This window comes from Microcoleus sp. S13C4, assembly GCF_036700865.1.
In the GTDB taxonomy this organism is placed as follows: domain Bacteria; phylum Cyanobacteriota; class Cyanobacteriia; order Cyanobacteriales; family Microcoleaceae; genus Microcoleus.
Genome location: NZ_JAUBPS010000008.1, coordinates 1 through 57,671, shown reverse-complemented (window position 1 = coordinate 57,671; position 57,671 = coordinate 1). Strand labels below are relative to the sequence as shown.

52 protein-coding genes, 1 other RNA gene and 1 pseudogene are annotated in these 57,671 nt (G+C 45.8%); 23 read left to right on the top strand and 31 right to left on the bottom strand.

Annotated features, from left to right (window positions below):
* Positions 1-14 precede the first annotated feature (14 nt).
* Positions 15-1,346, bottom strand: a complete 1,332-nt coding sequence (locus QT996_RS05850; RefSeq protein WP_333045205.1) for a P-loop NTPase fold protein — start codon at positions 1,344-1,346, stop codon at positions 15-17.
* 337 nt (positions 1,347-1,683) lie between these two features.
* On the opposite strand from QT996_RS05850, the gene QT996_RS05845 reads away from it, so the two are divergent.
* Together QT996_RS05845 and ftsZ are read left to right on the top strand one after the other, a co-directional pair.
* Positions 1,684-2,586, top strand: coding sequence for an FtsQ-type POTRA domain-containing protein (locus QT996_RS05845; RefSeq protein WP_333045204.1), 903 nt, complete (start codon positions 1,684-1,686; stop codon positions 2,584-2,586).
* 376 nt (positions 2,587-2,962) lie between these two features.
* Entirely contained in the window at positions 2,963-4,237 is a 1,275-nt protein-coding gene (gene ftsZ / locus QT996_RS05840) for a cell division protein FtsZ (protein ID WP_333027130.1), read from the top strand.
* 56 nt (positions 4,238-4,293) lie between these two features.
* On the opposite strand, the gene QT996_RS05835 is transcribed toward ftsZ, so the two are convergent.
* Positions 4,294-5,058: an MBL fold metallo-hydrolase gene (locus tag QT996_RS05835; protein ID WP_333045202.1), complete on the bottom strand. Its 765-nt coding sequence runs from the start codon at positions 5,056-5,058 to the stop codon at positions 4,294-4,296.
* A 152-nt stretch (positions 5,059-5,210) separates the two neighbouring features.
* Between QT996_RS05835 and thiD the strand changes: the two genes are divergently transcribed.
* A complete protein-coding gene (gene thiD / locus QT996_RS05830; protein ID WP_333045201.1) occupies positions 5,211-6,020 on the top strand; it encodes a bifunctional hydroxymethylpyrimidine kinase/phosphomethylpyrimidine kinase in 810 nt (269 codons plus the stop codon).
* A gap of 98 nt (positions 6,021-6,118) precedes the next feature.
* Here thiD and dndE read toward each other — a convergent pair whose 3' ends face one another.
* From dndE to dndB, 6 genes are all read right to left on the bottom strand, one after another.
* Complete coding sequence (dndE, locus tag QT996_RS05825; RefSeq protein WP_172191399.1) at positions 6,119-6,520, bottom strand: DNA sulfur modification protein DndE; 402 nt, start codon at positions 6,518-6,520, stop codon at positions 6,119-6,121.
* A 265-nt stretch (positions 6,521-6,785) separates the two neighbouring features.
* A complete protein-coding gene (dndD, locus tag QT996_RS05820) occupies positions 6,786-8,783 on the bottom strand; it encodes a DNA sulfur modification protein DndD (RefSeq protein ID WP_333045200.1) in 1,998 nt (665 codons plus the stop codon).
* A gap of 238 nt (positions 8,784-9,021) precedes the next feature.
* On the bottom strand, positions 9,022-9,585 hold the full coding sequence (locus tag QT996_RS05815; RefSeq protein WP_333045199.1) for a GxxExxY protein: 564 nt from the start codon (positions 9,583-9,585) through the stop codon (positions 9,022-9,024).
* 130 nt (positions 9,586-9,715) lie between these two features.
* Positions 9,716-11,401, bottom strand: a complete 1,686-nt coding sequence (gene dndC / locus QT996_RS05810) for a DNA phosphorothioation system sulfurtransferase DndC (protein ID WP_333045198.1) — start codon at positions 11,399-11,401, stop codon at positions 9,716-9,718.
* On the bottom strand, positions 11,398-12,396 hold the full coding sequence (locus QT996_RS05805; protein WP_333045197.1) for an HNH endonuclease: 999 nt from the start codon (positions 12,394-12,396) through the stop codon (positions 11,398-11,400). The genes dndC and QT996_RS05805 overlap by 4 nt, the downstream gene beginning before the upstream one ends.
* Positions 12,397-12,459: 63 nt before the next feature.
* Positions 12,460-13,593: a DNA sulfur modification protein DndB gene (dndB, locus tag QT996_RS05800; protein ID WP_333045196.1), complete on the bottom strand. Its 1,134-nt coding sequence runs from the start codon at positions 13,591-13,593 to the stop codon at positions 12,460-12,462.
* Positions 13,594-13,808: 215 nt separating this feature from the next.
* Here dndB and QT996_RS05795 point away from each other — a divergent pair, with 215 nt between their 5' ends.
* The 3 genes from QT996_RS05795 (at position 13,809) to QT996_RS05785 (ending at position 16,143) form a co-directional block, all read left to right on the top strand.
* Entirely contained in the window at positions 13,809-15,401 is a 1,593-nt protein-coding gene (locus QT996_RS05795) for a DGQHR domain-containing protein (RefSeq protein ID WP_333045195.1), read from the top strand.
* Positions 15,402-15,498: 97 nt separating this feature from the next.
* Entirely contained in the window at positions 15,499-15,750 is a 252-nt protein-coding gene (locus QT996_RS05790) for a DUF2281 domain-containing protein (RefSeq protein WP_333045193.1), read from the top strand.
* Entirely contained in the window at positions 15,751-16,143 is a 393-nt protein-coding gene (locus QT996_RS05785) for a type II toxin-antitoxin system VapC family toxin (RefSeq protein ID WP_333045192.1), read from the top strand.
* Between the two features lie 12 nt (positions 16,144-16,155).
* On the opposite strand, the gene QT996_RS05780 is transcribed toward QT996_RS05785, so the two are convergent.
* From QT996_RS05780 to QT996_RS05725, 12 genes are all read right to left on the bottom strand, one after another.
* Entirely contained in the window at positions 16,156-17,016 is an 861-nt protein-coding gene (locus QT996_RS05780) for an endonuclease/exonuclease/phosphatase family protein (protein WP_333045191.1), read from the bottom strand.
* A gap of 208 nt (positions 17,017-17,224) precedes the next feature.
* A complete protein-coding gene (locus QT996_RS05775) occupies positions 17,225-17,695 on the bottom strand; it encodes a DNA phosphorothioation-associated protein 4 (RefSeq protein WP_333045190.1) in 471 nt (156 codons plus the stop codon).
* An 88-nt stretch (positions 17,696-17,783) separates the two neighbouring features.
* Positions 17,784-18,104 carry a nucleoside triphosphate pyrophosphohydrolase gene (locus tag QT996_RS05770; protein ID WP_333045188.1) on the bottom strand — a complete coding sequence of 107 codons (321 nt, stop codon included), beginning with the start codon at positions 18,102-18,104 and terminating at the stop codon, positions 17,784-17,786.
* 12 nt (positions 18,105-18,116) lie between these two features.
* Positions 18,117-18,773 (bottom strand): Uma2 family endonuclease, encoded by a 657-nt coding sequence (locus tag QT996_RS05765; protein WP_333045187.1) that lies wholly within the window; start codon positions 18,771-18,773, stop codon positions 18,117-18,119.
* Entirely contained in the window at positions 18,763-20,829 is a 2,067-nt protein-coding gene (locus QT996_RS05760) for an AAA family ATPase (RefSeq protein ID WP_333045186.1), read from the bottom strand. The genes QT996_RS05765 and QT996_RS05760 overlap by 11 nt, the downstream gene beginning before the upstream one ends.
* Positions 20,826-21,101 carry a hypothetical protein gene (locus QT996_RS05755; RefSeq protein WP_333045185.1) on the bottom strand — a complete coding sequence of 92 codons (276 nt, stop codon included), beginning with the start codon at positions 21,099-21,101 and terminating at the stop codon, positions 20,826-20,828. The genes QT996_RS05760 and QT996_RS05755 overlap by 4 nt, the downstream gene beginning before the upstream one ends.
* A gap of 84 nt (positions 21,102-21,185) precedes the next feature.
* Positions 21,186-22,532, bottom strand: a complete 1,347-nt coding sequence (locus QT996_RS05750; RefSeq protein ID WP_333045269.1) for a DNA phosphorothioation system restriction enzyme — start codon at positions 22,530-22,532, stop codon at positions 21,186-21,188.
* A 90-nt stretch (positions 22,533-22,622) separates the two neighbouring features.
* Entirely contained in the window at positions 22,623-23,198 is a 576-nt protein-coding gene (locus QT996_RS05745; RefSeq protein WP_333045184.1) for a Uma2 family endonuclease, read from the bottom strand.
* Between the two features lie 34 nt (positions 23,199-23,232).
* On the bottom strand, positions 23,233-23,676 hold the full coding sequence (locus tag QT996_RS05740) for a hypothetical protein (protein WP_333045182.1): 444 nt from the start codon (positions 23,674-23,676) through the stop codon (positions 23,233-23,235).
* Positions 23,677-23,874: 198 nt separating this feature from the next.
* Positions 23,875-24,255 carry a phasin-related domain-containing protein gene (locus tag QT996_RS05735; RefSeq protein WP_333045180.1) on the bottom strand — a complete coding sequence of 127 codons (381 nt, stop codon included), beginning with the start codon at positions 24,253-24,255 and terminating at the stop codon, positions 23,875-23,877.
* A 23-nt stretch (positions 24,256-24,278) separates the two neighbouring features.
* Positions 24,279-24,375: signal recognition particle sRNA small type (gene ffs / locus QT996_RS05730), an RNA gene on the bottom strand.
* A 23-nt stretch (positions 24,376-24,398) separates the two neighbouring features.
* On the bottom strand, positions 24,399-24,665 hold the full coding sequence (locus tag QT996_RS05725) for a YciI family protein (protein ID WP_015179070.1): 267 nt from the start codon (positions 24,663-24,665) through the stop codon (positions 24,399-24,401).
* A 120-nt stretch (positions 24,666-24,785) separates the two neighbouring features.
* On the opposite strand from QT996_RS05725, the gene QT996_RS05720 reads away from it, so the two are divergent.
* Positions 24,786-25,340, top strand: a complete 555-nt coding sequence (locus QT996_RS05720) for a 2'-5' RNA ligase family protein (protein WP_333045179.1) — start codon at positions 24,786-24,788, stop codon at positions 25,338-25,340.
* A 135-nt stretch (positions 25,341-25,475) separates the two neighbouring features.
* On the opposite strand, the gene QT996_RS05715 is transcribed toward QT996_RS05720, so the two are convergent.
* Positions 25,476-26,162: a ComF family protein gene (locus tag QT996_RS05715; RefSeq protein ID WP_333045177.1), complete on the bottom strand. Its 687-nt coding sequence runs from the start codon at positions 26,160-26,162 to the stop codon at positions 25,476-25,478.
* Between the two features lie 72 nt (positions 26,163-26,234).
* On the opposite strand from QT996_RS05715, the gene QT996_RS05710 reads away from it, so the two are divergent.
* A complete protein-coding gene (locus QT996_RS05710) occupies positions 26,235-28,721 on the top strand; it encodes a putative PEP-binding protein (protein ID WP_333045175.1) in 2,487 nt (828 codons plus the stop codon).
* 263 nt (positions 28,722-28,984) lie between these two features.
* Here the strand turns inward: QT996_RS05710 and QT996_RS05705 are convergent, their stop codons facing one another.
* Positions 28,985-29,185 carry a hypothetical protein gene (locus tag QT996_RS05705; protein ID WP_333045173.1) on the bottom strand — a complete coding sequence of 67 codons (201 nt, stop codon included), beginning with the start codon at positions 29,183-29,185 and terminating at the stop codon, positions 28,985-28,987.
* Positions 29,186-29,241: 56 nt separating this feature from the next.
* On the opposite strand from QT996_RS05705, the gene QT996_RS05700 reads away from it, so the two are divergent.
* Complete coding sequence (locus tag QT996_RS05700) at positions 29,242-29,688, top strand: hypothetical protein (protein ID WP_333045172.1); 447 nt, start codon at positions 29,242-29,244, stop codon at positions 29,686-29,688.
* 269 nt (positions 29,689-29,957) lie between these two features.
* Here the strand turns inward: QT996_RS05700 and QT996_RS05695 are convergent, their stop codons facing one another.
* From QT996_RS05695 to QT996_RS28585, 3 genes are all read right to left on the bottom strand, one after another.
* Entirely contained in the window at positions 29,958-30,245 is a 288-nt protein-coding gene (locus QT996_RS05695; protein WP_015179076.1) for an RNA recognition motif domain-containing protein, read from the bottom strand.
* A gap of 637 nt (positions 30,246-30,882) precedes the next feature.
* On the bottom strand, positions 30,883-32,460 hold the full coding sequence (locus tag QT996_RS05690; protein WP_333045170.1) for a methyl-accepting chemotaxis protein: 1,578 nt from the start codon (positions 32,458-32,460) through the stop codon (positions 30,883-30,885).
* 835 nt (positions 32,461-33,295) lie between these two features.
* Entirely contained in the window at positions 33,296-33,355 is a 60-nt protein-coding gene (locus tag QT996_RS28585; protein ID WP_445304541.1) for a helix-turn-helix domain-containing protein, read from the bottom strand.
* Between the two features lie 62 nt (positions 33,356-33,417).
* Between QT996_RS28585 and QT996_RS05685 the strand changes: the two are divergent.
* Positions 33,418-33,588: pseudogene (locus QT996_RS05685) on the top strand (transposase); the annotation flags it as partial.
* Between the two features lie 74 nt (positions 33,589-33,662).
* Here the strand turns inward: QT996_RS05685 and QT996_RS05680 are convergent.
* Positions 33,663-33,881: a hypothetical protein gene (locus QT996_RS05680; protein ID WP_333045167.1), complete on the bottom strand. Its 219-nt coding sequence runs from the start codon at positions 33,879-33,881 to the stop codon at positions 33,663-33,665.
* 165 nt (positions 33,882-34,046) lie between these two features.
* Here QT996_RS05680 and egtC point away from each other — a divergent pair, with 165 nt between their 5' ends.
* The 3 genes from egtC (at position 34,047) to egtD (ending at position 37,526) form a co-directional block, all read left to right on the top strand.
* Positions 34,047-34,835 (top strand): ergothioneine biosynthesis protein EgtC, encoded by a 789-nt coding sequence (gene egtC, locus QT996_RS05675; RefSeq protein WP_333045166.1) that lies wholly within the window; start codon positions 34,047-34,049, stop codon positions 34,833-34,835.
* Positions 34,807-36,099, top strand: a complete 1,293-nt coding sequence (locus QT996_RS05670; protein WP_333045164.1) for an ergothioneine biosynthesis protein EgtB — start codon at positions 34,807-34,809, stop codon at positions 36,097-36,099. The genes egtC and QT996_RS05670 overlap by 29 nt, the downstream gene beginning before the upstream one ends.
* Positions 36,100-36,479: 380 nt before the next feature.
* Positions 36,480-37,526: an L-histidine N(alpha)-methyltransferase gene (gene egtD, locus QT996_RS05665; RefSeq protein WP_333045163.1), complete on the top strand. Its 1,047-nt coding sequence runs from the start codon at positions 36,480-36,482 to the stop codon at positions 37,524-37,526.
* A gap of 127 nt (positions 37,527-37,653) precedes the next feature.
* On the opposite strand, the gene QT996_RS05660 is transcribed toward egtD, so the two are convergent.
* Both QT996_RS05660 and QT996_RS05655 read right to left on the bottom strand, forming a co-directional pair.
* Positions 37,654-38,265, bottom strand: coding sequence for a hypothetical protein (locus QT996_RS05660; protein WP_333045161.1), 612 nt, complete (start codon positions 38,263-38,265; stop codon positions 37,654-37,656).
* A 409-nt stretch (positions 38,266-38,674) separates the two neighbouring features.
* Positions 38,675-38,989: an RNA-binding protein gene (locus QT996_RS05655; RefSeq protein WP_333045160.1), complete on the bottom strand. Its 315-nt coding sequence runs from the start codon at positions 38,987-38,989 to the stop codon at positions 38,675-38,677.
* 942 nt (positions 38,990-39,931) lie between these two features.
* Between QT996_RS05655 and QT996_RS05650 the strand changes: the two genes are divergently transcribed.
* Both QT996_RS05650 and QT996_RS05645 read left to right on the top strand, forming a co-directional pair.
* On the top strand, positions 39,932-40,741 hold the full coding sequence (locus QT996_RS05650; RefSeq protein WP_333045158.1) for an SDR family NAD(P)-dependent oxidoreductase: 810 nt from the start codon (positions 39,932-39,934) through the stop codon (positions 40,739-40,741).
* A 219-nt stretch (positions 40,742-40,960) separates the two neighbouring features.
* Entirely contained in the window at positions 40,961-41,797 is an 837-nt protein-coding gene (locus tag QT996_RS05645; RefSeq protein ID WP_333045156.1) for an MBL fold metallo-hydrolase, read from the top strand.
* A gap of 159 nt (positions 41,798-41,956) precedes the next feature.
* Here the strand turns inward: QT996_RS05645 and QT996_RS05640 are convergent, their stop codons facing one another.
* The gene (locus QT996_RS05640) at positions 41,957-43,639 is read right to left on the bottom strand and encodes a tetratricopeptide repeat protein (protein WP_333045154.1); all 1,683 of its coding nucleotides are present in this window, start codon (positions 43,637-43,639) and stop codon (positions 41,957-41,959) included.
* Positions 43,640-44,013: 374 nt separating this feature from the next.
* On the opposite strand from QT996_RS05640, the gene QT996_RS05635 reads away from it, so the two are divergent.
* Positions 44,014-45,741 (top strand): pseudouridine synthase, encoded by a 1,728-nt coding sequence (locus QT996_RS05635; protein WP_333045153.1) that lies wholly within the window; start codon positions 44,014-44,016, stop codon positions 45,739-45,741.
* 173 nt (positions 45,742-45,914) lie between these two features.
* Here the strand turns inward: QT996_RS05635 and QT996_RS05630 are convergent, their stop codons facing one another.
* Positions 45,915-48,371: an ATP-dependent helicase gene (locus tag QT996_RS05630; protein ID WP_333045150.1), complete on the bottom strand. Its 2,457-nt coding sequence runs from the start codon at positions 48,369-48,371 to the stop codon at positions 45,915-45,917.
* 166 nt (positions 48,372-48,537) lie between these two features.
* Here QT996_RS05630 and QT996_RS05625 point away from each other — a divergent pair, with 166 nt between their 5' ends.
* Positions 48,538-49,542, top strand: a complete 1,005-nt coding sequence (locus QT996_RS05625) for a DUF4349 domain-containing protein (RefSeq protein WP_333045148.1) — start codon at positions 48,538-48,540, stop codon at positions 49,540-49,542.
* A 114-nt stretch (positions 49,543-49,656) separates the two neighbouring features.
* Here QT996_RS05625 and QT996_RS05620 read toward each other — a convergent pair whose 3' ends face one another.
* Entirely contained in the window at positions 49,657-50,751 is a 1,095-nt protein-coding gene (locus tag QT996_RS05620; RefSeq protein WP_333045147.1) for a RuBisCO accumulation factor 1, read from the bottom strand.
* Positions 50,752-50,908: 157 nt separating this feature from the next.
* On the opposite strand from QT996_RS05620, the gene QT996_RS05615 reads away from it, so the two are divergent.
* From QT996_RS05615 to QT996_RS05590, 6 genes are all read left to right on the top strand, one after another.
* On the top strand, positions 50,909-51,853 hold the full coding sequence (locus tag QT996_RS05615; protein ID WP_333045145.1) for a response regulator: 945 nt from the start codon (positions 50,909-50,911) through the stop codon (positions 51,851-51,853).
* 214 nt (positions 51,854-52,067) lie between these two features.
* A complete protein-coding gene (ubiE, locus tag QT996_RS05610; protein ID WP_333045144.1) occupies positions 52,068-52,775 on the top strand; it encodes a bifunctional demethylmenaquinone methyltransferase/2-methoxy-6-polyprenyl-1,4-benzoquinol methylase UbiE in 708 nt (235 codons plus the stop codon).
* A gap of 85 nt (positions 52,776-52,860) precedes the next feature.
* Positions 52,861-54,093, top strand: a complete 1,233-nt coding sequence (locus QT996_RS05605; protein ID WP_333045142.1) for a DUF445 family protein — start codon at positions 52,861-52,863, stop codon at positions 54,091-54,093.
* A 167-nt stretch (positions 54,094-54,260) separates the two neighbouring features.
* A complete protein-coding gene (locus QT996_RS05600) occupies positions 54,261-54,569 on the top strand; it encodes a DUF3493 domain-containing protein (RefSeq protein ID WP_333045141.1) in 309 nt (102 codons plus the stop codon).
* Positions 54,570-54,902: 333 nt separating this feature from the next.
* Positions 54,903-55,478, top strand: coding sequence for an alpha/beta hydrolase (locus tag QT996_RS05595; RefSeq protein WP_333045138.1), 576 nt, complete (start codon positions 54,903-54,905; stop codon positions 55,476-55,478).
* Positions 55,479-56,103: 625 nt separating this feature from the next.
* A complete protein-coding gene (locus tag QT996_RS05590) occupies positions 56,104-57,318 on the top strand; it encodes a DegT/DnrJ/EryC1/StrS family aminotransferase (RefSeq protein WP_333045137.1) in 1,215 nt (404 codons plus the stop codon).
* The last annotated feature ends 353 nt before the right edge of the window (positions 57,319-57,671 follow it).

Here is a 57,671-nt window from a genome sequence, read left to right as displayed (position 1 = left end):
CTCAAAAATCCCAACTACTTTCCTTCAGAGCGCTGTAGCCACTCTTTATATTTTCTGGTTTCTGCTAGGGCTGGATTAATCCCAAACCAACGACCTTCTTGATCGCGATATTCAAAGACAAACATACTTCGCAACAAGATTTGAGACTCTTCTTCGCCGGTTACACTTTGTCGGTTGACAACTTGAAACAGCAATTCCCATTCCATGTCATTGATGGCTGACAAAAGGTCATCGCGATATTCTTGAATGACGCTTTCGAGGCATTCGCGAGAGAAGGGAGGGTCTTCGTGCTGCAAACAGCTATACAAAAGCATCAGTAGATTGCGAACGTGACCGCCACTAATCCGGCAAAGCCGGTCTAAAGTTTCGGGAGAGTCAAACACCTGGGAAATCAAATCGATGCGTTGATGGGGAGCAACTTTCGGGAAAGCTCTAGCTAATACTAGCTGGCGCAGCAGTGCCATTCCTTCGAGGTGGTCGTCCCCCGATCGCATTTGCACCGGTACCATCGGCATCACCTTGGGTTTGACTCCAAATCGACTGGCGAGGCGGCCGAAGTCGTTGGAAAAAATCAAAGTCAGGGGAATCGTGTAAACAACATGGCAATTAAGTTTTTTCAACTGTTCGCCGCGGTCTAAAAACAGGTATTCTGGCTGGGTGCGTCCGCTGGGTTTGAGGGAGGCGTCGAGGCGATCGAGGTTGTCAACGATGACTGCGAGTCCTTTTTTCCCTTGCTGCTTGAGTTCGGCGTTAGCTTTGTTGAGGAGTTCTTCGTTGATCGACTGCAAAATGCTGTTGGTGCGGGGTTCGAGATATTGCCTGAGTTGCGATCGCAGTTTGGGAGAGTCTTTAGTTTTAGCCGTAACTTTAGCAATGCCTATAGATAACTCGGCTTCCGCTGACAAATCTATGGGAGTCTGCAAAAATTCTGCCACTTCTGCAAACAGATTGGTAAAATAGCTCGGTCTGAGTTTGATTTTAGCGGATTCCATAGTTTCGCTGACTTGGCGCGCAATGCTCAGCAAAATATCGCTAATGTCTACATCACCCATGTCTAAGTCTTGGGAAGACTCGAAGTAGACGACGCAAAAACCCTCTTGCTCTAACTCAGCTTTTAGTCGAAACAATTCCGTAGATTTGCCACACCCGATATGTCCTGTAAATAGCTGACAGGTTGGCTGGTCAGGGGAGATGCGGGTAATGGTTCGCTGTAAAGATTCAATGATTTTGCCGCCACGCACGGAACCAAAATCAATGTAGTATTGATAATCTCCGGGGTCTCCCGCAACAAGGGTCTTGCTGGGGTTGCAGGCTTTATAGAATCTGTCTAATTCGAGTGGGATCACAATTGAAGCCGAATAAGAGTTAAAAAGTTAATCGAAAGTCTAAACTTTCTTTAGTTGAGTTTAGTTTGATTTGTAACCTTTTGCCCTGTGGGGTAATGCCCTAAATACCCAAAGAACCTTGATCGGGTAAGGGGTTTTCCCGGCGCTGGAATTGGGAATTTTTAATTAATAGTTTTTTATTACTTAGCGGGATCAGTGATATTACTGATATTGGCAGGACTCTGGGTAAATTTGCGGGGATCTGGTTAAATGGTAGGGGAAAACAGGGTTCAAGAGAGAGAGATTAAACGGTTTTGAATTTGTGCTAATCCTTAATTACTATATTGTCAAGACGTAGATGGCTAGTTTTGGAGCGGTTTCTCAAACAGAGTTAGGGCGCAGGCGCCAAAAGTTGCGGCAGCAGAGGCGCGCTCGATTGGCGGCTGTTGTGTGGCAAATGCTGGCAGCGAGTGCAATGGCTGGAGGTTTGCTGTGGTGGATTGCTCAGCCGGCTTGGTTGATTGCCCGATCGGAACAAGTGAAGGTGGAAGGCAATCAGTGGCTGTCGGACAAGGCGGTGCGGTCTTTGGTGCCGCTGTCTTACCCGCAGTCATTGTGGGGGATTCAACCGCAGGCGCTGGCCGAAAAGCTGGAGTCAACTGGGCCCATCGCCAAAGCTAAGGTGACTCGTAACTTGTTTCCCCCGAGTTTGACTATAGAAGTGGCAGAACGCCTGCCGGTGGCGGTGGCGCAGCCGACAGCGGTGTTGAGATCGAACAGTGACAAGGAAAAAGTGGGGTGGCTGGACGCTCGCGGAGGTTGGATGCCGTCGGATAGTTATACTGCTGTACGATCGCAGAATAGTTCGATCGGGCCCGGCAGCATTCCGGGAACGCAGCCTCAGCGTTCTTTGCCAACTTTAAAAGTCATCGGACCTGTGGAACAGTATCGCGCCTCTTGGCCGCAGTTTTACCAAGGACTCAGCGGCTTGACGGTGAAAGTGTTTGAGATTAATTGGCAAGACCCGAACAACTTGATCTTGAAAACAGAGATCGGTACCGTACACTTAGGGCCGTACAGTTCCAGGACTGCGGAGCAACTTAAGGTTTTAGACCGAATGCGACAATTGCCAAAACAGCTAGATTCAAGCAAAATAGCCTACATTGACTTGAAAAATCCTGCTTCGCCGATCGTCCATTTGCCAGAACTCCCCCCCAGTTTGGAGAGTTCCACTCCCGCACCCACTCGCACCCAGAATTGATCCTCTGTCAACAGAAGGTAGAAGGTATCGATCGGCCGGCAGAATTTTTACCCCTCCTGAACAATACGCAGGGCTTGAAATAAGGAGAGTTTTTTGATATCCCTCCCCGTCTGGAAAAAACAATCAGATTGTTCTTTCCATACCGATGCGGGAACGGCTAGTATCCCTTTTTTTTCCTTCTGCGTTGCGTACAAGTGCCTTGATGGGGTCAAGCACCTTGATGGCGTCAAGCGAGGTCTGGGCTAGCGAGACCGATCAAATCCGAGATTGCTAACATTAAGCATTGATCAATGTTAGTTTTTCGCGCAACTTAGCCTATAGTTGATTGTGAATTGGCGTTTAGTTAACAAGCTGTAATCTACTATCCCCGACTCTAATGAAGCTTAATAATAGACAGGGGTCTGACCAAGACAGTCCCCCTTCGGAAGAAGTAAAAAATTTTCCGGTGGCTGCAGATTCCGCCAATCCGTTTAGACGCAAGTCTGGTTATGTAAATGTAGATAGTATTGATATCGATCCTATGGTCAATCCCAAAGACATAATGCCCAGCAGCGCTGCCAAAATCAAAGTAATTGGCGTCGGCGGTGGTGGGGGCAACGCCGTTAACCGGATGATTGCTAGCGAGGTTTCTGGTGTCGAGTTTTGGTGCGTGAATACGGATTCCCAAGCTCTGGTTCTCTCAAATGCTCCGAAACGCTTGCAAGTCGGACAGAAGTTGACGCGCGGTTTGGGGGCGGGGGGCAATCCGGCGATCGGTCAAAAGGCTGCGGAGGAATCTCGCGACGAGGTTGCTAATGCTTTGAATCACGCGGATTTGGTATTTATCACAGCCGGCATGGGCGGGGGTACGGGCACGGGCGCGGCTCCGATCGTGGCTGAGGTGGCTAAGGAAATGGGCGCCTTGACTGTGGGCATAGTGACGCGGCCTTTTACGTTTGAGGGACGGCGGCGCACCAGCCAAGCTGAGGAAGGGATTGCGGCTTTGCAAACCCGGGTGGATACGCTGATCGTGATTCCTAACGACAAGCTGCTGTCTGTGATTTCGGAACAAATGCCGGTGCAAGAGGCTTTTCGAGTTGCTGACGATATCCTGCGCCAAGGGGTTCAGGGTATTTCTGACATTATTACTATTCCCGGTTTGGTGAATGTTGACTTTGCTGACGTGCGGGCAGTAATGGCGGATGCGGGTTCGGCTTTGATGGGCATCGGCGTGGGTTCTGGCAAGTCGCGGGCTAGGGAGGCTGCGATGCAGGCTATTTCTTCGCCTCTGCTGGAAGCTTCGTCTATTGAGGGCGCTAGAGGTGTGGTGTTTAACATCACTGGCGGTACTGACATGACGTTGCACGAGGTGAATGCGGCGGCTGAGACGATTTACGAGGTTGTCGATCCGAATGCCAATATTATTTTTGGAGCTGTGATTGACGAGCGGCTTCAGGGCGAAATTAAGATTACTGTGATCGCTACTGGTTTTTCGGGAGAAGTTCCGTCGCCTCCGGCTCCGGGGCGGACGCAAAATGTTAATGCTCCTTGGCGGGCTGCCACTGTGCCGACGACTCCTGCTCAACAGACGCCCGATCCGAAAGCGAAACCGCCGCAGGATTTGGGATTGGATATTCCTGAGTTTTTGCGTAACCGTCGCCCGCCTAGATAAATGTGGATTTGGGATTTTGGATGGCGGATTAAATCTCAAATCTCAAATCTCAAATCTCAAATTTCTAGGGTTTGGCCTGGTTCGGGTTCGAGGAGTTGGGTGGATAGTCCCGATTTTGCTAGTAAATCGCGAAATTCGGGGATGCTGCCGATCGATCGCACTAACATTGGTAAAATGCCTGTGGCTCGGATGTCTCCCGCCGCTGTAGGCAGGAAAAACCGAGGTTTGAGAGTTTGGGCGAGGCCGAGGGCTTCCGAAGGCCCGATGATGACTTGTCCGAGGAATGGGAAGATTTGACCGATGACTGGGGCGATGGCTACGTCTACTGTGTCTATTTTCTGTTTGACTTTTTCTAAGGGTGGCAGGTGCGGTTCGTAATAAAGTGTCTCGCCGCTGCTTAAATCTTTGAGCAAATAGCCGTTTTCTTCTTGTCCCGGCCCGATGTCTGCCCCGGGTACGGCAGTAATTTGTAACTTTTCTTTAAAATTTAACTCTTGCCAATTTGCTAAAGATGTGATACTGGTGTAGCCTAAACTTCTGAGGACTTTGGCGGCGGTGGGTGAGGCGATCGCGGGAATTGTGCGATCGAGCAGTTCGAGTGTTGGTCTGTGACAGTGGTCGTCTAATCCTTGGGAAATCAGGATGAGGTCGATCGGCGGTAAGCTGCTGGGAGTGAAGGCGACAGGGGTGTTGTGGTAGGCGGTGAACAGCCAGGGTTGACCGTAAAATACCAGCGGATCGACCAGCCAGGGATCGACGAGGATGGTTTGGCCTGCGATGTGGAAGATCCAAGAGTTGAGGTCGATTCGGGTGATTTTCACAGTTGTTTGCAATAATTCTTTACATTGGTTTTAATCATAGCTAATTTTGTTTGGGAATTTTAACCGCAGATCAGGGCGGATAAGCGCTGATGAACGCGGATAAGATGGGATTTGTCTGGGGAAAATAGGCGTTTATCTGCGGTTGAAAAAAGATGATTAAATCGAAGATTCCTGTGGCTTTGACGGTGGCGGGTTCCGATAGTGGCGGCGGGGCCGGAATTCAGGCGGATTTGCGGACTTTTGCGTTTCACTGCGTGCACGGTACGAGTGCTTTGACTTGCGTGACGGCTCAAAATACTTTGGGGGTGATGCGAGTTGATGCTTTGTCTGCTGAGGCTGTGGCCGCTCAAATTGAGGCGGTGGTTGGGGATATTGGGGTGCACGCTGTGAAAACTGGGATGCTGCTGAATCGGGAAATTATGGTGGCGGTGGCTTCACAGGTGGAAGCTTTGGGAATAGGAAATTTGGTTGTCGATCCAGTGATGGTTTCACGATCGGGCGATCGATTGATTGATGAGGGGGCGATCGCGTTTTTGCGGGATGTTTTGATTCCTTTGGCTGCTGTCGTGACTCCGAATCGGTTTGAGGCTCAGATTTTGAGCGGTTTGGAGATTGTTTCTCTAGACGATATGCGATCGGCGGCGCAGCAGATTTACCGTTTGGGTGCAAAGGCGGTTTTGGTGAAAGGTGGCGGGATGAAGGGGGATTTGCGGGGAATTGATGTTTGGTTTGATGGTACGCGGTTGGATGTGCTGAAGACTGAGAATGTTGATACTGGGAATACTCACGGGACTGGTTGTACTTTGAGTGCTGCGATCGCCGCTAATTTGGCTTTGGGGAAAGATTTGTTTACAGCGGTGACATTGGCTAAGGATTATGTGACTACTGCTCTCAAATATGCTTTGGATATTGGGGAAGGTCAAGGCCCAGTAGGGCATTTTTTCCCGCTTTTACTTAAATAAGAAGTCATTGGTTATTGGTTATTTATTTGTTGCTCGCTTGGGCCTGCTAACAACCAATAACAACTGTCAACTGTCAACTGTCAACTGTCAACAATCAGTTAATTTCTTAATTTTTCAGGCGATAAAGCGATCGCCACCAAGTCTTCGATTTTCTTAATATTCGGATCGCCGGCCAAATAACCAATCCCTCGGTGCAAGTGCAGGCGAAATTGTTTGGCTAGAGTTTCTTTTTCTGTGCCTAAATTGTCTTGGTGACACCGCTGCTTGAGGGCAATTATCAGGATATCAGCCATGTCGCCGCCGAAGACATCCCAGCTTAATTCGACGTTGCTGTCGCTGGGAATTGGTACTGGCGATGGGATGCTGGGTTCGGCGAGCGATCGGCAAAATCCCCACCTGCATAAAATATTCCACTGATCGATTTTGGTCGATCGTTTCAGTTTTGATAGTTGGTCTTTGCCTGTTTGGGAGAGGCGGATGCGATCGAGTGGTGGTTCCATGAGTTTGAGAGTGTTTGGTATATTGTAAAAAGTGTTAATATTGGGGAAGCAAAGCCTCTAGATAACTAGAAATAATTAACATTTTTTTACACGGCGCGACTTGATAAAAAGGTTGTTTTTTGGTATTCTGATTGTAGTAGGATTTATCCTTAATAATGGGATGGTGGCAAAAATAAAATTTTCGCAACCATCCCATTATCCTATATATACTACCGCAACCCCAGGGCAAAGTCAAGGGGTTGCGGCTATTTTTTAGGGCTAATTTTTATTCCCAGAAGTAACCTTTTTCGACGGTGGTTTGGTGTTTGGCGGAGTCGTATTTGAGGAGGTAGCTGTGGGCGATCGCCTCTAATTCTTGGAGTTTTTCGTATTCTACTTTCCTAATTTCCGTGTCGGTAGAAAGCAGGATGACTTGGTGGCTGGCCGATGGGAAATAGCGTTCCACTAAGTTGTTTCTGTGGGAGGAGTCGAGGCGACCCAAGGGAGTGTCGATCGCCACTGGCAATTGTCTCCCGGATACTCTGGCTAATCCCCACAAAAAGGCGATCGCCAGCAATTGTTTTTCCCCGGCTGAAAGTCGGTGTTTGGGTACCGGTTTGCCTTCTGGATCGTAAATGGAGAGGCTAAATGTTTGAGTGTCGATCGCAACTCTGTGCACGAGGTCGGTTTTGTGCAACAGGTAGCGGAAACAGTCGGTAATTTCTATTTCGAGTTTGTTGAGTTTTTTGAGGGTGAGTTTTTCTTTAAACAGTTTCAGGGTGGCTTGGGCTTTGGCGATAGAAGCGATGACGTGTTGGCTGTTTCTGATGGTGATATATTCGCTGCTGTAGTTTTCTAGTTCTTTTTGGTTTTTGGCTAATTCTCTCTCTAATTCATCGACGCGGCGGTTTGCTGATTCCAAGGCTGCGGCTGCGATAGCGACTGCTTTTTGGGCTTTTCTGACTTCTTCTTCTAGTTTTTCGTAGGCTTCGGGGGAAGCTGCGGCTGCGAGTTGTCTGTCTGTAAAGTCGATTTCTGCTTCGATGCTTTTGATTTCTTCTATTTGGTCGCGGGCTAGAATTTGCTGGGCTTTGATTTTGTAGCTAAGGAGGTTTTCTAGTTGCTGGATGCTTTTGTTGTCGGCGTTTATCCAGGGCGGAACGTCTGTTCCCGCTTGCTGCTCGAGTTCTTGGTTTTCTTGGCGGATGAAGTCTTGAATTTTATCTAGCTGTTGGGGATTTAAGGAGATTTCCGCGATATAGTTGAGAAGGCGATCGCTTCTTTGTTTGATAACATTTTGGGCAATCTTTGCTTGCTGCTGGCTGGCTTCTGTGTCTGCTTGAATTTTGGCTTCACTTAGCAAAGGCGAAATCAAGGCTAGTGGTAGCGTATTTGATGCCAATTCCATCATGGCTTGACGGCTTTTTTCTGCCTGATTTCTGTAGTCGTTTAGCTGTCTGTCTAGTTGACTGCGATCGGCGGCAATTTTCCCGCCTTCATAAATAAACTTTTCTGATGCTTGTTGCTGATTTTTTTGAGATTTATCTAATTCGTTTTTAAAGCTGGCTTGTTCTTGCTTAGCTAACTCTATTTCCTCAGAAATTTTCTGAAAAGTTTGTTCGATTTTTTCTAAAGCAGCCAAGTCTTTTTTGCCAGCAATTTCTTTCCGCTTGCGGCCGGCTAATATCTCTAAATCGACGGCGAGGCGTTCTGCTAATTCTAAACCTAAAAGAGATTTAATCGCCCCGACGACAAACTCCGGCGGTGTTTCGAGTTCTGCGAGTTCTTTTACTTGTTCGCCGTCAAACAGAAATAGGTTGGATATTCCGACTGGCAAAAGGGTTTCGATGTATTCGTCCCAGGTGTTAGTAATTGCTTTGTCCGACCACCAATCACTGACTATTTCGCTGTAGATAAGAATGCTTAGGTTGTCTTTGATATCTAATTTTTTCCAGTATCTAACTATTTTGAATTGAGCTAATTTGTCATCTTGGACTTGTTCAAATGTTAGTTCGACGCGGGTATCTTCTAATTGGGGTGTGTGGCGGTTGACGCATTGATTGAGAAAGTCGCTGTAGCTTAAATTGCCTCTAGTGGAACATTGGGCTCGGCCGCCGTAGAGGGCGAGGCGAATGGCGTCCATGAGGGTGGTTTTGCCGCCGCCATTCATGCCGCCAAATAAAATGACTGGGCAGGGATTTCCGTCTTTTTCGGGGCGGAGATTGATGGTTTGGGTGCCTGCATAGGGGCCGAAGTTTTTGAGGACGAGTTCGAGGAATTGCATTGTAGATGTAGATGTTGTTGGTTGGTGGGGGGGGCGGTTAGCAGCGGATTTTGTAGCGGATTTAACGGATGGGCGGTTAGCAGCGGATTTAACGGATGGGTGGTTGGTGGGGGGCGGTTAGCAGCGGATTTAACGGATGGGTGGTTGGTGGGTGGCGGTTAGCAGCGGATTTGGTAATCAGCCACTAATCATCCGTTACATCCGTTACAAAATCCGTTGCTAACCGTCCCCCCCTTTGCTACCAATCGATGACATCTGTTGAATCTTCCTCTTGGTTTTCGGGCTGAATGCTGGAACGTAAGGGGAGTTCGGCATCTGTTTCTTCATAGGTTCCTGAACTTCCTCTTGTCCAGCCCCTGCCACTTGTTTTCGGCGTCCACAAGTATGGTTGAATGTGTTTCTGCCAACCTTGTACAGATTTTGGTGGGAGGATGCGGTGATATTCTAATTTGCTACGTCCAAAGTTTATAAATAAACCTACTTGCGCTCCTGTAGCTGCTACATAAGCTATTATTTGAGCTTTATCTTTATCGGTCATTGGATAATTTACGGCTTTATCCTCTACTACAATACCTTCATTCACCCAATGGTCTAGATAGAGGATTCCCATCCAAACTTCACCGTCGTAAATTTGTCTGGGATACTCCATTTCTGTTGTTAAACCGGATTCTATCATTTCTGCATCAAAGGCTCTTTGGTAATGTTTTTCTCTTAAACCTTTTTGCGTCCTTCGGTGTACTCTCATTGCACAGCCGATGATGCTGTATGTAAGATCCTGATGGGGAATATTAGGATTAATCATGGTCGTAAAAATTTTGTAATTTCAACGATGAGGGTTGGGTAATAATCAGGTTAATTGACAGCCTATGGTATCCGATCGCTCGGCGGGGTGGCTGTCAATAAGTTTGGGTTTAACCGCAGGCTAGCGCGTGCTAATCGCTAGGTTTTTCCTCTCCTGAATTGGGCGGTGAAAATTTAATATCCGCCCAAGATAGCTGTCTGCTTTGATTGCTGTTGCTTTCGAGTTCTTCTTTAAGTTTGGCAATATCAACGGTATCGTTTTTGGCGGAACTGTTTGTTTGGGCGATCGCATCTTTGAATTGCTGAATGTTTTCCGTCGGATTTGCTTTAATATCTTCCACCGCTTTTTTTAAATTGCGTTGATAGTGGGCGTTGCCAATCGCTTCTTCCTTCGATCGCGAACTGGTTTCAAAGCATTTGTCCAAATCGGCGTAAATGCCTGTACGGCGGGGCTTCGTGTAGTATTGGCGTTCTGTATCCAGGAGTTTTGCCATCAATTCGAGGTGCATTTTATCCTCGCTGCAAATCTCTTCGATCGCAGTCCATTCATCGCTACCGAGGAGTTTTCTTTCAGCGGCGGGACGGGAATCTTCAAAAGGTTCGCCCGTAACTTCTTCGTAAATCCGGGGTAAAGAGTCGTCGAATTCGTGCTTTTCTTCCAGCCAAATGCGGCGGATTTCGCTAAGTTCTTCAGGAGTAATTAAGGTGATATCGCGCATTTCTAGGGGGGCGGTTTTGCGGACGTGGGTTTGTGCTTCCAGGACTCGTCTCAGCCAGTGTTCTCGCCAGAATTTGGTGTAGGGCCCTGGGATGGGTTCGACGGAGGTTGTGTCGTCGCCCATGTTGCGTTCAAACAGTTCTACTCTACCGTAGATGCGGCGGAAGTCTCTTTTTGGGTGATCGTCTGGAATGTCTAATTCGTTGCGAATATCGAGTAGAGGCTGCATCCATTCTTTTTCCTCATCGTTTTGAATCATTGCCTCCATAGATTTATCTTGGCTTACCATTGTGCAAACCCAGCAGCCAAAGCGAGAATTTCCACAACTAGGGGTGGAAGTATCAACCACTAGAGGACATTCATTGTCTGCTGTCGCACCTCGATACATAGTTAGCAAATCTTTATTGTTATTTCCCCACGGATTATCCCACTGCATCAAGTAAAGCCACACTTCATCTGTTCGCCAGTCTTCAATGGGAAGGTAAATATAAGAGTTAGGGCGAGTGGGATTAGCATTAAGGCGTTCGCTTACCCGCCACTCCCTATGTTTAGCCATATTTGCGGCGCGTTTAGCACTTTCAGCCTTGCGAGTACCTAGAACAAGAATTGCCTCGCCGCTAGTTCTAATTATTTCACGAATAAAAGAACCGGTTGGTTGTATTTTTAATCGTTCCGTACACCATCTAAATCGGTTTCTAGGTGCTGGGTATCCTTTACCTATTAAGCACGCCCAAAATGTATCTTGAACGGCTGGATAAGTTAAATGAGTTTCTATTGGCATTCCCTGTTCTTGGGCTGCAACTTTCATCCGTTTTAGAGAATTATGTACTCCAGCAGCTACTATAGGGTTTTCTACCAGTGTATCATTTGTTAAAACATGAATTTTTTTGTGGCGTTTCTCAATGGGTAACTCTGCAATCGCATACCAGACAAGCTGTAAGACTGCCGAACTATCTTTGCCACCACTCCAACCGATTACAAGTGGGAGTTCATCTTGACAATAAAGCTCTTGAATTTCCTTTTTCAAAATTTCTATGTCTGCCATTAAATCGCCAATATTGCGGGGCGGAAATAGTGACATTTGTTGTAAATCATTCATTTTCTAGATCTCCCTTTGGATTTTAAAGTAAACACATTTTTGCGATGCCACTGAAGCGCATCTTTTCTTGGATAATATTGCTCGGAATTCGGCAAAAGAATAAGTTCGCCGTGAAACTCTTTCATTAATCTAGGGTGTGGTGAGTCCTCTTGTAAATCACTAGCAACTATAATTTGATAACGATCGTCCACAGCAAACCATCCTCGATCGAATGCCCAATGATGATTTTTACATAATGATAGTCCATTATCTACTCTATTATCATAAAACTCTGAGAATGGCTTTATATGTGCACCATCTACAATACTTTGACTAAGTGAACGAGTGACTTTTAATCGACAAAAAGCACATCGGTAATCATACAAATGCACGATAGATTTCCGAAAAATCGCCTCTCTAACCACAGATTTTTTTAAATACACATTTGGTTGTCTATCTGTATTACCCGATTCAATAGTATCTAATTCATCCAATGTTGAATCTTGGAAAGACTGGTTAATTTTTAAAATATCTTCAATTTCTTTATGCGTAGATGAAAACCATACCGATATCAGTACATCTATTAATTCTTTTCGGGCATTCCTATCTTGCAAAAGACTAAATAGTTCATCATCAATTGTGGCACTGTCAACAGCTTTTTTTAAAGTATTGATTGTTTGAGGTCGCCCTCCTTCATATTGTTCGCTAAATTTAAGATACCAAAATCTAGGTTCTTTGTTTTTTAAGTGATAAAACGGAAGAGGAAAAGAATCACCCTTTAAAGGATTAGAAGTCAGCGCCGACCAATTTTTGTTGAAGGTGTTAATTAATTCCTCGGAAATGGTAATGTGGTTCTCGTCGATCAAACCTTGTGCAATTAAATCAGTTACAGACAATAGCAGTATTGGCTGATTTAGAGCATCTCCGCGTTGTTGTGTACGGTTGACATTAAGATTTGCAAAACAATTGCGATAATAAGCTAAATTTTTATATTCTGACTCCTGCCCCGTACTCACTGCTCCCTCCTGCTATGATTAAATATAATCTAGTCTTAAATTTTACACGATTTTTCAAAAGCTTTATCCATTGTGGCACGGGCGTCCCGCCTGTGCCACATCTGCGGTTTCCAAACCCAACCGATTTTTCAAATAATTAGTCATCCAACTAACACTCGCCCTCGATCGCGAAATCCCCCCTTTCAACAAAATCCCTCCCTCCCAATCAGGATGAGAAATCGACCAATCAACCTGCTGCAAAAGGCTCAAACGTTCCTCCCAACTCTCAGGAAAAACCGACAGCAAAGCGGCCCCAACTTCCCCCAAACTCTCAAGCACAACACTGTGACAGTGTACGCAATCCCGGCGCATTTCCCCCGCCGCAACTTGCTTGTGCAGAACTAATTGCCAATCTGGAATAAAACTGCTAACCGCATTCCAATAACTAACCGCCAGTTGTATTTTTTGAGCAAGTTCTTCCTCTTTCTGTTCTTTTTTGGTGCGAGAACCAGAGGGTTTTGCCTGTTCGCTGCGGTGAATATTACACAGCAAAGCCATGATAGCACGATCGATCGCACTCAGCGTAAACAATTTGTGCGATCGCCCGTTCAAACTCCCCTTCTCCATCTCAGTCAAACACCGGAAAACCTCAACCTGCTTAACAACAGCCTTCACCACAAAAGCGCGATCGTCCCGGTGGTTGTAAAGTACACTTAGCGACGCCTCCAAAGGAACTTGAAAACCGTTCAAATCAGCAAACATCTGCTGCGATTTTTCCAACCCAACATCGAGAAACAAAATCAGCGCCACCGTCTCATATCCCAACTGCGGATTTTCCCTCAAAGCCATCTCAAAAGCCGCCCGGCGATGCTGTCCGTCATTAATAGTAAACTTAGCATCCATCGGCACTCGCAAGCGACCGATTTTCCGTTCTTCGGCCTCATTTCCCACAGCTTCAAAAGTAATATCCGCATCAATCGAAGCAGCAATTGCCCCACAAGTATAACTTGTAGGATTCTTAACAAAATACTCAGCTATTTCGGGAATCCTAGCTTTGTTAAGCGCGCGTTTCGCCCGCATAGACGGCGGCAAATCTTCAGATTCAAAAGGAAACAATTTCGGCAAAAAACGCACCGGACACATCGACACGTAATATTCGCGGCCCGCTTGAATTCCCCGGATGACCGGCAAAATGTATTCAAAGGAAGGAGTAGACATATTTTAGAATGGGGCATTGGGAATGGGGCATGGGGCATGGGGCATGGAAATTAAGCATTAATAGCTATTGATTTTTTGCCAATAGTATGCTATTGACGTGGGATAGTAGGGCATAAATTAAGTATTTCACAATGTTTTTTTAAAAACAAGTGTTGACATAAACTTTAATATATGATATTTTTTGAAAAAATAGCATTTCTATATAAAAACCGCCAATGACTATCAACCCAGCGGATGACCTCGCTAGCAAGATTTTAGAAAAAGAAAATAGCGACAGACAGGAAATCGCACTTTTATTAGATAATTATTTAGGAAAAGACGATCGCATTTTCGTACAAAAAACCCAGATGGGAAACAGCGAAGCATACATAGGGTCAGTAACCCTAGAATGGTTAGACTCTCGCGTCCGTTTCGCCTCCCAGATGCCGCTTTTCCGCCAAAAATTCGACCTCCAAACCAACAACATCGTCCGCGACGACGAAACAATTGACGAAATTATCCAGCGTCCCTTAGATTGGTCGCGCCAAGCAGCCCTCACTCAATACTTAGCAGCCCGAAAATCGCACAAATTCCCCGCAGTTTTAGTAGTCGTCAGTCCCCCGTGGGTAGACAATCCTTTAGCCGAGGAATGGGATAAAAATGGCGTAGCAACCAAATCCGCTACTGAATTTACATCCTTTGATAAAAACGAGAACTTAGGGCTTTTGAATGTCTCTCAAAAAGTCTCTATTTATGCCTTAGACGGTCAGCATCGGCTGATGGGAGTTCAAGGTTTAATGAGTTTAATTAAAACCGGAATCCTGCAAAGATACAACAAAAATAAAAAACCTGTCGGCGCTGCAATTACTCTGGAAGATTTAGCAGAAGAGTATCAAATCGACCCCGAAACAGTGTATAAATTAGCTCACGAAAAAATCGGGATTGAGTTTATCCCGGCGGCGGTAGCGGGGGAAACGCGACAGCAAGCACAGCGGCGCGTGCGATCGATCTTTGTGCACGTTAACTTAATGGCGGTAACGCTGAGTCAGGGCCAGCTAGCATTATTGAACGAGGACAACGGATTTGCGATCGCAGCCCGAAAAATTGCCGTCACCCATCCCTTATTAAAAGAACAAGAAGACAGAAACCCCCGCGTCAATTGGGACAGCGCCACAGTCGCAGCAAAATCAACGGTGTTAACCACATTGCAAGCGCTGCAAGATATGTCCGAACGGTATTTAGAATACAAATTCCCTCATTGGAAGCCGGAACGAAAAGGTTTAATTCCCATGCGTCCCGAAGATGAAGAACTGAAAGAGGGAATTGAGGAGTTTAAAAAATTGTTCGATCATTTAGCAACTTTACCCAGCTATCAAAGAATTGAAAGCGGCGAAGAAACGACTGAATTGCGCCGATTTAGTTTTGAAAAGCCAGCGGGCGAGGGAAATCTTTTGTTCCGTCCAGTCGGTCAAATTGCTTTAGCTAATGCTTTGGGAATTCTAGTATTTAGGAAGAAACTTTCCCTGAAATCTATTTTCGACAAACTCCGCAGATTCGATGTGGATGAAGGATTTAGCCACATGGACAATCCTGAGTCGGCGTGGTACGGGATTTTGTACGATCCGAACAAAAAGCGAATGCTAGTTTCTGGAAAGGATTTAGCGACGAAGTTAATTGTATATTTGGTGGGGGGAATTCAGGACGATATGGAGCGAGCTCATTTGCGGCAAGCGGTGGCGGAAGCGAGGACTTTTGAGGATAAAGCTATTAGTTTTAATGGCCGGTTTGTGCAGCCGCAAGAGGTAGGATTGCCGCCGGTGCTGAGCTAAGTTTCTCTTGGGCAAAGTCCACAGCGACGAAGACTGATAAAGCAGGAAGCAAATGGGTTTTGTATAATTGAATCTGCACCTTACCTAGAACCAGATTATGACCATCGCTGAACAGATTTACGCAATCGTCAAAACCCTTCCCAAAGACCAAGCCAGCGAAATTCTCACTTTCGCTGAATTCGTTTTTGCCAAGCACCTGAGCGCAAACCAACCAACAGACACCGTAGACTCTGCGATTCCTTGGACTGAACTTGTTTTTTCCCTTGCTGGAACTTGGGCAAAAGATTTTCCATCCCTAGAAGATATTCGTGCTGAATCCGGACAAGACATCCTGCGGGAGAGTCTGTAAATGTACGTTTTGGATACCAACACTTTGATCTACTATTTCAAAGGTCAAGGACAAGTTGCTCAAAATCTTGCTAATGTTTCTCCCCCGGAAATAGTCGTTTCTACGATCGTCCTTTTTGAGTTGCAAGTCGGCATTGCTAAATCCAATTCACCGACAAAACGCACACAACAACTTCAGGAATTTTTGAGCAGAGTTAACGTTATTCCTTTCGATCGCGATGCTGCTCTTGCGGCTGCTACAATTCGCGCCCAGTTGGAGCAACAAGGTACTCCCATCGGCCCGATCGATGTTTTGATTGCAGGGACAGCCTTAGCCCTCCAAGCGACTCTCGTCACCCACAATGTCAACGAATTTTCTAGAGTTTCGGACCTCGCAATCGCAGACTGGTATTGACTAAAAAACTTCTCACAATCTAGCTTCCTTTAACAAAATAAGTTCGGCTCCTACAGGCAAATGATCGGACTCAGTTGCCTCCAAAACCGAACTCGATTTAGCACCCCAATGCTTTGAATACCAAATATAATCAATCCGGAAAACCGGATAATTTAATCTCCAATTCGACCTTTTTACCAAGAATTTAAGTTCCCAACCCTGAGGCCAGGTAAAACCAAACCCAAATCCCGATTTTCGGAAAGAATCTTGCATGACTTTCTGCACCATGTCATAGTCTTGAGTTTCGTCTGTCATGTTAAAATCGCCCGCGACAATTACTGGCAGGGTTTCTCGCTCAACTCGCTGCACTAAGTCTTGAATTTCAGGCGATCGTTTGTCATATTTGTAAACTGGAATTTTGATAAAACCTAATTTTTTAGATATCTTCAACCACGGCCCGGTAGCTTGCATATTATAAATCACTACTTCTTGTTCGTTAAATTTAATAATTGCCCGCTGCTGCGTTTCTGGATGGCCGGCTAAGTGCAGTATTTCGCTGGATACAATCGGATATTTACTGAGAATTCCTACAGGGGGAGTGCCAATTTGATAGGGGTAGTCTGCTTTTAACCAGGTGAAAGCTCTTTCGGTATGTTTCCTAACGATTTCTTGTAAAAAGATAATATCTGGTTTTTGCTGGTTAATCAGTTTGAGTAAAGTAGGTGACTGAGTTTTATACCAACTGAGGTTATGAGATAAAACTTTGATGCTGTGCTGCGAATTTGTGATGTTTATTGCTTTGGGGCTAAAGTATTTCATGTGCAGCCAACTTATTAGGATAATGCAGGCGATCGCAGAAATAATAGTGAACCATCTTTTTTTGATAATTGACACTCCGATGATCGGAAGCAAGAAAATTGGGAATAAAATTAAGGGGCTAAAAGTGCTAATTAAGGCAATAATCCACAGCCGATCCCAAAAGATTAGTTTGAGAAGGAAATAGCAGATAATAAATGCTGAGTAACTGTAAGCAAGAAATTTTGCAGCTTGCTTTAAGCATCTCTTGATTATATCTTTTGGGATGTGCTTCATTGGGAACCTATTAAAATAAAAACTTGCTTAAATCGAATTCTTCATTTGACCGATGTTGGTTGTCTCTTTCTGAAATCAAAACCAACAAAAGGCGATCGGTATAATCCGCCGCCCCCCGCAACTCTTCGCGTAAAATTTCCAGTCCACCATTAGCATATTCTTCAAAAATTTGCAAGCGTTCTGCTTCCAATTTTTCGTCGAGATGAGAGAGAATTTGAGGATTTTTGGTTTCGGCGATCGCAATTAACTTAATCGCCATATCGTAACCCCTCGATACAAAGATATCCACATCTATCGCACCGGGTTCTCGTTTAGAAATTTCCCCCAAAGGCGATCGTTTTTTCCGCTGCTTTCCCAAGGATGCGGCGAAGGCTATGACATCGGCGTAAGTCTGAAAAGGCCCGGAGTTGTTATCCGATAAAGTTAAGGATTTGACTAAATCGGCTTTATCTTTAGCAATTCTAATTTTGTTAGCAGCCATGGGGATTAATATGTAATTTTTAAGTGAGTCATTTGATAGAGTAACCGCAGATTTAAGGCAGATAAACACAGATTAACGCAGATAATTTTCAGTATGTCCGCAATAACATAATTTTTTGGGCAAAACCTCCTCTGGCTTCCCGCCGCTTCATTTTTTCGGCCAAAAGTCGATCGCCCGAAATGCCAAAACTCGCCATCACCGCATCTATCACCTCATACAAATCCGCCAATTCCGCCACCAAATCTTGCTCATCAGCCTCTGCCGCTTCCCCCGCTTCTTCAATCAATTTCTGCCGCAAAGCTTGACGGTATTCTGAATCCGACAAAATTACAACCTCGCATTCATTCCCACTTTGGCGAATAATTTCAGGAATGCGATCGCGCACCAACTTATGATACTCTTTTTCCACGTCAAACTCCTTTCAACCTTGACTAAAAGTTTGAATCAACCAGCGATTAATTTCCCCATCATCTTGCGTTTGACTCCGATTCAAAGCTTCCTCAACTAACCGGATTTCCAGCCCCGGTAAAACCCGCGACTCTTGAATTCTCCCGCTACCTCCGCCATTAATCGCAAACGCAAAAACCTCCCGCGTGTGTGCACGTTCAACCCAATATTCACTAATTCCTGCGTCTTCGTAAAGCAACCGCTTGCCGCCTAAATCATCATTAAAAGAAGACGCCCCAATTTCCACTATCAAATTAGGCGGGTCGTATTGATTTAAATCAACAGCAGAATTGCTATCATCAGGAGGCACTCTTAAATCTGAACCGATGTAGTAAGCTAAATCAGGTTGAAACTCGCCGATACCTGCTTTGCGAAAACTGGTGTTAGTAAACTGAACTACTCGGATATTTCTCAATGTTGCAAACAGAATAACTACACAGGCCATAATTGAATTTTGACGCCCGTGCAATGGCCCTACTGGTGACATTTCTACCCTCATGTGTTTTTGATAATAATAAAACTTGCCCTTTTCCCAAGCTGAATCGTCAACGAAGGCTAGAAACTCTTCCCACGTCGCCTTCACCCAAATATCCGTTTCCAAAACCTGCGTAATTGCCGAATTAGAAGCCATAATCCACCTCTACAATTTCCGTATATTCAAATTCATTGGGACTGCGCCTAACTAAAGGATAGCGCGTCCCGCCGAGTTCGATCGCATCTTCTTCACAATCAGCTTTCGGAGAATTGTACACCAGCACGTATTCCCTACCGGTGCAACTTTCCATTTCTTGAGCAACTTCTCCGCGCCACTGAGTTTTTGTTACCAAAACTACCAATTGATTCGCCAACTTCGGCAGCTTATTTGCAATTTGCTTGCGATAAATCTCGTCCAAACTACCAAAGGGAGAATCCATCACAATTGGAAACGTACTGCTATCCGGGCCCATCAAAGTATTCTTTTGACTCCACTCCCGCACACCGTCAATAATTCCGCCGATAAACGATAAACTGAGAATTTGATTTTCTCCTGTAGAAGCTGCCACCAAAGATTCTTTGCCCGACGTATTTTCTACTAGCGTCAGTTCGTATTTATCGCTCAACTTGGGGATATAAGGAGTAAAAGAAATTTGACTAAAAATATCTTGCACCCGCTTTTCCAACTGAGAACAAAACTGTTTTTCTAAGCGCGATCGCACTTCAGTTAGGCGATCGATCGCATCCTGAGTCGCAGCAATCCGGCGCTGGGCTAATACTTGCCTTTGCTCATTCAGTTGCTGCTTATCGATTTGCTTGTCCAAAGCCGACACCTGCACATTCAAACTCTCAATCTGCTGCTGGTTAGAGCCTGTTTCCCGGTGCAAATCGCCAATTTTGGCCTCAATTTCATCCAAGCGCTTTTGCAAGCGGCTGACATCGCCGTCAGGAAAATTTCGCAGCTTGTTGTGAATATCGTCTAACTGCGTTTCCACCCGAGAAAGTTCGGTTCTGTCGCGGCTGATATTGCCTTGCTGTCGGTCAATTTCCTCCCAAAAATCAGCCACTTGTTTATCAATTTCATTTACCCGATCGCTAATCCGAATAGTTGTTTCTTCCACATCGCCAACACCCGCCTTATCCATCCAACCGCTAACCTGTTGGTGAGATTCAGAACCCTCCACTAATTCCGCACCGCAGATACACCGCTGCTGCGCTAATAACTCTTCCAAAAACGGCCGCTGAATCCCAGAAAGCAACTCACCTTTTTCCCGCAAATCCCCGACTATCACTTCAAATTCAGCCGCCGCCCCTGACAGAAATACCCCATAACCCCGCAGAGATATTGAGCGTTTGAGAGCATCTGTAGCCTGTAAAATTTGTTGCTTAAATAAATTTTTCTGGATTTCCAATTCATCTCGCAACTTTTGTAAATCTGCAGCACCGCTAAGTTCCAACAAGTTACCATTAACTGCTTTTTTCAACTCCCCTTGGTTCACCAATTCCCGCTCGATTTCTACTTGTCTGCTCGAAAGTTGCTCAGCTTCTTGCTCAATTTTTTGCTTGTCTTTTAAAAGTTTCTTGGTTTCAGCATTCCCAATTATATTTAAATCTGTCTCTAGAGATTTTTTGGCTTCTCCTAAATGCCGGAGCGATCGATTCAACACTTCCACCCCCAGCAACTCTTTAGTAGCTTCCGCAATTTCGGCCTTCTTGTCATAGCGGACAATTTGCTCGATTCGCTCCCCATCAAAAAAGAAATATTTATGTAAACTTTCCGGCAAAATCCGCCCGATAATATCATCGGGATGCTGCTCCGGCTTCAGCCACAGACCGTTATCTTTTGCTACAGTCAGAAACAATTCATCCTTGCCATGTTCTACACTGTTTTCACTTTTATAAGCACGACGAATTCGTCTTGCTTGGTAGCGCGTGCTGTCGTGTTCAAACACAATTTCCGCCCAACAACCTACGGCTTTTCCCATTTCCGCCTCAGCCAGAGCGCGCTTGTTTACTAATTGTTCTTCCGCCGCAAAAGCCGCGCTAAATTGTCCGTAAAGTACCCACGTAAAAGCATTCATTAATGCCGTTTTTCCCGCGCCGTTATTACCGTGAATTACTGTAATATTTTGCCGACCCCAAGCTAGTTTAATTTCAGGACTTTTGCCGTAAAATTGACGAAAATTGCAGAGAGTAATTGAGATTAACTTCATACAATTGCTTCTTTAATGATTTTTAAAATGTCATCGTTAATGTGGCGGGGAGCTCTCATGTACAACTTATCTTTTTCAAGTTCCAATACCCGCTCGATAATTTGTCGCACTTCGGGCGGCGCGCTAGTAATAGGTTGCTGTACGTCGCTGAATTCCTGATGAGTTTGATAAGAAGAACGCTTTTCTGCTAAAATGCTTGTCGGTAAGGCTGCGATCGCACTATCTTCATATCTAAATGCCATAATCAGATTTTCATGCAGATTTTCAGTCATTTTTTTTCAATTATTAAAACTAGCAACTCAAACTGCGATCAAATAATTCTCTATTGTCAAACATAAACCGAAGCTTAATAAATGTCAAATGTCTAATAGACCGTACCGTCTCTGAAGTTGCAACAATTTCACTCTAGCTTCCCCAGCATTGTCGGCTAAATCGGCAAATTCCAAGAACCGCCTCAACTCTTTTCGCAGCAAATTGCGCTCAACTTCTAAGGTTTCTCTGCCCAAATCTGGAGGCAAAACTATCATGTCAAATAAAGTTGCCCTTTCCTTCCCCGGATGTGGCCGCAAAATCCGTCCCCGGCGCTGAATAAACTGGCGCGGATTGCTGCTGCTTGCTAAAATTACAGCATTGCGAATTGCAGGAATATCCACGCCTTCATCCAAACACCGAATCGCGACTAAACCTTGCAATTCTCCACTCTCAAATTGCTGACGCAATCGTTCTCTTTCTGCTAAAGGAGTTGCCGCAGTATAAGTGTTAACTCGGTAGCCTAATTCTGAACCCAATAACTTCGCGGTTTCTGTTAGTTGGCGGTTGTTATTTCGGCGCGCACCTCCTTCGATCGCACCGTCGCCGCAGTAAAATAAAGTATGGCTTGTGTCGAGACGGTGAATCATTAATTCTCGCAAAGCTGTTAATTTATTAGCCGCTGCCCCAATTAACCGAGCTCGCTGCATTAATAAAGTCGTTAAAGCATCGTTTTCTTCTACTTTTTCATCGCCCCAAAGCGCCCAGCCAATCTTTTGAGTTAAGCGGGAATACTTGCGGGTTTCGGCTTCTGTCAATTCTACTAAAATTGGATAGTATAAATAATGTACTAATGCTTTTTGGCGGATGGCGTCGGCTAAAGTGAGTTCCGGCTGCAAAACAGGACCGAAATAATCTAAAATAGCTTCGGTTCCTTGTTCGTCGAAATGCCTTTCTGGGGTGGCGGAAAGGGCGAGTCGCAGTCCAATATTGCGCGGCAAACTTTCTCCTAAACGGGGCGCGCCTAAGTTGTGAACTTCGTCTCCAATAATCAGGGTTTTTTCTGGGAAATAGCGCAGTTGCGATCGCAAACTATCTCCCATTAAGGTAGCGTTAGTAGTGATGATTGTGAGGAATAGCCGATCGCCAGATCGCACTTCATACAAACCCGCAGCCAGCTTGTTTTGCCAACTGCGGGCGCTATCAAAAGCCAAAATAGGTTTTAAACCAAATTTCTCCGATTCGCGCGCCCACTGATTCACCAGGTGGCAGTAAGGGCAAATTACGAGCAGGACTTGCAGGTTAATTTTATTGTATAATTCAGTGGCGATCGCCAGCGCAGTAATCGTCTTGCCACTACCCGTCGCCATCTTCAGCGTACCGCGTCCCTGATTCGCAAACCAATTAGCAACCGCCACTCGCTGATACTGTCGCAATTGCAGCGATGGCGGCATTTTCGGAAATCCAAATTGCGAATTATTAGCCGTTGAGCGATTCACCTTTAAATGCCGTTAGATGCAATATTCCCTATACTCAACTGTAACTCACGGGCGATCCAACCTTAACAACCCAAACAAATCATCCGCCGACAGTTGCAAATCCGACAGCACATCGAGCACAGGTAAAATATCCTCATTCTCTTTCGCCTCTGGTTGCTGCTGCGGTTTAAAAACAAGAACTAATTTTTCTGCCGGGTCAATCAACCAACCCAGTTTAGCATTGTGATTTAAGCAAAACAAAATATTATTAATGACCCGAGTTGGATTTTGATCCGGCGATAAAATCTCTATTGTCCAATCCGGCACAATTTCAAACCTATTTTCTATTTCTCCATTAGCATTGAAAGGAATGCGCGACCACTCAAACACTGCTATATCGGGCACAAGAGAACGTCCCCCAAAAGTGCAGCGCAATTCTGGAAACGCATAAGCTAACTTCTGCGGTTTGCCAACTCGATTAATAACAGATGGAAACTCGAATTGTAACGTGCTGTGTTTTCCTTGCGGCATAGCTTTTTGATAAAGTTGACCGTCAACATACTCGCTAGCAGGCTTAGTCTCTGGCAATAGCAGAAACTCTTCCAGAGAAATCTTTGACGGAGACTGAATTGACGTTACCATAAGCCATTAACCCCTCAACAACTCAACTGCCGTCTTAAAAATTTATATCGCTGTCAGTTTCCCAATCAGGACAACTCTCCGATTCCACACCGGTAGGGTGCATCGCACAAACCAACAAATTTCCCCCGTAAACTTGACCGTGATAGTTGCGACAACCGCGACAAGCCGGCTGCTGCGTCGGCGAAGGGTCTACATAAGTCACCATCGACAAATCTATCTCATCAAACTCCGGGTCGAAGTCGCGGCAAATTTCAATTATCGGTTCGATAAATTCATTAAATAAACCGTCAAATTCATTGAAATAACCGTCAATGTCGTTAATCAGATTATTTTGTACTTGTTCTGTAAACTCTTCCGACATTTTTGCCAAAACGTCCAGCATTTCGACAAACTCTTCGCTCATTTCGCTGAAAAAATGCTCTACTTCAGAAACAGCATTTTCCATTACTCCGAAAAAATCTTTAGACCAATCTTCCATGAATTTGACAGCTTGCTATTACAAAATATTTTACATACAGGTGCAGCCAGCCTCATGCGAAGCGATCGCACCTACTTTCAATTCTATTACCTATTGCCGGATATCCGGTAAAGTCTGACAGGGGAGATATTCAAAAAGGGAACTCAAGAGTATTATCCTGAGTTCCCTTCATGCTTTGCTGGGCGAGCTTTTTTGAGTTTAATCTCGCTTCAGCCGCCGCAATTCCTCTTGTAAATTCTGCACCTGTTCGCGGAGCTTGTCTACGCCGCCTGTCTCTTTAACATCTTTTGCCGAAACATCTTCTTCCTCAGAAATAATTTCAATCCGCCGAGGTTCAGCCGGTTTTTGCTCCCGGGCCGATTCTACGGGAGGCTGCTGCTGAGCCTGTTGTACCATATCATCAACAAAGCGGCGAGCTTCTTCCGTTGACATCTCGCCACGCTTGACTAATTCGTCTGCCAGCTTTTGGGCTTCAGTGCGTAATTCAGTTAACTTGCTGCCAGCTTTTTCACCAGCGTAGGAAGCTAGCCCGACACCAAGGTAAACTGCTTTTTGTAAAATATCTCCGAAACCAGGCATAGGAGCTACACCTCATAAAACTGGGTGAACCGGAGACCACGCCTATTACAAGCATCCCGTGTTGCTGCTACCTTCCGGTCCTGACAAGATTTGGGCGTTGGAATCGCGTGGGTCCAGTTCATATATGAGTATAACACAGTTATTTATTCTTCAACCACACACCAGTGATAAATTTCATAAATAACGCAACCGTTCTTCACCAGCGGGTCTTCAGCGACGATCGCCTTCGCCTCATCCATCGAACCAGCCTCAAACAGCAACATACCGCCGCCCCGCCGCGCCCAGTAGCCAGTTTTCGCTCGGTGTCCTTTAGAAATCAACTCTCGGACATAAGCTCTGTGAGCTGGCACGTATTGGTCAAAGACAGGCTTTTCGACAATTCCTTGCTCAATTTTGACAAACCAAGGCATTTTTATTTGGGATTTTAGATTTTATATTTTAGATTGGGCATAGGTGATCAGCAATGGGATCTAGGGCAAATGCTCTATATTCCATTTTGCACCATCCTTTCTTAACTGCGATGTTATCCCATGAACCAGTCAAAACAGCGATTTTTTATTGCCCTAGTGACACCTCCCGATATTGAACAGCATATTACTGAGATTCAACAGTATTTTGCGACAGCCTACAACAGCCGCGGTGCTTTGAATTCGCCACCGCACATCACGCTGCAACCTCCTTTTCACTTGTTAGCAGAGGAGGTTCCAAAATTAGAGGAAAGTTTGAACCAGTTTTCTGCAAATCGGCTGCCCATTCCCGTTACTCTATCCGGTTTTGCGGCTTTCGCGCCCCGCGTCATTTACGCTGATGTTGTCAAATCACCCGAATTGCTGGAGATTCACAAAGATTTGATGAGTTATATCGAGGCAACTTTGGGAATAGTCGATCGAGTTTCTCAGACTCGCCCATTTGTACCGCACATGACAGTAGCCTTTCGCGATTTAACTAAGGAGAATTTTCAAACGGCTTGGTTGGAATTCTCCGGGCGATCGCTCCACTTTGAGTTTACCGCTTCGGCATTAACCTTGCTGCTTCACGACGGCAGCCGATGGAACATCCGCAACCAATTCCCACTTTCGGCCTAAACTCTCTCTCTTCTTTCTCTTCCTTCGCGGACTTCGCGTCTTCGCGGTTCGTTTTCCCAAAAAAATCTTATTAGCCAATCCTGATTAATATCATGTCCTCACTACAAACCTTTTTAAACTTAAAGACCAAATAGCCTAGCGATCGCTCTTATTCGGAGTTGCAAGTGCCACAGTTCCGTAAACCGAAATTCCAGACAGTTTCAATATTTGAATTGCCGACTTAACGGTAGTACCGCTAGTGTAAATATCATCAACTAACAGCACTCGATCGGGCGGGAGTCGGCGACGAAAATCTTTGCCCAAACTTAAAGCATTTTTCATTTCCGCTTGCCGCTGCTGTGGCGTCAGAGCGAATAAAGCCTGAGTATTTTTCACCCGCTCCAAACCGTGCCGCTGCAAAGGCAAACCAGTCAGCTCGCAAAAACTTTCAGCCAAAAGTTCTGCTTGGTTAAAACCGCGCTCCTTGACCTTTTCTTTGTGCATGGGAATCGGTACAACTGTTAGATTGTCTATAGCTAATTCTGGAAAACTCAGCCAAGATTCTGCCAGCCAGCCGCCTAGAGGTTTGGCTAATTGCGGATTGCCGTCATATTTCAAAGCTGCGATCGCCCGTTTGAGAGCCCCGCCATACTCACCCCACACAAAAACACGCTGCTCTGAGTGCCAAAATCGACCAGGATCGCTTAACTGACATCGCTGAAGTTGCTTGTGACAGTACGGACAAAACTCTCCGGCGGCTGGTCGCTGACAAAGAGGACAGTTAGACTTAAGAAATAGATTTAGAAAAGATTTGACTAATCCCGTCCATTGTCGCTTTTTCATCCTAAAATTGTGGTAAGTGATTAATGGGAAAAACTATCAAATTCAATTTGTTTCCACGGACAGGCTCGTAGCGTGAAAAACCTCTACTGGTTAGACAAAATTCAACCTTCAGACCGAGAGGCAGTGGGAGAAAAAGCATTTTACTTGAGCTGTTTGCTCCAGAAAAATCATCCTGTTGTACCGGGTTTTGTCGTGCCGACTACCACATTCTGGCAGTTTTTAGAGTCGATCGACTGGCTAGAACCGCTGTTTGCTGACTGGCCACACTCTTCCCTGCACTTGAATGTCGATGAACCCAGACAACTGCAATCGATCGCCCGCAGCATCCGCCACCAAATCCTCGCCGGCCAACTGCCAGATTCACTGCTCTCCACCCTAGAGTCTGCGGTTTCTCAACTCAACTCAAACTCAAACTTAAACTCCACAGCCTTAATTTTTCGCCCTTCCCTGACTTCCTGGAACCCGAAAACAGTCGGCATTCTGGAATCTCAGGCAGTACGGGCAGAACCCGAAGCCATTGGGGCAGGACTCAAACGAGCTTGGGCAGAAATGTTCAGAGCCCGAAGTCTATTTTACTGGCAGCGGTGCGGTCTGCGGGTACAGCAAATCAATCCCGCAGTTTTGGTGCAGCCACTTCAAGAAGCGATCGCCGCGGGCGAGGTAAAAACAAAGGCGGGTACACAGTGGGAAATCCAAGCCACTAGCGGTTTGGGATTGTCCCTCGCTAGGGGAGAAACCATCCCCGATTACTATCAAGTGCAGCCAGAAACAAGCGCCGTTAAATTCCAGCGGATCGGTTACAAAACATTAGCCTACAATCTCAAAGTCGGCGATGGAGAACCGAAAAAAAAACTGCATATCGGCAAGTTTTCTGCTTTCCCAATTCCCGATTCTCCATTTCTAATTCATGATTTTGGTGACTGTTGTGTGCAACTTTTAGCCCTGGGAGAGGAAGCACAAACAGAATACATTTTAGAAGAAGCGCAACTGCAAGAAATCATTGAATTGAGTAAAAAAGTGAGCGCAGAATTTGACTCGGATTTAATTTTGGAGTGGACGCTAAATCAGACAGCAAACAGCGGCGAATCGCAGTTTTATTTCACTCAAGTTCGTCTTGTCAAAGGGGAAAAAGTCGAGCCTGTAGAGGAAAATTCGATCGCCCTCCCGCAGCCAAACTCGATCGCCCCAGCCAGAACTCCTACGATACTCAGAGGTGTGGGAGCAGCATCAGGAAAAGCCGAAGCAATTGCCCAAGTTATGACTAATTCCCACCCCGAAAACGCGGAATTCTTAGCCGGAGGCATTTTGGTAGCCCGGACAATCGAGCCTAATTGGCTGCCTTGGCTGAAGGTCGCGGCTGGGGTGATTGCGGAACAAGGAGGCATGACCTGCCACGGCGCCATTTTAGCTAGAGAATTGGGGATTCCCGCCGTTGTGGGAGTGGCAGGGGCCACTCGGGCGATCGCCTCGGGCGATTCGGTTTTGGTAGACGGCGATAGCGGAGAAGTTTTTGCCCTCGCCCAACCCGATGCGATCGAGACAGGAGACAGCGGCCGACTTCGGGACACAGCAAAAAAGGCAGATGTATACAGTACAGCAGCAAAAATGTCAATAGCCAAGCACCAATCTTCTACCTCCGATCGATCGTCCAATTTCGGGCCTAAATCTCGACAATCAGAGTCTGCCGAATATGTTTGGGGCCCACCAACGGCGACTCAAGTGCTAGTGAATGTCAGCCAAACAAGTTCGATCGACCGCCTCAAAAATCTGCCAATAGACGGCATCGGATTGCTGCGATCGGAATTAATGGCATTGGAAGCTTTGGACTGTCAAAACCCCAAAATTTGGTTGCAAAACGGCCGCCAATCGGAATTTGTCGATCGCATGGCGGATTGCCTGAGTTTATTTGCTGCTGCAGTTTCGCCGCGGCCGATATTTTATCGTTCTCTCGATTTGCGCGAGTCAGGCGCCCACGGCAGTTTCAGTAATACCTTTGAACCCGAGTTATTTGATTGGGAACTATGCGTACTTCAAAAAGTCTGCGAGTCAGGCTATAAAAATGTTAATTTAATTTTGCCTTTCGTGCGCTCAGTTGACGAGTTTATCTACTGCCGCCAGCGCTTAGAAACAGTTTGGAAAAACCGCTCAGCCGACTTTCAACTTTGGATTATGGCGGAAGTTCCTTCGGTGTTATTTTTATTGCCAGATTACGTAAAAGCAGGAGTTCAAGGAATTTCCATCGGCACCAACGATTTAACCCAATTGCTGTTAGGCATTCACCGCCACTCCGACCAGGTAGCAAGTGCTTTCAACGGGCGCGATCGAGCAGTGATGAGGGCGATCGAACAATTAATCCGTCAGGCCCGGGCCGCCGGCATTCCTTGCTCTATCTGCGGCGACGCTCCAGCATTGTATCCCGACACAGTTGAATCCTTCGTGCGGTGGGGGATTTCGTCTATTTCGGTCAATGTCGATGCTGTAGAACAAACTTGTAGGGCGATCGTCCGCGCCGAACAGCGCCTGCTGCTAGAAGCCGCTCGATCGATAATTAACAATTAACCACTTCCGGACGCACTTGACCTCAGAAATCCCGTTTCTACTCTAAATCATAGCTTTGGCAAGCAGCCACCCGCTCAGAAACCCGGTTTCTAGACAACCCGTGCGTCCAGGACTATTAACAACTACAGAAACCCGGTTTCTAATTAGATATAGCAATCCTAAGTGATTTTCTAGATATGTAAAATCTGAAAGTCTTGCTATACAAGAAGTCTAGGAATACAAGAGGGCGTTGTGTTGTGAAACTCAGATCGGATTGCTATATATCACCCGTGCAGACAGTGAGGACCTTTGTAATTGGTGAAACCCTTGTTTTTATTACTTCTTCCTTCTTCCTTCTTCCTTCTTCCTTCTTCCTTCTTCCTTCTTCCTTCTTCCTTCTTCCTTTTTCCTTCTTCCTTCTTCCTTCTTCCTTCTTCCTTCTTCCTTCTTCCTTCTTCCTTCTTCCTTCTTCCTTCCACTAACATCCGATTTTAAAGCTAGGATAGAAATATAACCAATTCTTGACCCGGAGGTACAAACCGTGAAATCAAAAATTATTGCAACCGCAGCAATACTTGCCACCCTAGCCTTTCTGCATCCTCATCCAGCATTATCTCAACCTGCAACTGACGGTGGCAAAAAACCCGGCTTCTGGCAACCTCAAGCGCAGGTGGACAATACTCGCAACATTACCCTCAGACTGTTAAATGAAACGGGATTAAACCTAGAATACGGTCAATCAGGTGCCAGCTTGTCATCCTTGCCCGTCGGAACCAGCAAAAACATCATTGTTCGGATCAGCAATCGCACCGGCGACATTGCCAATATTCCGATTAATGCCACAGGAGGAACCGCAACTTTGAAATACGACTATAACGTTGACTCGCAGACAAACATTGTGACGATTCGCATCACCAGATCAGATCCCCGCACTACGCAAGACCGCTCAGTTTATATTGATGAAAAAGGGCGAGTTTACTCTTTCTAAGATTAACGCTAATCAACCCGGTTTCTCCTGATAAATCTTGGTTTTAGCAGGGAGGTATCCGGGAAGAAATCGGGTTTCTAGACTAGCGTGCATAAATTCTGTCTTTCTCAAAAAGTTATAAATCAAGTGCAGCCTACAAAGAATCGATGTTTTTGTGCAGCGGATTTGACATTTCATCCCCAAAATCAACTGCTGCTTGCAATTCGGCGCTAGTGGCATACTGGTGCATCAGGTGGGTTTCGAGAGGATGTCAACCGCCGCATCGCAGACTAATATCCGTCGTTTCTCTTGATACCTGCGCCTCGATTTCCCTCTTCTTTCGGTTTAGCTTTGTTCACTCGCAAGGGGCGTCCCATCCACTCTGCACCGTCTAATTCGGCAATTGCAGCGTCTTCTTGGGCATCCTCCATCATCTCAACAAATGCAAAACCGCGCATCCGACCGGTTTCCCTGTCGGTAGGCAAGACAACTCGCTTGACTGTGCCGTATTCTGCAAATACTGCTTTCAGGTCTTCTTCGGTGGCGCGGTAAGACAGATTTCCAATGTAGATAGTCATGTCGATCGAACTGAACTTGTTGTGCTATACATAATAACCTTTTAATTTAACTGTCAAGTGCTATCTAGCATACAACTGGGCGATCGACTCTGACTACAAGGGTTTGCCACACTGACAAACTCTTTGTACTAGCTGCAATAGTTAGCTTAATCAAAACTCATCTCCTCACTCATCCGCAGGGCGAGTCAGGATATGAGTTTTGGGGCGGCGAGGAATCCCACCCATGAACAATACTTGATTTTAATCAGATCAGTGATATGTGGGCGACGCATGACCAAGCATCTTTGGAAACAAAGCGACTAACAAGGTATAATATATTAGGTTGATCTGGGCCACGATCGTTGATATAGCAGTTCTCAACTTTCGTGAGGGACTTGCCAGTTAATTACCAATTCCCTACTTCTTCAATTCTTTAATCTAAAATCTAAATTTGTACTTCACTCACTTGAGAATTGCTATACACATCTACATAGCCCTTTGAGGAAACCTAATTCACATCTCCCCAGCCCTTGCCTAAACGGGGAGATCTCACCTTCAATCCTTGGGCAAAATTTGGAATTGCAAATTGGAAATGAGGAATGGGACAAATTTTCTCTCCATCTCCTTAATCCCCAGTTTAGGATATTACTTTTCTCAATTAAACTAAGGATGTGAGATTAAAAGCAGCTTTGTTAAGTGTTTGAGTGCCAATTCGACTTTGGGTAATACCGCTGGCGGTTTCCGTTGCTCCTTTATTCAGAACATTCATCGCATCTACCACTTGCTCAATAGCGATCGCCTGCTGTTTACTATTCAGATAAATTTGCTGACTGCTCATAACAACACTGTTAATAGCATTAGCAACATTGTTAAAATTATCCGCCGTACATTCAGTCAATTTTAGGCTATTATCTAAAGTTTTCTTGCCCTCATCTGTTACGACCACTGTTTTATTAATGGAATTTTTAATAACGTTTATCAAATCATTAATCAGATCCGACGATTTTTTGCTTTGATCTGCCAGTCTGCGAATTTCCGTCGCCACCACCCCAAAACTCTTTCCTTGTTCTCCGCTGCGTACTGCTTCCACTGTAGCATTAATTGCCAGCATATTAGTTTGATTAGCCAAATCGCTGACTAAATTGGTAATATTAGCAATCTGATTGGTTTGCTGGCTCAAATGTAAAACTTGATCGGCGATCGCTCCGACTTTTTCCGTCAAACTCAACATTCCCTCCTGGGTTTTATGCACCACTTTACTGCCTTCTGCTGCCATATTTAAGACATTACTGGCATTTTCAAGGGCTGATTCGGCTTGCATAGCTGATTGCCTCGATGATGCGCCCAATTCATCCATTGTGGTAGTTGTTTGATTAACAGAAGCAGCTTGTTGTACAGCAAGACGTTCCTGTTGCTCAATTGTAGCAGCGATCTCGGTAGAAGAACTGACAATCATATTAATAATACCTTTCAGCGCTTTATCTAAAGGTTTGGCGATCGCTATACTTAAAGCTATTCCTAAAATAATCGCTGTCAGCGGTCCAACTGTCATCCCCAGTAAGACAGATACTTGAGTCTTACTAATATCATTTTGTGCGCTTTGATAAGCGTTGTCTGCTTGTTTTCGGTTATAATCAGCAACTGCTAAGGTTGATTTTTCCGATGTGATAAATTTAACGCGAATTAGCTTAGCTTGCTGGCTCAGTTTATTTAAGAGGTTACTAGCTGTCCTTGCTCTTGCCATCTCTGGCGAATTACTTTTACCCTGCTTAATTAGTTCTATCTGCAAAGCCAAAGGATTCAAAATTCCCACTTTTTCAAATTCTTGATTAATTCGCAGGAGTTCTTGATCTTCCTGCTTCCACTCCTCCCAATACTTAAGCATTTGTTTATATAGTGCATCTTCCTCTGCGGTACGTGGAGTGGCTTCGTATGCTTTAAACCCATCTTTAATTTGCTGCCAAGCCTTGTCCATTCTGTTTAAGGCATCTTGCCTTTCGACTGGACTGAGTGCCGGATTAATTAGCGCTCTCTCTGATGACTCAATTTGGGTTTGTCCCTCGTTAATTTTTAATAAAGCTTCAATACTCGGTAAGTTATTTTTACCGATAGTCTCTATGTGTTGACTGAGAGTAGATGTTGAAGTCCATCCTACCCAGGCAACTAAAAATACTAAAAGTCCCATCATCAGAAATGCACTGATCAGTCTGGTTTGTAAATTCAGGTTTCTCAACATAATATTTTTTTTACTTCTACTACCCTTAGCCTCGCGGGAGTCATGAATACATATTGTAGAGTATAATTTTTATCATCTACACGAGGTACAGGTTTACATTTTACGTTTTAGGTTTGACAAGTAGTAATTAATTCCTGAGTACCTCCTGTTCCTGAGAATGGCTATAGATGTTGGGTGATGACATGGCTAGGGTAGCTATTTGGTTGTCATCCTGCTGAATTCATTTTGATAAACCTCTTTATTCTACAGGTTAAAACCTGTAATTACACACACCAAGCCGACGCCCGCAAACTGGAAAAAGTGGGTAGGATTATCATTAAGTTCGGAGGTCAAAGATATAGCATTTATTCGAGAGATGAGGTATCATATTGCTGAGTAATTCATAAGGGTAGAATTTGAAAAACACAGATTGACTAATAAGTTGAATGATATCAGTTTTTATTTCAACAGCCACACGAAAAAATACATATTAGCACAGTTTTGAATGACAGTTACCGAACTAAGCTCCGAGGGTAAGTCCCTAGACAAAATAGGCTTGTGGTTGCCTCTTTTAGTAAAATAAACATACGCGGCTGATAGCGAAGAAACGGCTGCCAGTAAACTCCGGAGATTGATTATTAGTCTTTTTATTAAATTTTTGCTTAGCCAACTTCTTCCCTTTATGTTAGCCATTGCGAGAGGTGAAAAAATTTCGATATGGTATGTCTAAATGCCTTAGCGATTGCTGTAACGGAACTGAGGAAACATCTTTTAACCATTACCTAGCTTCTGTTTTCTATGACGTAGAGTAAGCATAGCAGACAGTTTGTTATACCATGGCACTCGTTCGGAAAACTTACAGAAAGAACGCCAGCGCATCATTCCAAAAAACCCTCACGCAGCCAAACAACCGCAGCTCAGCTCAGTCGCTGTTGGTGTGTGGGGTAAAATCTGTACTCATAGCAGGCTTTCATTGCTATGGTAAATGCGTTAAAAGGGGTATCCAGTAGGCGGTATGGGCAAGCTGGATACCCAAAAGCTTATGGGAAGGATGCTCTAGGGAGTCCTAATTATTTTGTAGCTTCTATTGGCGACGGGTTCTTGGAAGTTCTGAAACGATATATCCATAATCAAGAAAAGCCGTCCTAAAAGGACGGGATTTTAAACCAAAATCTCTGATAACTTTAATCAGTTTGGCGTTGAGAGGATGTTACTGCTTTTCCTTAGTCGATCGAGATTGACTGAGGCCCCGTGCTTTTACCGTTGGTGGTTTCGGCTGGGGGAGTAGTGTAGGAAGTTGAACCGGCTTGCTCGTCAATCCAGCTTTTAACGGGCTCTTCGTGAAGGTTGAGTCGAAGCAGGCCAGAAAAAAATCCACCAGTGAAGGCGATCGGCTGTTGGATCAATTCTTGGGCCATTGGGATGAGTTCGTCGAGGAACATTCAAGAGTCTCCTTTTGCTGCAGGGGTTATACCTTAACTTTACCGTTTGTACTGCGATGCTGGCAGCGGGCTACAAAAAACCTTGTTCCCAGCGCTGAAGATGGGCGATCGGGCAATTTTTCGGCTAATGACTTACAATGCTAATCAAATTGCTGCAAAAATTTTATGTGCCGTTTGCTTGGCTACCTCGGGGAGCCGATTTTACTCGATGCTATTCTGTACAAGCCGGAACATTCCCTAATTGTGCAGAGTTACGAACCCCGCGAAATGACTTCTGGCGTACTCAATGCTGACGGTTTTGGTATTGGTTGGTATCACCCGCACCTAGATACTGACCCGTTTACCTATAAAAATGTACAGCCAATTTGGAGCGACGTTAACCTTCCGAGTATCAGTCGATACGTTGAATCTGGATGCGCGATCGGATATGTTCGCAGTGCAACTTCAGGACAAGCTGTAGATGTGAGCAACTGTCAGCCGTTTCAGAACGATCGCCTGCTGTTCGTACACAACGGCTTCGTGAAGAATTTTCGGCAAACTCTTTATAGACCACTTCGCGATCGACTCAGCGATACGCTTTATCAATCAATTAACGGGACTACAGATTCCGAGCATATCTTCGGCTTGTTTGTCAATGAATTGACAGCCGGCAATGTGACTCTAGAAACTGCTTTGCAAAACACGCTCAAAACTGTGGCAGAGCTAGCAAACTTTCACCAAGTAGAATTTTCAGCTAATATAATTATCAGTGACGGACACCAGCTCGTTGCCTCTCGCTTTGCTTCCCAAAAAACCCCTCCTTCCCTCTATTGGCTGCGAGACGATTTAAATTTCCCGAATTCAGTCATCATTGCTTCTGAACCTTTATTTGCGGGCAATTGGCACGAGTGCCCAGTCCAGAGCATTATCAGTACCGGAGTAGAGCGTGATATCGAAATCTATCCAATCTTGTAGAGAGGCAATTTATCGCGATTTGCAGCAGTGTCGCCGCGGCACTTTCAAGCTATTTGCAGACATCGATTATGATACTTTTTGCCGCCAAGCTCATCCTGATTTCAGTCCGGTTGGCTGGCACTTAGGTCACATTGCTTATACTGAGGATTTGTGGCTGTTGCAGCGGTGTGCGGGGTTGAAGCCAGTCTTTCCTGAGTATCACCAACTGTTTGCTGCTGATATTTTGCCGAAAAAACAACGGGTTTTTCTGCCGACGTTACCTGAAGTTGAATTATATCTGGACGCGGTGAGAAAAAAGGTGTTAGATTATTTGGAAGTAGCGCCGATAGACGAGCAAGAACGTCTCTGGCGGTTTATTATTCAGCACGAAAGCCAGCACTGCGAAACTGTTGCTTTCGTGTTGCAAATGCAAAGGAAGAAGGAAGAAGGAAGAGGGAAGAAGGAAGAAGGAAGAGGGAATGAGGAAGGAAGATTAATTTCCAATTATCGATTACCAATTGCAGATTACCAATTACCAATTACGGATTCCCGGGCGATTGAAATTCCGGCCGGGGAATTTTACATGGGAAGCGATGCTGCTGAGGCTTTGGATAATGAGCGATCGCGCCACCTGTGTTATTTAGAAGCATACTCGATCGATCGCTATCCCGTCACTTGCGGTCAATACCGAAATTTCCTGGAATCCGGCGGCTATCAAAACCCTGATTGGTGGTCAGCGGACGGCTGGAAATGGCTGCAAGGCGAAGCCGTCTCTCAACCGCTTTACTGGTCAGAAAATCCAGCTTTCAACAACCATCCAGTTTGCGGTGTCAGTTGGTATGAAGCCGAAGCTTACTGCAACTTTATCGGCAAGCGTTTGCCATCGGAAGCAGAATGGGAAAAAGCTGCGAGTTGGGATGCCACAAATCAAACATATCGCATCTATCCTTGGGGAGAAGAACCGCCAAACGGCAGCCTGTGCAATCACGGCAATAATATTGCAAATACCTCGCCAGTCGATGCCTTTCCCAAAGGAGCAAGTGCGATCGGCTGCTATGATATGTTGGGGAATGTTTGGGAGTGGACTGCTTCAACCTTTGACGCCTATCCGGGATTTGAAAGTTATCCTTACAGGGGATATTCTCAAGTTTATTTTGATGGAGAACACCGGGTTTTAAAAGGCGGAAGTTGGGCGACTTTTCCGCAGGCACTGCGATCGAGTTTTCGGAATTGGTACTATCCGGGCGTGCGGCAAATTATTGCTGGTTTTCGCTGCGCTAAGTAGTTTGCTAGGTAATTATAATTACCATCAAATTTGTTCATAGTGAGGAATTTATTCATCGGACTTTTCCGATGAATAAATTCCTTAATACTTGCATTATAAAGCTTATTTGACGAACATCAGATAAATGGCTGGAGAGGGAATTGGGGAAAAAATTTGTTTGCGAAATGCCCAACTTTTTTCCATGTAACAAGCTTAAAAAAAACAAGTTTGGTTAAGTATTCAATAATTTTTGTGGATAAGTTTTAAGTTTTAATTGTGGAGGCGATCGCCATCCGGTGAGACAAGACAGAACCGGGATCGGCATGAAAAATCTGACTTGAGCGCGATATTTGGCAACGCAACTGCGTGCTATACCGATATGTGCATCTAAAAATTACTTTATGAAATCCCCAAGACTGTCCGACACAACCAACTCAGCCTTAACGAAGGAAAACCGGCTGCACTTAGAGCGACTGGTGAGCGCTGCGGCACTGACACCCGCAGAAATCAATGCTGGCAGCGATGCAGTTAGCGGGTTGACTAAAAACCCCAAATCCCTGCCTCCAAAGTATTTCTACGACGATCGCGGCTCAAACCTGTTTGAGTTGATTTGCCAGTTGCCGGAATACTACCTGACACGCACTGAGACGGCGATTTTGCAGGGGTGCGCGGGGGCGATCGCAAATTTAACGGGTCCCTGTGAAATTGTGGAACTCGGAAGCGGCAGTTCCACCAAAACTCGGATTCTCCTCGATGCTTACAGTCAACTGGAATATCCCCTGCACTATTTGCCGATCGACATCAGTCCTACTATCCTAGAAAGCAGCGCTTGTCAACTGTTGGCAGATTATCCGTCGCTCCAGATTCACGGACTTGTCAGCACTTACGAATTAGCCTTAGCTAAAATTGCACCGTCGCCGTTGCCAACCCGAATGATTTGTTTTCTAGGCAGTACCCTCGGCAATCTCAACGCTCAAGAATGCGATTTATTCTTCTCGCAAATTGTCGGTGCGTTGCAGCCAGGAGAGTATTTTTTGCTGGGAATTGACTTAGACAAATCTAAGGATATTTTAGAGCCTGCCTACGATGACAGTCAAGGAGTAACGGCAGCATTTAACTTGAATATGCTGCGGCATTTAAATCGGAGGTATGAGGGAAATTTTGATTTGGCGCAGTTCGAGCATTGGGCTTTTTACAATCAAGAGGAATGTCAAATTGAAATGCACTTGAAAAGTAAAAAAGCGCAAAAAGTTCAGTTACGCGCTCTCAATTTAACGGTTGAATTTGCAGCGGGAGAAACTATCCGCAGCGAAATATCGCGCAAGTTTAATCTCAATACTGTAAAGCAAGAACTTTCGCAGCGTGGTTTAATGCCTGTGCAGGTTTGGACAGATCCAAATCAGTGGTTTGGCTTGATGCTTTGCCAGATGTCAGAAGTTAATAAATGAGTTTTTCAGATATTACCCACACTCAGGACACGGCAGGGGGCCGTGTCCTCAATTTCTTCCTCAATTTCTTCTGTGTTTTCGATGGTTCTGAATTCAGCTTATCCTGTTACCAATTCCCAATTCCCAATTAACAAATCGGCCGCTGTCCGGGTTTTACGGCGTGAATGTACTCACTGCCCGAGGTCGGCCATCCCCGCTTATAATAAGCTTCCTCCGGCTTCCCCCAGCCCAACTGCAACAAAATTTCTAGAAAATCCAACTTTTCCCACTTCCAGAGACTAGCCCATTCTGTGCGCTGGGCTATAGCCTCTACATCAACCGGCTCGATCGATCGAAAATCCTTTCCGCTGTTAACACTTAAATACAAATCCATCCCGGCAGTTACCTGCTGCCAGAATTCCAACATAGCAATCTTAGCTGCCTTCAACGTAATCAAATCAACCGGTAGAGCTATTAATTCGTCATCCACTGCCGGATAGCGTAGAGTATTGCCTTTAACCGCAATTTCCCGCCAGACAATCCCAGAAACTTGATGTTCCCGCTGGTATTCGTGTACGGCTGCCTTAAAATTTTGATAAGCAGTAAACTTCTGTACGCCCTCAGATTTGAGAAAGCGGTCAATCACGGGGTTGCCTGTAGCAGGAGTTTCAGTCAAGTTGAGGCGCCGCCCATACAAGCAGGCTTGGCGCTCTTCTTCGAGGATTTTAATGAGTTCCGCCGTGCTGTAGACCTTGGACATCTTTATTCAGGCAAAATCAAGATATTGGCTGATATTCGGCTGGTTTTCTCAACTAATCTTCGGTAAAGATAGTTTGGTTGTTCAGGGCAATATTTAGTTTTGCCGTTATTCTAACTTTTCTTCGTGCTTAATTCTAGTTTGATAGTTTACAGGAGCCGAGCCGAGAAATCGCGACAGCCTCTTAAAAAAAGCAGTTAAGAGGATACCGAATCACGAAGTAGACGGGGAAATGCACCGCAGACGTACCGGGCGGGATTTTTCGCCAAAAACAAAGCCCCCTCGAAGGAGGGGGCAAAACTGATTTAGAGGTTTGGGAGTTTTAGTTGATGGGTCGATCGAACAACCCGAAAAAAAAGCAGCATTCGCACCTGCCGTCAACTACCAAAACTCAAATTTTCAGTCTCAAAGCTTAGTAGCGTCCGCGTGAAGAGCGATCTTTGTCGCCCCAGCCGCCGCCACCGCCCGAGGGGCGTTTGTTGTCTTCGCGAGGTTTGGCTTTGTTGACTTTCAAGTCACGGCCCATCCATTCAGCACCGTCTAAAGCTGCGATGGCTGCTGCTTCTTCTGCCTCGCTTGCCATTTCCACAAAAGCAAAACCTCGCATCCTGCCTGTTTCCCGGTCCATTGGCACTTGGACGCGGCTTACAGTACCGTACTCGGCAAATACTTCGTTGAGGTCGTCTGATGTTACCTCATATGAAAGATTACCCACGTAAATCGACATAAAATCTCCAGAATCATTAGGGTGCAGAGACTTAGATTCGGAGAGACGCTTGTAAATAAACACCAACAAACTACGCCACCGAATTTAATTCTTGGAAAACCACTATAACATGAAGCCAGCAGAATCAGCAATTGGCTGTCATAATTTTCAATTTTGGGTGCCCTGGGCTAATCGCCAACAGCAAGTATTCGTGATAACTGACATCTTACACTCTTGGCGTCATCCGCTTGGTTTCTTGCAGCGCGATCGACCTGATATCTGAGATTTTTCGTCGCTGTTACCAGGTTGATTGGGTCTGATTGAGAACAGTGCCTGAGATTGAGTTATAACTGACATCTGGCACTGTTCTCCCTACGCAAGCATCCTGACCGTTCCACCAGAGATAAATGTTTTTAGCCCAGGATTAATCTTCCGACTCAATCTCCCCTCTTCCATCTCCCGTCTCTCATCGCATCCGATTTAGCACCAGAGAATGACGGTTCCCCAATAATTATCAAAAGAGTTATTAGCCATATCTACGCGCATTTTATACATATATAGCAATCCTCGCATCATTTGTGAATTTCTTACCGACTCAGAGCGAGTTCGGGGAGGGTTGGGGAGGGGTAAAAATTTTACGACTCCTGCAAGGATTGCTATAGCGATCGTAATTATTTCTATAATATTTCCCTTTTATTCATTTTTTAAGGCTTTGTGTAGTTTCTCTATTTGCTCTTTCTCTAAGAGGATTCTATGCTGTCATTTTTACACTAACTACATGAAGTTTGTTTTCGATTATACCGTATCTAAATGCCTAACAGCTTATGTCCTTGGAAAGATGCGATCGCACGGCTGCCTCCCTAGGATTGTAAGAATTGAAAGCCCACAGTCCACAAAGATTGTCTGGTAGAGACAGAAGCAAGCCTAGACAAAAGAGCGTGGAGCAATTACAGAGGATTTTAGATGGTTATAAACAGTTCATTGACCCGCCCCTTGGCTGTCGTGACGGGTGCCTCTAACGGTATCGGCTATGAACTCGCCAAACAGTTCGCTCAAAACGGCTTCGATCTCCTAGTCACAGCCACCGGATCGAGCATCAATGAAGCGGCTCAAGCCTGTGAGGGACTCGGTGCCCAAGTCGAGACAGTGCAGGCAGACCTCGCTACCTACGAAGGTGTTGAGACGCTCTACAACCAGATTAAAGCGGCTAATCGGCCAGTGGATGCGATCGCAATTAATGCAGGTGTCGGCGTCGGCGGCGACTTTGCCCGCGAGACAGACTTGAAGGACGAACTAAATCTGATTAACCTCAACGTTGTCTCGTCTGTGCATTTGGCTAAACGGGTAGTTAAGGATATGGTCGATCGTGGCCAGGGACGGATTCTATTCACTTCCTCAATTGCCGCCCTAATGCCGGGGCCATTCGAGGCAGTCTATGCAGCATCCAAAGCATTCATCCACTCGTTTTCGGAGGCACTCCGCAATGAGTTAAAAGATACAGGTGTAACTGTCACCTCGCTCATGCCCGGCCCAACCGATACTAACTTCTTCCATCGGGCGGGAATGGACGACACGAAGGCGGGCGCAGACAAGAAAGACGACCCGGCCGAAGTTGCCAAGCAGGGATTTGAAGCCTTGATGGCCGGTAAGGACAACATCATTGCAGGTTCACTCAAGACAAAGATTCTGGCCAGCGCGAGCAAGGTTTTGCCTGATACCGTTAATGCCGAAATGCACCGCCAGCTTACTGAACCGGGTTCTGCTAACCCATAATTTCCCCCCGTCTTACTATTCTTATGTGCAGATTTAAAGAAAGTAAACATCGCAGATAATGGCAAGATTGCAGCCGATAAAAGCGTGTTTACTTCTCCCAGTATTGGCGAGTTAGCACAGTTTTATCAGGCGTTCATCGATGGCATTATGCAGCATCGGCATTAAATGCGAACTGAGGAATAAATGGTTATAGCCTAAGTAATGTAATACAGAATATTTATGCAAATTCATCATCTCAATTGTGGCTGTATGTGTCCCATTGGTGGGGCGCTTTTCGATGGCTTCAGTCGGGGTTTGACGGCTAACCTCGTCTGCCACTGTCTCCTCGTTGAAACGAATCAGGGACTTGTTCTGATCGATACCGGCTTCGGACTTCGGGATATCCAGTCGCCTTACTCCCGGCTCAGCCCGTTTTTCGTCCATTTTAATAACATCCAGTTCGATCGCAAGTACACGGCCATCCATCAAATTGAACAGCTCGGATTTTCACCAAGCGATGTGCGCCATATTGTGCTAACCCACCTCGATTTCGATCATGCCGGTGGTCTAGAGGATTTCCCGGAAGCCACGGTACACGTCATGCAGGCTGAAATCGATGCGGCACAGGATCGGCACGGTTTCATCACAAAAAGGCGCTATCGTCCGGGGCAGTGGGATGAAGTCAAACGCTGGAAATACTATTCGGCGGGGGGCGAACCTTGGTTTGGTTTTGAAGCTGTCCGCGACCTCGACGGGTTGCCGCCAGAAATTTTGCTAATCCCGTTGGTGGGGCACACGCGCGGTCATGCTGGCATTGCCATTGATACACCCGAGGGCTGGCTCCTGCACGCAGGGGATGCCTATTTCTACCGACACGAGATGGATGCAGCTAACCGACGCTGCACACCCGGTCTGCGCGCCTACCAATGGATGATGGAGGTCGATCGCAAGGCTCGGTTGCTCAATCAAGGCAGGCTGCACGCATTATCGGTGCAGCATAGTAAAGATGTGCGCCTGTTTTGCAGTCACGATGCTATTGAGTTAAAAGCCTTTGCTGACGGGTCTAGTAGCTCTTAAAACTAGAAATTTCATCCTTACTATTGATTAGGCAAAGTAGGCGGTTGGGGAAGTTGCAGCGGTACTGCGCTTAACACTCAACTATTCAGTTTTCCCACCCCTCCTTCTACAGTCAACAGTCAACAATCAACAATGATTCCGGTCTAACCGGAATTGATGTTACCACTTTCCTGACATCGCGCCCTTAAGCCTCAATTCCTCTCGACTGACTAAAGCTTCGTAGTAATCGGGTTTGATTTCGAGGGCGACTCCGTAAGAGCTAATAGCATCTTGAGTTCGCTGCAATTTTTGCAAAACGTCGCCCCGCTGGGCCCAAGCTTCCCAGTTGTCTGGCTTGAGTTGAATCACTTGGTCAAAAGCGACGAGTGCTTGGGAATAATTCTGCATTTCCCCTAGGATCAAACCTCGGTGTACCCAGCCTTGATAGTTATCCGGCCAGACAGTAATTGCTCGATCGTATGATGCTAGAGCTTGTTCGTACTGCTGCAATTTTGACAAAGCGTTGCCGCGTTTCAACCAAGCTTCAAAATTGTCTGGCACGATTTTTAGTACGCGGTTGTAAGCTGCGACGGCTTCTTCGTAACGCTGCAATTTTTCCAGCGCTGCGCCTTGCTGCAACCCTACTTTTGATGTAATTTCTGCTTCTGAAGTCAGAGAGATTACTTTATCAAAACAGGCGATCGCTTCTTCGTATTGCTGCAATTTTTCCAGAGCTTCGCCTCGCAAGTTCCAAGCTTCTAGAAAATTACCTTCAATTTGTAGGGCATTACTGTAAGCGATAATTGCCTCTTTGTAGCGTTCCAATCCTGCCAGGGCGATGCCTCTACCGAGCCAAGCTTCGGGAAAATTCGGATTAATTTGAACGGCTTGGTCAAAAGCTGCGATCGCCCCTTCAAAATCTCTCGATTCTGACAGTGTTTGACCGCGCCCGATCCATGCTTCGGGATAAAAAGAATTAATTTGAATTGCCCGATCGAAACAAGCAATTGCCGCGTCGGCCCACTGGTGTTTGAGGGCCATTCCTTTATAAAACCAAGCTTCGCAATCGTTGGGCTGCATTTGCAGTACGCGATCGTAAGCTGTCACCGCTTCTGCATATTTGTGCAATTTTGCTGAAGCAATGCCCCGATTGAACCAAGCCAGAGTATTTTGTGGTTGCAGTTGAATGGCGCGATCGTAAGAAGTTACAGCTTCAGCGTAGCGTTCGGCTTTCATCAAAGCCAAACCTCGGTTCAGCCAAGCTTCCCAATTAGTCGGGACGAGTTTCAGCGCGCGCTCGAAAGCGGCCACGGCTTCAGGATAGCGCTCCGCTTGAACCAACACGTTGCCTTGCCGATACCACATGGCGGGCAAATTCGGATGAAGTTGGGTTGCTTTTTTGTAACAGGTTGCGGCTGCATCCCACTGCTGCAATTCCTCTAAAACTCTGCCCCGCTGATACCAAGCTTCGTGCTTTTCTGAATTGATTTGAATTGCGGTGTCGAAAGCCGCGATCGCTTCTGAGTGATTTTGCAAACTTAACAGCCCTGTCCCGCGAAGCATCCAAGCCCAGTATTCTTCGGGATTAATTGCTGTAGCTCGATCGGCGCAGGCTACGGTTTCTGCGTAGGAGTGCAGTTGCTTGTAAGCTTTGCCCAGATTCAGCCACGCCCTGGCCCAGTCCGGCTTAATTTGAACCGCTTTTCCGTAGCAAAGGACTGCCGCTTCGTACCTTCCCGATGCGTACAATCTATTGCCCCGATCGTAATCTGGAAATGCTGCCAAAATTCTTAAAATCGGCGGCAGCAAAGCTGGTTGGGGGTTTGAGGAGTTTTCTGTAGCCGAAGTCGAGAGGTCTGGCATACGCCTTTCACATAAAAAATTTAGTGGGATAACAAGCTTGCGGTCTTATATATTAACTTATGCTTTTCTTAATCTCGCTGCTGTTTTGAAACAAATTTAGCATATCAGGCTTGATGCGACACATCATTTTTACTTAATTCGAGTAGGTATAAAATTATGCACCCTTCCCACTGTCGGTACACCGCTGTAAGATACGGTCAGTCGATTTTCGATTTTCGATTTTCGATTGACTCCACAGATGAATCTGGGAGCTTGAACCAGAGTCTAAAATTTGGATCTCTCCCACGACGAGTGTCGGAAACTTGTATCCGTTTTGGGCGAGGTCAGGACACAAGCACATAATCTCCTCATTCAGGTTTAAAACCAAATTTAAGATGCTAGAGTTGGACGCGCTTTTAGATTTCACGGACTGTGATGGGGAGTTGATCGACTCGCACCCTAATTATTGGTACGAAGGCCGTTGTCCTCAAAGCGGCGAGTTGCTTAGACTGCCGCGTACTCGAATGTCCCAGGATCTCGCTCGGGGTTTGATGCAGTACCTTGCTGCTGACGATTCCTACGATCGCGAAGGCAAGATGTACGGCATATTACTGGTGGAGATGCCTTCGGGGGAACAGGGGATACTCAAAGCATTTTCCGGGCTGCTGAACGGTTGCAGCATTGTTGAGGGCTGGGTGCCACCGATTCCGGGACGAGATCGAGTTGCTTTTGAGGAAGCCCGCACCTTAACTCAATTGGAGGCGATGAAACAGGAACTTATTGCACTGAATCAACTCCCGCAGCGACAAGAGTATGAAGCCTTATTTCGGGAGTTTGAAGTGCAAATGCAAGTTTTGAGCGATCGCCACCGCAATTGCAAGCAGCAGCGAGATGAAAAACGCCAGTTACTGTGTCAAACTCTCGCAGCAGAAACACTAGAAGTTGCCCTCGAACAACTGAATCAAGAAAGTCGTTTGGAGAAAATTGAACGCAAGCAATTAAAACGGCAGCGGGATGAAACATTGGAGCCGCTAAAACAATTAATTGAAGCTGCGGATGGGCGGATGCGGGCGCTGAAACAGCGGCGAAAAGAACTTTCTCGCGAACTTCAGACGCAAATGCACGCGGCTTACACTCTGGTGAATTTTTTGGGGAAATCGCGATCGATCTCTTCATTGATGCCAACCAATTCTATTCCGACTGGCACCGGCGACTGTTGCGCGCCAAAATTGCTCCACTGTGCGGCAGTACACAATCTGAAACCGCTGGCAATGGCTGAGTTTTGGTGGGGGCCGCCATCGGGGGATAAGATTCAGGGAGAATTTTATGGCGCTTGTGGCGATCGGTGTCAGCCGTTGATGGGTTTTTTGCTGTCAGGATTGGCTCAAAATCCGATTGTTTCTAATATAAATCAGGGTTTGACGGGCGGGCTAGAAGCCCACCGCACAAGCAATAATGTTTATTGTGCAACGGGCATCTTGCCCGTTACACAAATGCTACCGATTATTTATGAAGATAAATGGTTAATTGCGGTTAATAAACCCTCTGGGTTGCTGTCAGTTCCTGGTCGTTATCTGGAAAATCAAGATAGTGTTTTCAGTCGTTTGCGTAACTTGTTGCCGGATAGTTTGGGTTTGACGGCGGTGCATCGTTTAGATTGGGAAACATCTGGGATTTTGCTATTGGCGCGGGACAAAGAAACTAGCATTCAACTCAGGCAGCAATTTGCAAAAAAGCAGGTTCACAAAGTTTATGAAGCGGTGCTTTCGGGTACTGTAAAAATTGAGGCGGGGACGATCGATCTCCCACTTTGGGGCGATCCAGAAAATCGCCCTTACCAGCAAGTCAATTGGGAGTGCGGAAAACCCAGTGTTACTCGCTTTCAGGTAATGGCGAGGGAGGGAAATTGCGATCGCGTCGAGTTTTTGCCACTGACGGGACGCACGCATCAATTGAGGGTTCATGCAGCGGATGTTCGAGGGTTGGGGATACCGATTTTGGGCGATCGGCTTTACGGATGTCGGGCTGCTGCGAAGCGGCTACACTTGCACGCGCGGGAACTTTCGTTTGAGCATCCGCAGTTGGGAGAAAGGCTATACCTACAGACAGAAACACCATTTTGAGCTAAGGGCGATCGGGCAACGAAGGATAGTTGAGCAGTAGGAATTACAGATAGAGGCAGGACATATTTATTGTTGAGTAATCGGAGCAACAAATGGGGGGACTTCAGCTTAAGTTGTCACCCATGATTAGAGCCGGGAATAAGCTACTTATTACTGATTACTTCTTACTTCTTTTATATCGCATTACTCGGAAATCTCTGCTTCAAAACTGGCATTACCGGACAAGGTTTTTGCTCCTGCAAATTCTCGGGTTTGTTCCAAGTAAAAGGCCCTTTTTTCTCCGCCGCCATCCACAGTAAGCTTTTTGCTCGCGTCATCGCCACATAAAGCAGTCGAAACTCTTCTGCTGTTTTCAAATAACCTGCTTGTTCCCAGGCTTCGCCTAGATTTGGCAAAGGATATTTTTCGTGCAAACTGGCTCGAATTTGTGCTCTGGCTACCTCTGCTAAAGTGAAATCTCCTAAAAATCGGGTTTGCGGCAAAACTCGCAAATTTCCGGGGATTGTTTGTTCGTGCAGAAACGGCAAAAATACGCAATCCCAATCCAATCCTTTGGCTTTGTGCATGGTAATAATTGTGAGTTGACCTTTGCTGGTATAGCGTTCTTCTATTTTGTCGTCTGCATCCACAGGTTCAAATCTTTCGGAACTGACAATTTCGCTCAGTACATCCAAAATATTCCGCATTGAATTGTTGCCGGCTGTTTGGATTGCTACCCGTTCTGCTAATTTGTCGGCGGTGGCTAATTCTGTTTGGTCGTATTGCAGCGCTAAGGCTAAGAAGGAAATGATTTGGTAGGGTGGAAGTTCTAAGCTGGCTTGCAGCAAACCGCAGCAAAAATAGCGGCATTTGCGAACGGGGTCGGACTGCTGCGGGTCTAGCGGGCCTGGGTAAAGAAATTGCTCAGGGCTAGTCGCAAAAGCATTGTAGTCTTGTTTGGGGATGAGTTGTCGATCGCTCAAAATCTTTAAGGCTGCTTTCAGATAGTCTGGAGAGTGCGGGCGATCGAGAAATTGCAGCAGTGTTAAAATTTCCCAAGGTACTTGAGAATGTCTGTCGCGTTCTCCCACATCTTCAATTTTAATCCCGTATTTCCGCAAATCAAAGCTTAATCCGTGTTTTTGAGGATTTTCCAGCACTTCTTTGAGAAACTTACCTTGTTTGTTTTCCCGCACCAAAATAGCCATCGATTTCAGATTCTCTAACGGCAATTTTGCACTATTTTCCCCATCGCTAGCTTCACCGCCTGATTCGATATTTTTGCCCGTCTTTCCCAAATCAAACCCTGCAGGTAAAAATTCTTCTACTAACTCAATTACCCGCTTGCCAATTAACTCAACTGTATGGTAAATATCGCGGGGAGTATGCAATTCTAAGCCTCGACCAATGGGAGCCGGATTTGCATTCTGCTGCGGGTCATGGCTGGGGACTGGCTTAATAGTTTGGTCGCGAAAAGGCTTTTCATTTTTTGCTAATTCTGAGCCATTTACCCATTGCAACATAAAGTTAGCCGCATCGATAATTACTTGGGTGCTGCGACCTGCGCCGTCCATTGTCGCTAACTTATTCTCTACTTCGCACTCATCACAAAATTGGTTAAAGTAAATCGGGTCGGCGGGAGTGAAAGTAGAATTAATCGCTTGATTTGGGTCGCCAACCCTGATAAAATTGGGAGGTAAGGTAGGATGTTCGGGATCGATCGCCAATGTTTCCAAAAGCCGAGTTTGCAAAGGTGTAGAATCTTGGGCTTCGTCCTCAAAAACGGCAAATACTTGCTTTTGCTCGATCGCCCTCGCCCTCGGATTTTCCAACACCCGCAAAGCGGCTAAAATCATCTCGTCGTAATCGATGAATTCCCGACTCCTCAACAAAGCTTGATATTTTTGATATAAACCCCCAGCTACTGCTAAAATCTCATAACCGTCCCCAGTATCCAGAGCACTCATTTCTAACAACTGTTCTGGAAATAAACCCGAAGATTTAGCCTCGTGAATCACAGTTTTAGCTACCTGTGGCAAAATTTCTGTCCGCAAAACCGATTGTCGCCGCAGCCTCTCCGTTTCCTCTCCATCGAATTGCTGTCCTTCCAACAAAACTTGATATCTGCGGGGATTTTCCGCAATCCAAAGTTCTACACAGGTACGAATTAATCGGTGACTTTGAGTGGGAGTAACTAAGGTTGAATTTTCTAAATTTAAACCCGACAAATCTGGATGCCGCATCGCAATATTCAAAGCTAAACCGTGCAAAGTGTGCACCGCAAAACCGCCTTGAGATAAAGATAATTCTGCCAATCTTTCCCGAATTTTAGCTTTAATATTAGCAGCAGCCGATCGCGTAAATGTCACGACAATTAACTGGCGGCGGTTGTGAAGCTGGTTGCGGGCGATCGCAATTGCCGACGCAGCAGCCATTCCCGTAGACTTCCCGGCCCCCGGAACCGCCGAAACAGCAAGGGGGCCGCCTTGCCAATCCGCCATGTCCTGCTGCCCCGCACGCAAGCTTTCGCGAATTTTAAGGCAAGCTTGTTCTCGCAAAACGGCGGCAGAGTCTAACCCAGAGGAAATGTTGCCAGGGCGATCAATATTCGTTGTCGATCGCATAAAATCAGAATCAAATTCATCAGTCATTATTACATCCGCGTTTATCTGCGTTCATCTGCGGTTAAAAATAAAAAAATCTGCAACCTCTACCGTTTCCATTTTGGTATCGGCTAAACTAACACTATCTATTGAAGCTTAAATTAAAACCAGCATAAAATTCAATACCCAAGCCTTTGTTATAGGAATCACCCAAATGAAAACTCACCTCAAAATCAATTCCCCCCCGCCCAAGCCAAACTCAAACCCAGCCAACAACAGCACAACTCGTTTTGCTGTGGTGGCATTCTTAACTTTATCTTCAGCCATTGCTTTGCCTAGCTGCGGAGGAGCTCAACTGTCCAGCGATACAGGCGGCGCAGCTTCACCCAGCAGCCGTGAAAACCAAGTTGCCGCATCGGCTCCACAATCGGCACCCGCACCCGAGCCACCAGCCGAAAGGTCAAAAACTGCTGGTGTATCAAAAAAAGTCGCAGAAACTCCAGCAACCCGTCCCCAACTGATTAAAAAAGCCGAACTCAGTGTAGTTGTCAAATCTATTGATGCTAGCACTAAATCTGTTACTAATATTGTCGAAAAACAGCAAGGCGATATCTTGGGTTTTCAAAATCAAAAGCCCCCGGATTCGAGTGTCCGCCAAACGGCTTCTGTGGAGATTCGCGTGCCTCAAGAACGTTTAGAAACGACTTTAGACGCTTTGGCAAAACTCGGAAGTGTAGAGAACCGTTCTCTGACGGCTGAGGATGTTACCAATCAATTAGTTGACAACGAGGCTAGGCTGCGGAACCTCCGCAAATCCGAGGAAATGGTGTTAAAAATTATGGAGCGATCGGGCTCTGTCGGCGACGTGCTCAAAGCTGCTCAAGAGTTGAGCAATATTCGGGAGTCGATCGAACGCATTGACGCTCAGTTAAAAAGTTTGCGAACTCAAGTAGCCTATTCGACTATTAGCTTAACTCTAGAAGCAGCAGTATCGGCTCAACAAACTACGGAACCTTCTTTAGGTTTGCGGGTGCAGGAAACTTGGGGGAAAGCGACTCATTCGGTGGGTGAATTGACGCTCGGTTTATTTGGTTTGGGTATTTGGCTGTTGGCTTACAGTCCTTATTTTCTGTTAATTGCGGCTGCGGTTTACGGCTATAATCGATTTAAAAAACAGCATTCTGTTCCGCAAATTCAAGAACCGAAACCGCCTCAGTAGTCAGTTGTCAGTTGTCCGTAGTCAGTTGTCAGTTGTTCGTTGTTATTAGCTTTCCAGTCAACAGTCAACAGTCAACAGTCAACAGTCAACAGTCAACAGTCCACTGACATCTGACTAATCATCAATTTGCCATCCATCTTTGGTATAGTCTTCATCCACAATCTTTTTCGGACGCATCACCAGAACAACTCGCCCCAAAATAGGAATATCCGGGGATTGTTCAAACCAGTACAATTCTAAATTGCCAGCGTTATCGGCAAGGAAATAACTGTCAGCATCCCACTGTCTTTGGGCTCGATCGGCAATAATCAAAACTTCTTCTACTTTGCCTTGCAGCGGTACCGGCAATCGATCGCTCATGTCCAAAACCGCCACCGGATCTTCAGCGTTCAAAATTACTTGCCATCCGGGAATTGCCACCCAAGCTCCGGCTCCAGAAAATTTTACCATTCGGAATGGCTCGATTTCCTCCGGCAAAGGCACGGCCACCAAATCTGTCGTAGAAAGCGGCAATTTGCCCACAACCGGGACAACGCGGGGCAATTGTTCCTCAGAATCGAGCCTGTAGACGGGCAAGCGGGGCGCTTCCCGTCTGGAAACTACGGTAAAATCGACGAGCAACTGCTCGATTTGCGCCCTAGCGGTTGGGCTGCTAGCTAATTTTAAACCGCGAGCAATTAAGCGCGATCGCTCTTGCAAATCGCTTTTCTGTCTCGCTAATTGCCAGCATTGGTAAGCCATAGCATCGCCTGGAGTGTCTGTGAACCCTTGGGGGAGACTCCCGAAGTGCGAAAACTCCTTGATCGCTTTAGCAACTTGGCGAGCATCGTCAACATCCAAATTGTGGGTTAGCATCAAAGCTGCTGCCCCGGCCCGCTCTACTTGAGAGAGAATCCGAAACTCGTATAAGATATCACTACCTTTGCCCAGGAAGTGCGATCGAACTTCGTCTGAAGCCCCAGCATTGACCATGCTGGTGTAAACTTGGGCTGCGACGCTCACTTGATTTTGCTGAATTGGCTCAAAACCAGTTTCTTCAAAAATCCTTTGAGAGTTGTAGCCAGCTTTTAGCAGTGCAGTGCAGGCCTGTCCCCACTCTACCCAAGTGCCTTCTTTTCGGCGGAGCGATCGAATTAACTTTTCGGCATCCACAGCATTTGTGGAGGATGCAGATGCAGGAGGGGATGAATCTTGCGGTGTATCAGTCATAATTGAATCAAAAACCAGGGCTAAGTTATGTGTGATTGGATTACCGGCAAGGCTCGTGTCGCGGCAGAGCGATAGATTAATAGTAAGTGAGTTATGAGACTATTGTTACAGAATAGTTGCTCGCCTAAATTTACAAAGGGGAGTTTATCGTATTGTTATGGATAATGCCATTTCAGAGCTAGATCAAATTAAACGCCAGCTCATGACCCTACACAGACCGAAAAAGCCCAAAATGCTGGTAGTAGACGACGAACCAGACAATCTGGATTTACTCTACCGCACTTTCCGACGAGATTTTAACGTGCTCAAAGCTGAGAGCGGAATTCGCGCCTTGGAAGTCCTCGGCATCGAAGGCGAGGTCGCCGTCATCATTTCCGACCAGCGGATGCCCGAAATGAAGGGAACGGAGTTTTTGAGCAAAACCGTGCCCCAGTTTCCGAATACGGTCAGAATTATCTTGACTGGTTTTACGGACATTGAAGACTTGGTGGATGCGATTAACTCAGGACAGGTCTACAAGTATATCACTAAGCCTTGGGACCCGAACGAATTGAAAATGGTGGTGCAAAAGGCTGCCGAGACTTATGAAATTCTTAAGCAGCGGACTGAGGAATTGGATCGTGCCCAAAATCAAATACAACTGTTAGCAACAATCATGCAAACGGCTGTGGATTATCCGAGTTTGGAAGCAAGTTTAGACCCAATTGCTACTGCTATAAGTGATAACTTTTTGGCGGACTCTTGCATTTTACAACTGGTGGAAGGAAATGCTTTAATATCAGTCCAAGGCTGTCACACCACTGGTTCAACTGTGGAAAATTGGCTGGCAGATGACCCTCTGGTTCGAGAAGCAATTAGCTCTCAAACTATTCAGGGTGCTGTGAATATTGGGCTTGACACAGCCTTAGCGAGTCTGCCGCACTATCAGAAATCCGGCATTCAAGCTCACCTGACCATCCCGGTGATTCACAAAGGTCGATCGATCGCCCTGATTTCCATGCAGTGGAAGCAACCTTGTTCCCTGCGCCCCGACGAACTCACAACAGTTCACCTCGCCGCTCAAGAAGTTGCTTTGGTATTGACGAGTTTTAAGGGTCATTAGTCATTAGTCATCAGTCATGAGTCATCAGTCATTAGTCGGCTCTAAGTCTTGAGTTTAAAATGATAGCCAACCAATGACTCTCGACAAAAGCTCATCGCTTGCTAACAAATAAAAAAGCATTAATGACTGGCGACAGCATGACATGAATGCACGGATTAATTGTTTTTTCCGGCTGACCAATTACAAATTATCAATCACCAATGACAAATGAGAAATGACTAATAACGCCGAACAAATTAAAAATATATTTAATCGAATTGCACCAGTTTACAATCAATTGAACGACTGGTTGAGCTTTGGGCAACACCGGATTTGGAAGCAAATGGCGGTGAAATGGAGCAGTGCGGGCCCCGGAAATACTTGTTTAGACTTGTGCTGCGGTAGCGGAGATCTAGCTTTGCTGCTGGCAAAACAAGCAGGGCCGACCGGTTGCGTATTTGGAGTAGATTTTTCCCCCGAACAATTGGCCGTGGCTGCCAGGCGCGATCGACCTTTTCTCACCCCTGCCAGTCCCATTTCCTGGGTAGAAGCTGACGCCCTAGACTTGCCTTTTGCCGACAATTACTTCGACTGCGCCACAATGGGTTACGGCCTGCGTAACGTGACTGACATCCCCCGCAGTCTTCAGGAATTGCACCGCGTACTCAAACCCGGTGCCAAAGCAGCTATTCTCGACCTCCACCGCCCCAGCAATTCCCTAATGCGGAGCTTTCAGCAGTTTTATCTAGACACTCTCGTAGTGCCCATTGCTCAGCAATTTGGCATGACTCAAGAATATGCCTACATTAATCCTAGTTTAGAAAAATTCCCGATCGGCAAGGAGCAAGTGGCGATCGCCAACAAAGCCGGATTTGCCGCCGCCACCCACTACCCCATTGCCGGAGCTATGATGGGAGTATTGGTACTCGGCAAAGCAATTTAAAATTAAAAAGGCTTGCAGTCTATATCAGCTATCTAACTATAGGGTGCACCGATCCCTGTGCACCTTACCCTATTTTTAATCCTTTATGAATCCGTCTGACATTTGGCTGTTGGTTGCCCCACCTGTAGTGGGAGGAATTATTGGCTATTTCACTAACGATATAGCTATCAAAATGCTGTTCCGCCCCTATCGAGCTATTTACATCAAAGGGCGGCAGTTGCCTTTCACTCCAGGCTTGATACCCCGCAATCAAGAGCGCTTGGCAAAGCGAATTTCCGACACAATTATGGGTTCGCTGCTGACGCCACAGGAGCTGCAAAACTTAGCGCGCCGCCTCCTGCAAACCGAGCGGATGCAGTCGGTGATTCTCTGGCTGTTGCAGTTGGCGCTGGATCAGGTAAAAGCAGACGCAGAGCAAAAAACCGCTAAAATTCTCGCTAACATTCTGCGAGATTTGCTGGGGGAATCTGTGCCGCGAATTCTCAAAGTTTTGGCGCGCCGGGAAGATTTTTTAGAAGCTCAGCTAAATCAAATTTTTGACCAAGTTTTGCTGGAGATTCAGCTAACGGAAGCTCAGGCGGCTCAGCTTGCTGAGTGGTTGTTGCAGGTAGTAATACCCCCGGAAGTGCTGCGGCAGGCTTTAATTGACTTTTTGACGGATCGCAATATTTCGATTATCGATGAAGGGTTTCGAGAAAAAACCAGCGGCACTTATTGGGTAGTAGCAAATTTGTTTGGTTTGCGGAACACTTTAACTCGGCTGCGGACTTTTTGTCTGGATGACAGAGAAGCGACAAATCAGCGGTTAGCAGAGTTAACTATTTCTTTGGGAATTCGCGGGCGAATTCAGGAATGGCTGCAAAATTTGTCGATGCAAAATTTACCGGTTTCGACTGTGAGACAGTTGCGAAAAACTATGCGCGACAGCGTTCGCACCTACGTTCAACAGCGCGGTACAGAGGTACTTGAGGGGTTGAGCAAATCTATTGACTGGGAAAATATTTCCCGGTTGCTTCTCAATCGCTTGCAAACTTCAGCGGTGATGAGTGCTTCCCTGGAAATTGTTAGCAAAGAACTTGCTTTGGTTTTAGAGCGCTATTTAGAGCGGGATTTAGAAAATATTGTAGCTCAGGCTATCCCAATTTTGAATATCGACCAGGTGATTGTCGATCGAGTAAAAGGTACTTCTCCTGAAGAGTTGGAGTTAGCAATTCAGGGAATTGTCCAAAGCGAATTGCAAGGAATTGTAAATTTAGGAGGTCTTTTGGGTGTTTTTGTCGGCTGTTTGCAGACAGTTGTGGTTTGGATTCAGCGATGATTTATTTCGGCAGTTGTGAGATATTTGTTGTAGTCTAATATTCACTCGAATTACGCCCACAGTACCAAAAACGCGGTTTTTCGGCAGTAGTTGCCACCTCAGCCAGAGGGTTTTTGGTAGAAACCGGGTTTTGTGACCCCATCCTAATTTACCTATTTCCTAAATCTATGCCAGCCCCAAATTCGGACGATCGTACATACATCCCCAAAAACCCGCGCAACCTCAGCCGCCAACAATACGAGCGTTTAACCGCAGAAATGGCCACTCCCTACCGCCCTCTGCGACAGTTTGTTTACGTAGCTTGTGGCGCTTCGGGCTTTATCGGGGGCTTGGTTTTCCTCGCTAAAATTGCCTCTGGCCGGGAAATTGGCTCTGCTTTGCCTAATTTTGCCCTCCAAATCGGAGTTGTGGCCCTGATGGTGTTCCTGTTTCGCTGGGAGCAGCGCGCCGAGAGCCGAGCCCCGAAGGGGAAGTAACAAAAATTTACAAATCGAGACAAAAATCTATTTGAGGCAAAGAAAAGTTAGAAAGATAAAGAAAATATTACGAAATCCTGGTTTCCTAGCGATCCCTGTCATACTCAAAAAGTGGGTTCAATTGGGGTCAGCAAATTTAAAGGCCCTAGTCATAAACCGCTTGTAATTCGTTCAATTGGGGTCAGCCTCATAAAGACCCTAAATATATCAAATAAATTTAAGCCGAGCGCCAGCCTTCACTAATAGAAGAGCTGGCTTTCGGCATTTTGGTAGGATCGGGAGATTGAAGATGTGTCACAGTCGAATTAGAAAAAGATGTTCGGAGATTTTACTATGAGCGGGTCATTTTTCCAAGGGCGGTGGACGTTATTTTTAGCAGCAGGCGTGGGAATAGTATTTTACAGCAATGCTGCGGCGGCGGCCGAAAAGGTAGTGCTCAAATACAGTGCGATCCGAATGACTTTACCCGTCAGCGAATTAGAAATTTTTGCAGAAACTGGGCAAATGTCGCCCGGTTTAGAAATGCTGCTGGGAAAAGCCAAAAAAGACCCGCAAGTGGTTCGCAACAGTCTGACGAGACCGGTGAAAGTGAGTCAAAGCTTTTTGGATCGGACGCTCAACAGTAAAGTTGGGGAAATAATTCTCGATGAAGTGGGTCAGGTAATTCGCACTCCTTCTGGGAATGCAAATCGAGAAGCTTTGCGCGAGGCCTTGGTGCTTTCTGCAACTAATGATAACGAGATTACCCTGCTGGAAGCGATGAAGAATTATCCGACTCCAGAGGTTTATGTTGAGGGCGATCGCTTAGTTGAAGCTTACGGCAAGCTTGTAGCTTTGTCTGAACAATTGGGTGGCGTTTCAGAACGGCTGCAAGATATTTTGAACAGAATTCGCCTGCCTAGACTGTAGCGGATTTTGGCAAGGAGGGTTGATTCGTGCGATCGCAGAATATTGCTGAACCTGCATCAATTACAGGGGAGTTACATTTTTTTTGTGCAAAATTTGCCTAATTTTGACACGACTTAAAAAAAAGAATGCAACGGTAGACAAGCTCCAAACCTGACGGTAATCAGGCATTCCCAATTCTCCAATCTAAAATCTAAAATCTAAAAGGGTATAAGTTGGCTGTAAAGGAAGTGTCCGGATAAACGTTCGATGGTTTACACAAATTTAAAATAAAATATATGTATATTTTGATTAATAAAACTATTGAAGAATAAAAAACCGGGCAAGAGCTTGTGTATCGCCCATAAACTGAAATACGATCGGGTGGACATTGCAGATTATCTATCTTAAGATAGAGCAACGCTGTCAGAGTCAGGCGCTTGGGGAAAAACCACGGGTAATTAGTAAGCTCGTGCTATAACAGACACTATTACGCAACCTATAGGCTAAAACTCTTGACTAAAAAAGTTGAAAAAAAAAAGTGAGAGACTGTATTAACTAACAGCACCTCAATTCCCAATAAAACCGTACTTGCCAGGATAGTCCACTTTCACTCTATAGACCGTATTTACTGGGTAACATTAGCAACATGAACAACAATCCTATTCGTTCAAAAGACCGTTTCTTGGTTTTCGGTGCTCCGGCGATCGAAGATGCTGAAATTCAAGAAGTGGTGTCAACCATGAAAACAGGTTGGTTGGGTACAGGTCCTAAAGTCATGAGTTTTGAAAATGACTTCAAAGCTTACAAAGGTTCCCAGTACGCGATAGCTGTCAATTCCTGTACCGCGGCACTGCACTTGAGCATCCTCGCTGCTTCGTTACAACCGGGGGATGAAGTTATTACTACTCCGATGACTTTTTGTGCCACAGTTAATGCGATTATTCACGCAGGCGCAACACCGGTACTGGCGGATGTAGATCCGGTGACTATGAATATTGACCCCGCTCAAGTCGAAGCTAAAATAACTCCAAAAACAAAAGCAATTTTGCCGGTTCACTTTGCAGGCCGTCCCTGTGACATGGATGCGCTTTGCGAGATGGCTCGCCGTCACAACTTGAAGTTAATTGAAGACTGCGCTCACGCGATCGAAACAGAGTACAAGGGACGGAAAGCAGGCACATTTGGCGACTTCGGATGCTTCAGCTTTTATGTTACCAAAAATATCACGACGGGCGAAGGAGGAATGATTCTCGTAGACAGTCAAGAATACGCCGATCGGCTCAAAATTTTGGCGCTGCACGGTATGAGCAAAGATGCTTGGAAGCGCTTCGGCGATTCAGGATACAAGCACTACCAAGTGGTGGAAGTCGGTTTTAAATACAATATGATGGATCTGCAAGCTGCGATCGGCATTCATCAAATGAAACGAGTCACCCCTTATTGGCAGCGGCGGGAGCAAATTTGGCAGCGCTACAACGAAGCATTTGCGGATCTGCCGATTACTTTGCCCGCAAACCCCGAACCGGATACAATTCATGCTTATCACCTGTACACCATTCTGGTAGATGAAGCCAAAGCAGGAATCAGCCGCGACGAGTTTCTCAACGCTATCAATGCTGAAAATATCGGTGTCGGCGTACATTACATGAGTATGCCGGAACATCCTGTCTATCAACAAATGTTTGGATGGCAGCCGGAAGACTATCCGAATGCTAGCTACATCGGCCTACATACAATTAGCTTGCCGATTTCGGCAAAATTAACAGATGCAGATGTGGAAGATGTAATTGCTGGTGTTAAAAAATGTTTGGCGATCGGCAAAACTAAAAATCCAGTTTTAGCAGGAGCAACACCAGGCTAAGGTTTTCAAGCAAGCGGCGATTAAAACAGCCCCTAACTGCTTCGCTAAAGGAAGCAGTTAGGGGTTGTTTCTCATAAATCTCAAATAGCCTGTGCAAGGTAATGATGTTAAGCTTTGTGGGGAAACTTCCCAGGCATTTGGGAGATGAAACCAGTCAATAAACCGCTCTCTAAGGAATGAGAATTATTAATAGATACTTCATACAAAAAAAAGAGAATTCGAGCTGGGGGAGTGACGACCCGCCCCAAACCCATAGTTAGTAAGGATTGAGCCAATTTGTGGTAAAAAAAGATAGGCAGCAGAATTATTACACGCTTGCCTATCCAAAAAATAATGATACTAAGATTCTACCA

Bases quoted from the DNA above. Each gene is read 5' to 3' on its own strand.
- QT996_RS05765 (WP_333045187.1), bottom strand. From the start codon at position 18,773: ATGGCTTCTAATTCGGCAATTACGCAGGTTTTGGAAACGGATATTTGG.
- QT996_RS05705 (WP_333045173.1), bottom strand. From the start codon at position 29,185: ATGTTAGTGGAAGGAAGAAGGAAGAAGGAAGAAGGAAGAAGGAAGAAG.
- QT996_RS05625 (WP_333045148.1), top strand. From the start codon at position 48,538: ATGAAAACTCACCTCAAAATCAATTCCCCCCCGCCCAAGCCAAACTCA.
- dndD (WP_333045200.1), bottom strand. From the start codon at position 8,783: ATGCAATTCCTCGAACTCGTCCTCAAAAACTTCGGCCCCTATGCAGGC.
- QT996_RS05725 (WP_015179070.1), bottom strand. From the start codon at position 24,665: ATGCCTTGGTTTGTCAAAATTGAGCAAGGAATTGTCGAAAAGCCTGTC.
- QT996_RS05715 (WP_333045177.1), bottom strand. From the start codon at position 26,162: ATGAAAAAGCGACAATGGACGGGATTAGTCAAATCTTTTCTAAATCTA.
- ftsZ (WP_333027130.1), top strand. From the start codon at position 2,963: ATGAAGCTTAATAATAGACAGGGGTCTGACCAAGACAGTCCCCCTTCG.
- QT996_RS05645 (WP_333045156.1), top strand. From the start codon at position 40,961: ATGCAAATTCATCATCTCAATTGTGGCTGTATGTGTCCCATTGGTGGG.
- QT996_RS05620 (WP_333045147.1), bottom strand. From the start codon at position 50,751: ATGACTGATACACCGCAAGATTCATCCCCTCCTGCATCTGCATCCTCC.
- QT996_RS05795 (WP_333045195.1), top strand. From the start codon at position 13,809: ATGACTATCAACCCAGCGGATGACCTCGCTAGCAAGATTTTAGAAAAA.
- QT996_RS05760 (WP_333045186.1), bottom strand. From the start codon at position 20,829: ATGAAGTTAATCTCAATTACTCTCTGCAATTTTCGTCAATTTTACGGC.
- thiD (WP_333045201.1), top strand. From the start codon at position 5,211: ATGATTAAATCGAAGATTCCTGTGGCTTTGACGGTGGCGGGTTCCGAT.
- QT996_RS05745 (WP_333045184.1), bottom strand. From the start codon at position 23,198: ATGGTAACGTCAATTCAGTCTCCGTCAAAGATTTCTCTGGAAGAGTTT.
- QT996_RS05750 (WP_333045269.1), bottom strand. From the start codon at position 22,532: ATGCCGCCATCGCTGCAATTGCGACAGTATCAGCGAGTGGCGGTTGCT.
- QT996_RS05600 (WP_333045141.1), top strand. From the start codon at position 54,261: ATGCCAGCCCCAAATTCGGACGATCGTACATACATCCCCAAAAACCCG.
- QT996_RS05690 (WP_333045170.1), bottom strand. From the start codon at position 32,460: ATGTTGAGAAACCTGAATTTACAAACCAGACTGATCAGTGCATTTCTG.
- QT996_RS05845 (WP_333045204.1), top strand. From the start codon at position 1,684: ATGGCTAGTTTTGGAGCGGTTTCTCAAACAGAGTTAGGGCGCAGGCGC.
- QT996_RS05630 (WP_333045150.1), bottom strand. From the start codon at position 48,371: ATGACTGATGAATTTGATTCTGATTTTATGCGATCGACAACGAATATT.
- QT996_RS05790 (WP_333045193.1), top strand. From the start codon at position 15,499: ATGACCATCGCTGAACAGATTTACGCAATCGTCAAAACCCTTCCCAAA.
- QT996_RS05735 (WP_333045180.1), bottom strand. From the start codon at position 24,255: ATGCCTGGTTTCGGAGATATTTTACAAAAAGCAGTTTACCTTGGTGTC.
- dndC (WP_333045198.1), bottom strand. From the start codon at position 11,401: ATGAATGATTTACAACAAATGTCACTATTTCCGCCCCGCAATATTGGC.
- QT996_RS05660 (WP_333045161.1), bottom strand. From the start codon at position 38,265: ATGTCCAAGGTCTACAGCACGGCGGAACTCATTAAAATCCTCGAAGAA.
- QT996_RS05615 (WP_333045145.1), top strand. From the start codon at position 50,909: ATGGATAATGCCATTTCAGAGCTAGATCAAATTAAACGCCAGCTCATG.
- dndB (WP_333045196.1), bottom strand. From the start codon at position 13,593: ATGTCTACTCCTTCCTTTGAATACATTTTGCCGGTCATCCGGGGAATT.
- QT996_RS05815 (WP_333045199.1), bottom strand. From the start codon at position 9,585: ATGATTAATCCTAATATTCCCCATCAGGATCTTACATACAGCATCATC.
- QT996_RS05740 (WP_333045182.1), bottom strand. From the start codon at position 23,676: ATGGAAGATTGGTCTAAAGATTTTTTCGGAGTAATGGAAAATGCTGTT.
- QT996_RS05680 (WP_333045167.1), bottom strand. From the start codon at position 33,881: ATGTTCCTCGACGAACTCATCCCAATGGCCCAAGAATTGATCCAACAG.
- QT996_RS05595 (WP_333045138.1), top strand. From the start codon at position 54,903: ATGAGCGGGTCATTTTTCCAAGGGCGGTGGACGTTATTTTTAGCAGCA.
- QT996_RS05635 (WP_333045153.1), top strand. From the start codon at position 44,014: ATGCTAGAGTTGGACGCGCTTTTAGATTTCACGGACTGTGATGGGGAG.
- QT996_RS05785 (WP_333045192.1), top strand. From the start codon at position 15,751: ATGTACGTTTTGGATACCAACACTTTGATCTACTATTTCAAAGGTCAA.
- QT996_RS05720 (WP_333045179.1), top strand. From the start codon at position 24,786: ATGAACCAGTCAAAACAGCGATTTTTTATTGCCCTAGTGACACCTCCC.
- QT996_RS05775 (WP_333045190.1), bottom strand. From the start codon at position 17,695: ATGGCTGCTAACAAAATTAGAATTGCTAAAGATAAAGCCGATTTAGTC.
- QT996_RS05590 (WP_333045137.1), top strand. From the start codon at position 56,104: ATGAACAACAATCCTATTCGTTCAAAAGACCGTTTCTTGGTTTTCGGT.
- egtD (WP_333045163.1), top strand. From the start codon at position 36,480: ATGAAATCCCCAAGACTGTCCGACACAACCAACTCAGCCTTAACGAAG.
- egtC (WP_333045166.1), top strand. From the start codon at position 34,047: ATGTGCCGTTTGCTTGGCTACCTCGGGGAGCCGATTTTACTCGATGCT.
- QT996_RS05650 (WP_333045158.1), top strand. From the start codon at position 39,932: ATGGTTATAAACAGTTCATTGACCCGCCCCTTGGCTGTCGTGACGGGT.
- QT996_RS05605 (WP_333045142.1), top strand. From the start codon at position 52,861: ATGAATCCGTCTGACATTTGGCTGTTGGTTGCCCCACCTGTAGTGGGA.
- QT996_RS05640 (WP_333045154.1), bottom strand. From the start codon at position 43,639: ATGCCAGACCTCTCGACTTCGGCTACAGAAAACTCCTCAAACCCCCAA.
- QT996_RS05695 (WP_015179076.1), bottom strand. From the start codon at position 30,245: ATGACTATCTACATTGGAAATCTGTCTTACCGCGCCACCGAAGAAGAC.
- QT996_RS05655 (WP_333045160.1), bottom strand. From the start codon at position 38,989: ATGTCGATTTACGTGGGTAATCTTTCATATGAGGTAACATCAGACGAC.
- QT996_RS05755 (WP_333045185.1), bottom strand. From the start codon at position 21,101: ATGACTGAAAATCTGCATGAAAATCTGATTATGGCATTTAGATATGAA.
- dndE (WP_172191399.1), bottom strand. From the start codon at position 6,520: ATGGAACCACCACTCGATCGCATCCGCCTCTCCCAAACAGGCAAAGAC.
- ubiE (WP_333045144.1), top strand. From the start codon at position 52,068: ATGACTAATAACGCCGAACAAATTAAAAATATATTTAATCGAATTGCA.